The sequence below is a fragment of the Limosilactobacillus gastricus DSM 16045 genome (genome assembly GCF_001434365.1).
GTDB classification, from domain to species: Bacteria; Bacillota; Bacilli; order Lactobacillales; family Lactobacillaceae; genus Limosilactobacillus; species Limosilactobacillus gastricus.
Genome location: NZ_AZFN01000016.1, coordinates 1 through 48,132, shown reverse-complemented (window position 1 = coordinate 48,132; position 48,132 = coordinate 1). Strand labels below are relative to the sequence as shown.

Below are 48,132 nucleotides of genomic sequence, written 5' to 3'. Positions count from 1 at the left end.
ATCTGTCCAACTTAGGGGGTTCACTTCTGCTTCATCTTTTTTTAGCTCTTACTAACATCAATCCAGGCTTGGTTATGGGCATGCTCTTCTAACTCAGCAATAGTAAGATGCACCGCACTATTACCATCCCCCGCAGCTGGATAAACATCCGTAAATCGTTTTAATGAGGTATCTAAATAGGTTTTAACGCCTGCCTTTACCGCAAAGGGGCAAACGCCCCCGGGAGCATGACCAATATAACTTTCCACTTCATCATACTTAATCATCCGTGGTCGGGTCCCAAATTCTTGTTTGAACTTACGGTTATCAGCTTTCTGATCTCCCGCCATTACCACTAGAATCGGTTCACCATCAACTAAAAATGATAAAGTTTTCGCGATCATGGCCGGTTCACAGCCAATTGCTTGTGCCGCATGTTCCACCGTATCGCTAGCATCGGTTAAGCGCAATACCCGATCCCCTAATCCTTGTCCTTCAAAATAATCACGAACTTGCTCATATGCCATTAATCTTTTCCTCCATTAGCCTTTTGGAATATTCTAATGGATTTCTAATAATCTGACAAATTATTTTAGAAGGTCATTAAAGACTTCGGCCATGGTTGGGTGAGTATAGATCATGTCGCGGAGCACGGTGTATGGCTGATGGGTCTTCATCGCTAAAGCCACAATATTAATAACCTCATGGGATTCGGCAGCATAAATCACTGCCCCCAGGATTTTCTGGGTATCCTGATCAACAATCACCTTGTATAAGCCCCGTGTTTCTTCCGTTACATGGGCCTTGGGAATTCCGGCAGCTGCCTGTTGATAAACCTTTATGTTGTAGCCTTGGGCACGGGCAGCTTGTTCGGTGAGACCTACAGATGATAATGGCGGCGTCAAGAAGGTCGTTGCTGGAACCGCAAAGCGATCCTTGGTCGAACGCGTCTGATCCCCAAAGAGTTGATTATTAATGATTCGAAAATCATCGAGTGAGATATAAGTAAATTGTGGGCCACCATTGACATCCCCAATCGCCCAAACATTTGGGATCGTGGTTTCAAGCCGTTCATTGACTTGAATGGCCCCCTGTGAAGTTAATTGAATGCCCGTATTTTCCAGGCCAAGATCATCAATATTTGGTCGACGTCCGCTCGCTACTAACAAGGCATCCAAGGTTTGGCTTTCTCCATTATCAAAGGTTAGGGTGACCCGATCTGCGGTCGCCTCCACTTGAACTAAATTCGTGTTCATCCGGAAGTGAATTCCAGCGCTAATTAAGTCTTGTTCCACCATTTCCGCCACGTCACGATCATAATGATTAAGTATGTGCTCATGACGATTAATCACCGTTACATCCGTTCCATATTGGTGATACATCGAGGCAAATTCAAGACCAATATGTCCAGCCCCTAATACCGCCATGGTTTGTGGTTGATAGGGTAAGGACAGCGCTTCTTTTGAAGTGATAATCCGCTCACCTAAGGTTAGACCTGGAATATCAGGAATCACAGGTTGGGCACCGGTATCAATAAAGACGCGCTCAGCCTCCACCTGACGATGATCACCATTGCCTAGCTCAATTTCGACTTGATGATCGCCCATAAATCGCGCTTTTCCATCCACTACCTCAACTGTGGGTTCATCGGCGAGCATATGGTAATTTTTATTCCGCAAGCGATCAGTTAAGGCACTTTGATGGACCACTCCCTCCGCAAAAGAGAGGTGCCGTTCACTATTAATGATCATATTCTTGGATGGCAGGCAGCCAACATTAATACAAGTCCCACCATACATTTGACTAGATTGTTCAACTACCATCACCGCTTCACCACGTTGGGCAAGAGTCTTTGCCAGGGTCTTACCACCCTTACCAAAGCCAATTACCAGATTTTTGATCGTTTCCATAAGTACCCTCCTCATATTCATTATTCTTAGAATACCACGTCCCTTTTTCAACACAATTATTTTGCTTACTTTTTTAAAGCAAAAGACGTGCCAGCCCGACACGTCCTAATACTTGGTATTTAATTTTGTTTGGTCATCACCCCATCGGATAAGCGATAAGTCTGATCAGCAAATTCTTCCAGCCGAACATCGTGAGTTACCACCACAATCGCCCGGTTTTGCTTGTGCGCTAAATCAGCTAGCAAGGCCCCAACTTCAGCCACTCGCGGACTATCTAAGGCGGCAGTTGGCTCATCAGCTAAGACAATCTTCGGTTGTGAATACAGGGCCCGGGCAATCGCTACCCGTTGTTTTTGACCCCCAGATAATTGATCGGGATACTTATGCCGTAATTCATAAATCCCCAGATCTTTTAATAATTCATCTAATTGCGCAGGATTCATATTCCCCGTAGCTTTTACCTTATCAGCTAGCTTGAATTGTTCTAGCACCGTTAAATATGGCACCAAATTATAAGCTTGAAGGACAAAGCCGATCTTATTTAGCCGCAAGCGGTCCCGTTGTTTACTGGATAATTGATAAACATCTTGCCCATCAACCAGCACAGTCCCTGAATCAGGGGTTTGTAAGCCTCCGGCAATTGTTAAAAAGGTGGATTTCCCCGATCCAGAAGGGCCTAAAATCAGTACCAACTCGCCGGGATTTGCCGTAAAATTAAGATCTTTTAAGACATGCACTCGAGCCGTATCTTCACCAAAAAATTTGTTAATGTTTGTTAATTCAATTTCTGCCATGATCTTAACCTCCAATTACGGATACTGGGTCCACTTTGGTGACGACCCGAACCGGAATAATTGAACCAAGTAAGGACATTACGACTAATCCTAAGCTGATCGCCCCCATTAAACCCCAGTTAAAGGACATTGGGACGGCCGCCGGCATAAGTAAGGAAGTTCCCCAAACTAACAGCACTGCAATCACTAACCCACTGACTGTCAGTAAGATCGATTGAGCAATCGTGGCATTCACCAAAAACCGTGACGGTACTCCTTGCGCCCGTAAAACGGCGTAATTACTGAGTTTTTGGATGGTGATAATGTACAAGAAAACCGCAATTACAATCAAGGAAATGATCAATAAGAAACCAATCATAAATTCAAAGGTCATGTTCTGAGCGGAATAACCCGGTAGCTTCTCAATCACCTGTTGAATCGGGTAACTCTTTAAGCCGGATTCATTGACTTTAATTGATGATTTCTTTGAAACGACCGCACTCCCGGCAAAAAGATTGCCAGTCCCGCGAATTTGTTGCCAGGTTGAAACCGTTCCATAAATAACGGGCGCAATCTGAAGCATCGAATCCTTAGCGAAACCAACAATTTGATACTTGGTCTGATCCGAACCAAGCTTGATCTGATCACCTAATTTATAGCCATCGTTTTGATAGCTTTCATTTACGACCACTTGGTGGCTATTAGTTGGTTTATGACCACTGGTCAATTTCAAATCATGGTAGATAAATTGGTCTTTATCAATACCGACAAAAGTTGAGGCCACTTGCTTCTTACCACTGGCTTTTGCAATCACCGAATTAATGGCAATGACCGCATTATCCTGATTCTTCGTTAAATTTTTTACCTGTTGTGGCGTCAATGTAGACTGCCGAAGTTCCTTATCAGAAGTTGTCGTCATGACCGCACTTTTCACATTCCAAGTGTCTAGTGCCTGATACTCTTGGTTAGCCAGACCTAAAGCTAGGGCCGCCAAAACGAAGACCAAGTAGCTGATTAACATAATCATGAAAATTACCATGCCATAACGGAGTTTTTCATGTTTCATTTCATGTAAGGCTAAAAACATTATACTTACCTCCTCACGGTGACACCGTGTCACTTTTCGATGATCATTATACACTTCGATGACACCGTGTCAACCTAGTATATATAAAAATCCTTGAACCAACATTTGATTCAAGGATTTTAAACATTATTTAGACTTCAATACTAAGAGCCGCCCAATATTCTCCGCGGTCCGGGAGAGATTAGCTGGACCCTGGGCTAAGACTTGGTCTAGGGATTTAACGCTACTTAGACAGGAAAAGATGGCGGTGAAACCCATATCATATAAAGCAGAAAGATCATCACCGAGGCTCCCACCAATCGCAATTAAGGGTTTGTGGGCTTGCTTGGCCAAGCGAGCGACCCCGGCCGGTACTTTTCCAAATGAGGTTTGCCCATCAATCCGCCCTTCTCCAGTAATGACCATATCAGCTGTTTGAATAGCTTGCGATAAGTTTGTCGCCGCCATCATTAATTCGATTCCAGATTGCAATTGACCGCCTAATACTAAAAGCGCAAAACCAATCCCCCCGGCTGCTCCCGATCCGGCCACCTGACTAAAATCACGACCCACGGTTACATTCATTCGTCGAGCAAAGTTTTTCATCCCTGCTTCTAAAGTCACGACCATTTTGGGAGTCGCCCCCTTTTGTGGACCAAAGACCTTGGCGGCACCATGAGGACCTAAGAGCGGGTTGGTGACGTCACTAGCTAAGATAAGTTCAGCCTGACTTAAACGCGGATCAATCGTTGATAGATCGATGGTGGCAACTTGACTTAATCCTTGCCCACCAGCTGGTACTGGTTGCCCTTGATCATCCAGGCACCGCGCTCCTAAAGCCTGTAAAATCCCAAGTCCACCATCAACACTGGCACTGCCACCCAAACCAATGATGATGCGTTGTACCCCTCGAGCTAAGGCTGCTAAGATTTGTTGACCCGTTCCATAAGAACTGGCTAATAAGGGATCCCGTTGTTGGCGAGGAACTAACGTCAAGTCATCAGCAACGGCCACTTCAATCACCGCTGTTTCCCCATTATCAATTAGTCCATAAGTCCCCTGGATCGTTTGACCAGGCAAGGGCCCAGCGGTCAAAGTTAACACCATTTCCCCTTGATGAGCATGCACCAAGGTAGCCACGGTCCCCTCACCTCCATCGGCTAGAGGAATTAATTGACATTGCGCCGTGGGTAGCGCTCTTAACAAACCAGTTTGAATCGCTTGGGCAGCCACTAAAGCCGTCATACTTTCTTTAAAAGAATCTGGGGCAATCACAAACTTCATCTGACCCTCCTAATTAATCTAAGGTCCCCCGTTTTTCAGCGCGGGTGTAGAAAATCCAAGCGACTGCCCCAAAGAAGACCGGTCCAAAGGCGGTCCAGAAGGAGGTCATGTATTCACCTTCAATAATTGGTTGAATAATCGTAAAGATAATTCCAATGGCGATCACTAGCCAAACAATGATGGTTACCACCCAGGTAAAGGACATCCGCCGATAAAAGACAAAGGGGCGGTCCAAACCTTCTTTCATTTTAAAGAAGGGAAAGGCGCCAATTAAGAACAGGTACGGCGTGGACGAACCGACATTCATCATATCCGTTAAAATCGTATAGAAAGTGCTAGCGGCCGCCCCACCACAAGCAATGAACATAATAATACAAGATACGACTACCACCTGACACCACATGGCAAAAGCCGGCATCCCGTGTTGATTCATGGTTGTAAATCGCTTAGGTAAGAGCCGTTGGTCACAACCTTGGACAAAGGACTTGATTGGTGAATAAGTCATCACAAAAGCCGCTCCAATCCCACCAAAGACGTCGGCAAAGGCAGCGATGTGGGAGAAAATCCGCCCTAGCAATAGTGAATTAGCATGACCCATGCCAAAGCCTTTGCCGATTTCAAGGCCCAAATTATTGATAATGACATACTCAACATTGGCCAGGTTAACATTGGATTTTCCTAAAATTGCATTCCAATTAGTACTGATCCCACATAAGAAAATGACTAAGAAATATAGACAGGCCATCATCCCACAACCAATTAAGACCCCTTTGGGAAAGGTTTTCTCAGGCTGATCAACATTATCAATTACGCCCGCCATGGTTTCCATGCCCCCAAAAGCAAAGATGGCATAAACAAGAAAGGACACCACTGCAATCGGCGAGACAAAATTATGATTGGGGGAATGAATCAAATTGGCTGTCGTAATCGGTTCAGCTAAGGTTCCATGATGCATTATTAAAATAATGGCGCTAATCACCAAAAAAGCAATTGGCATCGCCATGGTAAAGATTCCGGCAAACGAGGTTACCTTAACAATCTTATCAATCCCGTGCGTGGCAATAAAAGTGACGGTTACTAAAAATAAAACTTCTAAAATCCCTAAGGTCAGGTCCGAAGATAAGCCGAAAAGATGCCAACTGGTAGTGACATCTTTACCAAAAATCATGGTTGAAACCGCCACGAGGAAATATTGACTAGAAGAAACTAACCAGACCACCCAAGCGGCTAGCCACAAAAAAGTCCCAATAAAGGCCGGTTTTTCACCAATTGAACCCCGTAGCCAGGAAAAGATTCCTCCACGCGCGGCCTTAAAAGCGGCCCCATATTCAGCAAACATTAACGATGAGGGAACAAAGAATAAGATGGCTGCCACTAAATACCATAAAATGCTGGCATAACCCATTTGATAAAAAGCGGTTAACGAATTGTTCCAACCAAAAATTGACGAAAAAATCATCAAAATTAATCCGCCGAGGGAAATCTTGGTGACGACTGATGACTGTTGTTTTTCTTCCATTTGAATGATCTCTTTTCTACCAAATCCCCATGACGCGTTGCATGAGCAAACTGACTAGTGTAATCCCTACCCAGCAAGTAGCCCCTAAGAACAGGGGCTTACCACCGGTTTTGATTAATTTAACGACATTACTATTCAAACCGACCGCCGTCATGGCCAAAACAATCATAAATTTAGCTAATTCTTTAAGCGGATTAAAAGCCGTGGCGGCAACGCCTAAATGAACACAAATGGTGGTGAAGATCGCGGCTAAAATAAAGTACAAAATAAACATCGGAAAAGCTCGTTTTAAGCTAAAGTGATTCTTCGCTTCCCCGTCAGCTTGCTTAGTATTCATCAAAGCTAAAACTAAGGTGATGGGAATGATCGCTAGGGTTCGGGTTAACTTTACCGTCACGGCCTTATCCAAAGTTTGACTTCCTAAATTCCACATACTATCCCAAGTGGATGCCGCCGCGGTCACCGATGAAGTATCATTGATCGCCGTCCCGGCAAAAATTCCAAAGGCATTCCCACTATTCGTTGCAAACCCTAGAAGATGCCCAAGCACCGGAAATAGAACTGCCGCAATAACATTAAAGAAGAAAATTACTGAAATTGCTTGGGCGACTTCATCATCATCGGCATCAATCACTGGAGCGGTCGCTGCGATGGCCGAGCCACCACAAATTGACGAGCCGACCCCCACGAGGGTCGCAATTTTACTAGGAATCTGCAACCATTTATGCAGCGCCCACGCAATAATTAAAGCGATCCCAATCGTACAAACAATAATGGGCAGTGATTGCCCTCCAGTTTGGATGATCACCCCAAAGTCCATTCCAAATCCCAATAGGATAACCGCCGTTTGTAAGATCACCTTAGAGGTCCAGCCAATCCCAGCAGCCGCATAACCTTTATTGGTCCAAAAAAGGGTGATGATCATCCCAGCAATAATCCCGATCACTGGCCCCCCAATGACTGGAAAAACCTTCCCTAGGAGCCAAGCCGGGATGGCAATAATTAAACAAACCACGATTCCCAATAGATTATTTCGAAAACGTTCCATGAATTACTCCTCTTCGTTCGAATATATGTAAACATTCTTGATCATACTCTTTTCCGGCCCCAACAACAATAGGCGCTTGGTTTTTGCAAATAATTTCACAATTATAGTTGAACCTTGTAACCGCTACCATTACAATAAAACTAACCAAACAGGAGGGTAAAACACATGAGTACTAAACAATCATTTGAGACTAAAGCCATTAATCAGGCCAATCATATTTTTTCACGTACGCGTACCACGATTGAATCTGCCTTTTATCAAAATAATGTCCAACGGATTGATACGCCCGCCGAAGCTTATGAATTAGCCCTTAACAATCCCAATACCATTGTGACTGACCAGCCCATTATTCATACTGAAGAATTGGGCTTACCCGCTAATGCAAAAGTCATCGTCGACAACCATGGTGATATTGTTGGGCGAACAGCGGCGGCGCGCCACCACACTGACAACCCCACTGAAGATGTGGAAAAATTAGATAAGGTCCTCCGCGAAGCGATTTTTGATGGTCGAGACCAAACTTTCTATGCCACTGATGTAGTCGTTGGTTTGGACGAAGATTTTATGGTTAAGGCTCACTTAGCCATTGCTAAAGGATATGAGATTAACCTCTTGTCCTATATGCTTAATTTCCAATGGCTGAATAACGAATACCAAGCGCGCTATGCGAAATCAAAGCAATACGACGAAGGGGATATCTATATCTATGCCAATCCTGATTGGCACAGTGACGAATATCCTAATGGGCTCGTCGTGGTTGATGCCGAACACAATGCCATCGCGGTCCTGGGTCTACGCTACTTTGGGGAATTAAAGAAGGGGACCTTAACTCTCACTTGGGCGATTGCCCATCGTCATGGATACACGGCTAGTCACGGTGGCGAAAAATCATTCCACTTTACCGATCGTGATGATGCAGTCTTTGCCTTTTACGGCTTATCTGGTTCTGGTAAATCAACCCTGACCCACAACAAACATGATGGCAAATTTGACATTACCGTCTTACATGATGATGCCTTTATCATTAGTCGCGAGAATGGAACTTCCATTGCGCTGGAGCCCAGTTATTTTGATAAAACCAATGACTACTTACCAGGAACTCGCGAAACCCAATTCTTCACCACGGTCATGAACTGTGGGGTCACCTTAAATGAAAAAGGTGAAAAGACCCTTGTTACCGAAGATCTCCGTAACGGAAACGGTCGGACCATTAAGTCGCGCTATGCCTCTGTCAACCGAGTTGATAAGGAAACTGCCCCCATCACCTCTATTTTCTGGATCATGAAGGATAACAGTTTGCCACCAGTGGTTAAATTAACGGATCCTATTGCGGCCGCTACCTTTGGGGCTACTCTGGCCACGAAACGGTCTACCGCTGAAAACGTCCTGAATGCCGATCGCAATGCCTTAGTTATTGAACCCTTTGCTAACCCATTCCGGGCCTATCCACTGAAAGACGATTATGCCGACTTTAAGGAGCTCTTTGAAAAGCAACAAGTTGATTGCTACATCATCAATACCGGTGACTTTTACGGTCAAGACATTGATAAGCACACCACCCTGGACATCTTAGAAAAGATCGCCACGGGTCAAGACACCTGGCAACCATTTGGGCCAGCGACTGAAATGAGCTATATGCCATATGAAGGCTACCTACCAGATTTTAATAATGATGAATATCGCAACACGGTTAAAGAACGTTTAAAGACGCGGCTAGCCTGGGTTGAACGTTATAAAGAAACCCACACGACTAACGCGCTCCCTGAAGAAGCTAACCAACTTCTGCAACACTTAATTGATCAATTTTAGAAACGAGTTAAAAATAGAGGGTGAAAGAAACTGAGCTGTTTCTTTCACCCTCATTTTTTGATCACACTCATAATTACGGTCAAAAGGCGCGCCCCACAAGTCTAACCTATGGGACACCTCATTGCTTTTTTCCCAACTTTCTCTATTCTTATTCCTCAACTAATTTACCAACCACTGGCAAATGCATCTTTTCAAACATTTCAGCCCCGTGTGGCGACCGGTTAAATTCCTCGGTAATATCTTTACCAGTTAACAAACCATGGTTTTGGTTCGGTTGCCAGTTAGGAATTCCTGAAGCATCATAAACGGTTCCTTCATAAGCGAAGTATGGTTGATGACCATCTTGCCCATCATATTGAGCTAATTGAGCCAAAGTAAATGTTTTTTCCGTCATTGGTATCGACCTCCTTAGTGTACCTAAATTATACTCTAACAAATGACATCGTGTCACTCGATTTGTCGGTTTGAAATTCCAGTCCGGATTTCCTAAAATATAAGAGTATTTATCGCGGATAATTGAAAGGAGTTCATATGACTTTACCATTTGCTGCTGTCGCTTTTGACATGGACGGGACCTTTTTAACTGACGACAAGACTTTTGATCACCAATTATTCAATGAGGTTGCTAGTCAGCTTCGCGCCCAGGATGTCCAACTAATCGTTGCTAGTGGTAATTCTTTAGAATGCCTCTTGAACTATTTCACGCCGGAAGAACAAGCGGAGCTCACCTTTTTATCCGAAAATGGGGCCCACGTCGTTAATCAAGCCGGTGATTTATTAATTAGTCAAACCCTTGATCCAGTCATTGCTCAAGCAGTGATTGCATATCTAGTGAATGATCTTCATTGTTATCCGAGCTTGGCGGGGACGAAATACGGTTACCTCCCCGCCCAAGAGTCACCAGCTAATCTGGAACGAATGAAATTTTACTTCCCGAAGTACCAAGTCATTGACGATTATGACCACCTTCCTGAGGATCGTTATTATCAAATGTCATTTTTGATCGACGAACAAACCGAAACCCGGATCAACGATTTAATTCAGCGCTTTGGCGACCAGGTCAGCATCACGCCCAGTGGTAATGGCTCCGTTGACATTACGGTCCCTGGTATTGATAAGGCTTGGGCTTTAAACCACCTTCTCGACCAATGGCAGTTAAGTTCAGATCAACTCGCCGCTTTTGGTGATGGGGATAACGATTTAGGCATGTTGAAGTTAGCTAAGTATAGTTATGCCATGCAAAACGGTAATGCCAATGTCAAAGCTGTTGCTAACTACCAAACTAAAACTGATAACAATCACAATGGGGTCTTGCAAAGCTTAGCCGATTATTTAGGATAAGCAAAAAAGCTGGTCAGAAACTAATTGATGTTTCTGATCAGCTTTTCAATTTTCACAAATATTTAATTTCGTCCGGTATATTTACTGGAGATTGTAAAATGCTTACTGATATGTTCACTCGGTTGCTTTGTAACATCCGCTCCATAGAACTTCATGGCTAATTTTTTAATCGTGCCATCTTTTAGTAAGGTTTTTAGCGCTGAATTAACTTCTTTTGTCAGTTTAGGATCATCCTTACTCATGATGATTCCTTCCCCGCTCCCGTCTTCATTCGTCGTAAAGTACATGTTCGGCATGATCTTCAAGCCACTATTCGGGTTGGCCGCCAGCGCTAACTTTTGTAAATAATAATCATTCATGATGAAATCGGTCTTCCCGTCTTGCAGGTCTCGCAGGTAAACATCATTGGATACGTTATCATAATTAACTAATTTGGCCCCTAGTTGTTGGGCCAGGCGTTGGTAATTCGTCCCGGCTTCGCCACCGGCCTTCTTATCCTTTAAATCCGCCCAACTATTAATTCCGGAGTTGTCAGATGACCGCACGATAATACTATTGAAAGAGTGCTTGAAAGCAATCGACATGGCAAATTTCTTCTTCCGCGTTGGTGAAATAGCAAAATCATCCACTGCCATATCAGCTTTACCCGTCTTGACCGCCGTTAACATGCCATCAACACTGTATTCCTTAAAGACCACCTTTTTGTGTAATTTTTTGGCGATGGCCCGCACGACTTCGACATCATAACCCGTTAATTTTTTGGTTTTAGAGTCGTGATAAGAGGTTGGATATAAAGTCCCTGAGGTCGCGACAACCAAAGTATTTTTACTAGCGGCCGACTTTTTGCCACAAGCCGTTAAACCACCAACCACTAAACCTAACACTAAAACTCCCGTAATGATTTTCCACCATTTATGCATAATTATTCCTCCGCTTTAGCAACAAAATCTAGCCGGCCTTCTAACCAGCTTTGTCCCCAAGATAACAAACAACACAACAACCAATAGATGACTGCTAGGGTGATATAAATCGACATATAGTCCTGATTAGCTCCCGCCACAATTTTGGCATCCATAAACATTTCCGAAACGGTGATCATGGCCGCTAAAGAGGTCCCTTTAAACATATCGACCATCACGTTACCGAGTGATGGTAGGGCAATTCGTAAAGCTTGCGGTAAGATGACATACCGTAAGACTACGTAACGATTCATCCCTAAAGATCGGGCAGCCTCATATTGACCAAGATCAACACCCAACAAGGCTGACCGATAATACTCAGAGATAAAGGCCGCCGGTGCAATCGTAAAGGAAAGAACCGCGGCAGGTATGGCATCCATATTAAAACCAAAATAAGTAATAAACAGAATTACTAACATCGGTACGCCCCGAAAAAAGGAAATGTAAAAGCGAGCTATCCAGCGCAGGATCGCCCAGTGACTTTGTCGGATTAACACCAGCAAAAAGCCCAGAATATTAGCTAAAATAAAACAAGTTACTAATAAAAACAAGGACATCGGCAATCCGGAAAGAATTGTCGGGATCGAAGAAATGGCCAGATGCAAATCAATTAGCCCAGTTAAGGACCCCACCACGAATCCAGTGATCATCATCACCCCCTCAAGTCCCCTTGATTATAAGTCATTGAAAGCGATACCACAATAGTCTAGAATGAAGAAAAACTAGGAGGTCAACAATGTCTTCTCAAAATTTGATGCGTCAACCGGCCTATCGGCTCGCACAACTGGTGCGGGATCATGAAGTGTCGGCTACTGACCTAGTTAATACGGCCTATCAACAAATCGACCGCCTTAATCCTGATCTCAATGCCGTCATTACCACTCGTCATCAGCAGGCGCTGGGTGAAGCTGCCCAACTCAAAGATACTGGTCAGCCCTTTTTAGGCGTGCCCATCCTGCTCAAGGGACTCGGGCAAAGTCTCGCAGGTGAACCGTCAACAAATGCTAATCGACTCTTTCAAGATTATCGCGCCACCATCACCAGTAACTACACGCGCCGATTACAAGCCGCCGGTTTTATTATCATCGGCCAAACTAATTTTCCCGAATTTGGTTTCAAGAACGTGACCGATTCGCAAATGTATGGTGATGCTAAAAATCCTTTTAATACTGCATACTCCCCTGGTGGCTCATCTGGTGGGGCGGCCAGTGCCTTAGCTAGCGGCATGGTCCCAATCGCAAGCGCCAGTGATGGTGGAGGTTCTATTCGGATTCCGGCTTCTTGGTCCGGATTAATTGGTCTTAAGCCGACCCGCGGGCGGATGCCGATGGGACCTAGTGATTGGCGATCGTGGCAAGGGGCTTCCATTAACTTTGCTTTGACACGCTCCGTTACGGATACGGCCCTCTTTTTAGAAAGCATGCAAGCTCTACAAGCGGCGGCGGTTTTCCAAGTTCCTTTAATCAAAGCCGGTTTAGTTCAACGGCTTAATCAACCCGATCGGCAACTTAAAATTGGTTACCTTACCCAATCCCCCGTTGGTACCCCAGTTGATTCTGAAGCCGAGCAGGCCGTCTTAGCAGCCGTCGACTTCTTGCGCCAGGCGGGTTGGACCGTTGAAGAAATTAACTGGCCAACTAATGGTGATGCCTTAATTCGAAGCTACTACACCATGAATGCCGGTGAAACCGCCCATATGTTCCAGGAAATCGAAGCAGCGATTGGCCGTTCTGTCACCCGAGATGATATGGAATTACTAACTTGGGCTCTTTATCAAACCGGCAAGCAGATTTCAGCAGTTGATTATATCGATGCTCTGTCCACTTGGGACCAAGCAGCTGCTCAATGGGCTCAATTACACGAAAGCTATCCTTTGGTTTTATGTCCGACGACGGCAACAGTTGCTATTTCTTTAAACGAGCAATTAGTTTCAAATGAGAACCTGGCCCTAATGAACCAGATTGATGAGCTTGCTCCCCAAGCGCAACGAGAGCTGATTTATGATCAATGGCTCCCCTCACTAACCCATTCACCATTTACTCAACAAGCTAACTTAACAGGTGAGCCAGCTATTAGCTTGCCGACCCATTTAACAAAAACTGGGCTCCCTATCGGAATTCAATTGACGGCCGCTAAAGGTCAAGAGGAATTGTTACTACAGATAGCAAAACTATTTGAAGACCATCATCAATTTAAAATGTTAGCAGATTAAAAATGAAGCTGAGCAAGCAACCCTAACTAGGATTGCTTGCTCAGCTTCATTTATTGTCCTAATAACTGTTGATACAGCCCGGCGACCTGCTGCAGGTTTTCCGGTTGACCGTCTTGTACGACCTGACCATGGTCTAGGACAACCACTCGGTCAAAGTGTGTCGTCACATTTAGCCGGTGCGAAACCAGCACGATTGTCATAGGTAAAGCCATTAAGCTTTGCAGGAGCTCATTTTCGGTTAAGGGATCCAAGGAGCTCGTCGATTCGTCTAAAATCAGGATCTGCGGATGGTTAAGGAGGGCCCGGGCAATTGCCAAGCGTTGGACTTGCCCGCCCGATAAAGTATTAGATTCTTCATCAATCAAGGTATCATAACCTAGCGGTAGCTTAGTAATATCAGCATCGATTTGCGTCAAACGACAAGCCCTGCTTAATTCCTCTAGGGTCAAGTCAGGATTAGCTAAGCGTAAATTTTGCGCAATCGTTCCTGAAAATAATTGGGATCGTTGGGGGACATACCCAACCTGGCGGCGTAAATCAGCGAGATCCAAGGACCTGATATCACGCTGATTAACTTTGATGGATCCTTGATCGGGAGTTAAAAAGCGCACCATTAGTTTAGCTAAGGTAGATTTCCCCGAGCCACTCGGGCCAACAATGGCTAACTTCTCCCCTGGTTGAATACTCAAAGACACATCACGCAATGCTGGATACCCATAAGTATAGGCAAAACTTACTTGGTCAACATCCAAGCTTAAGGTTGCATCACCCAACGCTAGCCCCTCTGACGATTCTGGTTCAATTACCAACACTTCGTTTAAGCGTTGGTTTGCGACTTGGGCTGTTTTTAGTTTAGCCTGCAAATTGACAATATCTTGTAAGGGTTCAATGAAAAAAGCCAGCAACATGTTAAAGGCCATCAATTGACCTAGGGCTAATTGGTTTCTCATTACCTGAAGTGACCCAACTAATAAAATGACGGTCGTTAAGCCATATTGTAAAAAGAGTTTGATGGCCGCCTGAAAGGTTTCGGTTTGCGTATAACGATAGCTTTGCTTTAGAAAACTTTGAAATTGTTGATCAATTTGTTCATCCAAACGGTCTGTAATATTCAGAGCTTTAACCGTTTCAATTCCACGAATACTTTCAATGATTGATGAGTTCAAACGAGCATTACTTTCCATCTGATCATAATTTAATTTGGTGTAACGTCGGTTAAAAATTGCTACTAAAACAATATAGATTGGCACACTAATTAAAGTCGTTAAAAATAAGGGGCCATTTTGCCAAGCCATAAATAGCCCAATCAGTACTAGCATTCCAGCATCCAAAAAGATGGTAACCACTGTGCTAGATAAGGCGTCGATAATCTTACTAATGTCATTAAAGCGCGATAGAATCTCTCCCGTCTTGCGAGTCATGAAAAAGCGCAAAGGCAAGTGCAGAACCGACCGTAAATAATCGAGATTAATCCGTCCAGCCACCTTCATATTGACTTTCATCAAAATCATCGTCCGCAGGTATGACAAAATCGCATAAATGAGGTAGGCAATGATCATCCCCAGACTGACAATCAGCAACAGGGTCACACGGTGACGGGGAATTAAGTCATCAATCAACATCTGCAGATACAATGATCCAGCAATGCTAATCACGGAAATCAGGATCGACCAACAAATAGTTAACGCTAAAGTTCCACGAAAGGGTTTTAGCAAACGAAAATTATCTTTTAAAGTTGTCATGGTGACTGCTTGGGCTTGATAATCTGCACTTGGTTCAAAGAGAAGCGCTACTCCTGACCATTCTTGTTCAAAATCAGCCCGCGCCATTTTATGCACCCCAGCTTTTGGATCTGGATCGGCCACATATACCTGATTTTCATCCGCACCAAAAATAACGTAATAGTGCAGAAAAACCCCGTCCTTAACAACATGGGCAATCCAAGGAAATTTGATTTCTGGGTCGTCTAAAATCGCTAAATCCGCTTGCACCGCTTGGGTGGCTAAACCCAATTTTTGCGCCACCTTCACTAGTGCTAAGGCGTTCGTTCCCTCCTGGTTAGTTCGAGCTAAATCCCGTAACTTGGCAATCGGGTAATCACTACCATAGTGTTTTAGAATCATCGCTAAACATGCGACACCACAATCAGATTCATCAACTTGGGCGACATAGGCAGCGTATTTCATTTCATCACATCCTCGTCCAGATGCTTACGGAGTTCTTTTAAGTGGCGAAAACTGATGTCACATGCCACAATATGTTCCTGATCAAAGTACACCCGCCGATTTTTGGTATCAAGTTCCACGACATTGGCTGGATTAATTACCAGCCCGCGATTGACTTTCAGCAAACTCGTATCATCATAGTTGGCTAATTCCCCGTGGGTTTCAACGTGCAGATTTCGACCAACGATTTAAATCAGCCGGCTTTTTCCCTTGACCGCTTGAATATAAAAAAGCTGATCAACAGCGACCGTCTTCACTAACCCCTTAGTGGGATGATAGGCAATCCGCTCCACCTCACGTTCGGGAGTTGCAATAAACTTCAAATAGCGCCCGTAAGCCTCATCGATGGTTTCTCGTAAGCGTTGGGGCATTGGTCCCTCAGCGTCACTTTTGAAAATAAAATCTAAGGGTTCCACATGGCGAGTAATCGTCAATGGTAAATATTGACCGAAGGCCGTCACAAAAATAATTTCTGAAAAACGAGAATTGTTGCGGACAATTTCGGCCACATCAATTCCCGATAATTTATGTTTTAAATCAATGTCTGTAATTAAACAATAAGCTTGGTGAGCCTGAATAAATTGCACCACTTCATCTGGATTTGCCGTCACTAAATCAACCCGCATGTCATATTCATGCGGCGTCGGATTAATCACGATTCGGTTCTTAACGATCTCCTCGATGACATGTAATTGATGGAGATCGTCTTCCAGAATAATGGTTGATAACACTAGCGCGCCCCTCGCATATATAATTCAACAGTGACAAAATGCTCACTAGTTTCAATTTCTAAATTAAAATGATCATCGCCATTTACAATCTCCCGGATATTAGTTAACCCATAGCCGTGGTGATTGTCCTTAGTGGAGAATTTGTTCTTAATCATTTGATTGACATCAACCGATTGATCGATCGAATTCCGTACCGCTAGAACCACCGTCTCAGCATCAAACCGTGACATAGATAATTGAAAGACCCCATTTTCTTGGTCTTTTAAAGCATCACGAGCATTATCCAATAGGATTCCGATGATTCGCGCTAATTTGATCTCATCTTCTAAACAGAAATTAATGATAGCCGATACTTCGATGTTGACACTAGCGCCAACTGCTAAGATTTCATATAAATGGCGTCGAATTACATTTTGAATCCCTGATGAGGTAATCTTATTCAGATTAGCTTCTACTTCAGGCATCATAGTAATTTCCGGTGTAGCTTCAAGTTGATCTTGAATCATCTTCAAGGCCGTATCTGATTGGTTAGCCTTAATCTGCCCCTGCAAATCGATTAGTAGATTCTTAATGTCATGTTGGCGATGTCGAACCTGTTCATATTGTTGACTAACAGCTTGGTTAAGATTAATAGTATCTTCGTACTTTTGTTTCAGCAAGTGTAAATCTAAATTATCGTTATATTCCTTTAGCATCATGAAAACTGACATGAACATAATTAACCAAATAAGATAATAAACAACCGTATAACCAAACACCGTAATTAAGGAAATCGTCACGTTTTCACTATAAACATAAATTGCTAAAGAACTTATAAAGAAGATACAAGTTAGATTTAATAATCCGTTAATTGAAGGGATTATACTTCTAGTCTTCAATATAAAATTGGCTATTTTGTTTTTATAATGAATAATAAAGATTATTGATACTATAAAAAGAATGCTTTCAAGAATAATAGTAATCAGAGCGTTACTATTGGTAATCCACAAATATACAGATAATGTATTGTCAAACATTAAATATGTGGGTAAAACAATCATAGTTATTATAGCTTCAAATTTTGCTCTATCTTTAGATTCCTTTCTATAACCTCGAACATATGAATCTATCAAGATTGCAATCAAAGATATAACTTCACTAATTGCATATGCAGCTATTTGTAAAAAAACAGCTAATATCACCCATTCTAAAATGTCTTTAAATTTCAAACGACCTATAACCGCTCTTACAATAATAAAAAGATATAGAATGTCCAAATAATCGGCTATAAACTGTTGTGATTGAATACCCATCATCTCGTTTTTCTTTTTGGCCAAATACGTAGGTAGAATTTAACGCCGTATCCTCCTAAAATCTTCGTTAGCTGTTGATTAGATAACGTTTTATACTTTTTCATCATAACACCTCTATATAGGGAAAAACCTTCAACACCTAAAGAACTGAAGGCTTTCCCATTGTTCTTAATTAAATGGACTACTATTATATCCATTTATATAGTCTTGACGATGTTTCCATAAGTCTTTTATGACATCATATCCTATTTGAATCAATCCGCCGCCAACGATCCTTAATAATTGTTTATCATCAATTCGTTGATACTTCATGATATTTACCTCCTATTTTGGTTGAGTAAATAAGAAGTGATTCATATTGATTGATGGATTCCGCCTGGCTGATTCGGTTGCACTTGCGTATCCATAACCAACATACCACCAAATATTTTTACCGCCAATAACCTTCTTCAATTTTTGATCTGATAATTTCTTTAACATAATTTCTCACTCCCTTCTAATGGAATGGACTAGAATTAAAGCCGTCAATCCAGTTTCTGACAATATTTTCCCAACGTTGAATCATGAATTGCTTAAATCTCGTTAAAATGCGTCCACCGACAATTTCGGTCAATTGGGCATCAGTTAATCCCCGATAGTTATTAGTCCTCATCGTGTCCACTTCCTTTCTTTTCATGATTATTATAAATTGAATTCAAGCAAAATTTTTCAAAATGCAGTGAACGTCGAATTTGGTGCAGTGAGCGTTAATAACGTTTCGATCAGCTAACGGAAAATGCCGGAAATTGAACGGAACTTGCAAATTGTGTCTCTTCATAGCAACAAGCCTATACTTAATCAAAAAGGAGAAAGTCATGAACGATTTATCAACCTACCTATCTCAAATCACCTTGCCAGCAAACGAACAAAGACTAATCGACCAAACGCTCGTAAATATCAAATCTGGCACTAATCAGCACCAAGCCATCAAGCCAATTACAAGTTTTAGCCGTTCAGCAAAAATTATCTCCTGAAGGTCTCAAACTTCTCCAAACATTAAGCAAGCCTACTTTCCCTAATGACCTTGCTCGATCCTCGATAACTCTGTTCTAAAAAAGCGCTGGTAGCTCAATTGAACTACCAACGCTTGTTAGATAAAACTAGCAAAGATGAAGACTAAGATTAATCCTAAAATAACGGATAAAACCATTGATCGCGTAAAGTAAGCGATCAACAATACAAATAATCCAGCAATGATGTGATCCAAATGACCGTACAGGATTAATTGATGGCCAAACAAGGTGAACTTATCAGTAACGACCTTATAAGAATCCAAGAAAAGCCGTTGTGCCACCAAGGAGGCAAACAGGCTCACGGGGATATACTTCATCCATTCATTAAACCATTCCGGCAACTTCCGATTCGTAAAGAAAAGTATCGGGAAGTAACGCGGAACAAAGGCTGCGAGCGCCGCAATAATAATTACTAAGATATGAAATTTATAATCATGATTGGCAGCTGCAACTACCGTAGATGTGCTTAAAAAATCCATTCTGCTCAAATACCTAATTTCTAATGATTAGCAGCCTCTTGCGACTGATCTTGCTTCTTACGCTTGTCTTCAACCGTTTGCCGAATCGTTGATGGCCGGAAAATTTCTCCCAAAATCCAGGTCCGTTTCGGGTGTTTACTATGCTTGCGCACGTAATCTTCCACCGCAAACCCGATTAAGGAGGCCATTAGAGTGGAGATAATCAAGCCAAGGGTATTTTGAATCAAGACGAGGAAAAGGACTGATAAAGCTCCCGCCAAGAGACAGATCAGTAAAGTCAAATGATTCCGGACCTGCATGACCAGCATGTAGATAAACAATGCCGTCAGGGCAAACTCAATAATATCCAGATCAATGGAAACGGTACTTCCTACTAAAGCCCCAATTAAATTCCCACCAGTCCAAGAAATCAGAGCAAAGTGCTCCACCATGGTCGCATCTTTAATCGTCCAGTTCTTATCAGTGGCGTATTTTAAATAGTTAATTGCGTAATTTTCATCATTCAATGAAAAGGCAAATAAGAAGACATCCCAGGGCTTATCTTCATGCAGATACTTGGATAAACTCGATCCTAGTAAGGCATACCGCATCTCCAAGAAGAAGATCGTCATGAAGATCGTCGATAAGGGGGCATTGATGACTAGCATGGACGCCAAAATAAATTGTGCCCCACCGGAATAGACTAATATTGAGACCAAAAAGGCCATAATAAAATTAAAACCAGCAGCATGAAGCAAAATCCCGCAGGCTAACCCGATCGGGGCATAGCTCAAACATAATGGCATCGTATCCCCTAAGACCGATAGCCACCGCTTCTCGGGATTGACGTGATGTTGAGTCAAACGATAAGTTCCTCCTTTAGAGATTATTCTTCAGTTTTGAACACTCATCAAATGCTATTTTACCATACTTAATTCGTAAAATGCATGGTTTCCCGTTGTCAGCTTGTTAATATTCATTATATATCAACCGATTTTTCATTGTTTTAGCGAGCTTTTTTTGTTAAGATTAGAAACGAAAAGAGGAGCAACGGCTGTCTCCCGTTACCCCTCGATCGTGGATGGAACACGTTTTGTTTTTAGCACATCATGATGGATAATCATGGTGTGCTTTTTTGATTAATTGATATGCTTTTGCCACCGCTAGAATTATCTTATCCAGCCGTAACACTAGCAGACCAAAAATCGCTAGCAAACCGTGTCCCCAACCAAAAAATTTCACCCGAACTTACCTCCGTGTGATGATGAGTGAAAGGTAAGTTGGTGTGTTCCATTAGTTCCACTAAGTTAGGTCTTAGGGTTGCAAAGCCTATGACCTAACCTGCTTTTTATTATATCGAATATTTGTTCGACTGACTACTTTTAATTAAACTTTGACAAAATCCCCATTTACCATTACCGCCTGAATATGATTCGATTGGGTTTGGTATAAGAGACGTTCCAAGCGTTCAATCGGATCGCTCGGTGCCAGTGGTCGTTCTTGAACCAACTGTAGATCAGCTTGGAAGCCTGGTGCAATTTGTCCAATTGGTAGATGCAAACTTTGTCCACCTCCAACCGTGGCGAGGTAAAAAGCATTTCGGATACTTATCCTAGCATCAGCTTCCCCTTGATCTTGATTAGTAACCCCATCCGTTCGCATTTGTGAAACCGTGACGGCTTGGCGAAGGTTATCATAAAGTGATACCGAGTAACCGCCCGAAATATCGGATCCCAGGCCTAGCTTAATACCACGATCCATTAACCGGCGCGTTGCTAAGGTTCCATTCCCAAAATAAGCATTGGAAATTGGACAATGGGCAATCGCCGTATGTCGATCCGCCACCAACTGCTCATCTGTCAAAGTCAATTGGGTGGCATGTGCCATAACCGCCCGATCGGTTAGTAAGCCAAAGTGATCCAAAACATTGGCATCATGATGACCGTAATGTTCAATCGCATAGTGGTGTTCCCAATCACTCTCACTCAAATGGGATTGAATCGGGAGATCATATTGCGCCGCTAGTTTCCCAAGTCCTTGTAAGGTCGTTGGCGTACATGATGGCACGAAGCGTGGGGTAATGACTGGGATTGGGGCTAAAGCTTGGCCTTGCCCAAGCGCCGTTAATTGTTGAATAAAGTCTTCCGTGGCCTGCAAGGCTACTTGACTGGACGCGTCTCGATAATAATCTGGCGTTTGTTCAGGATTATCCATCGCCACCCGACCAATTAAAGCGCGCAAGCCATGATCCATACAAGCTTGCGCTAGAACTAAGTTAGCTGGATTATGGATCGTCCCAAAAAAGAGCACTGTCGTCGTCCCGTTGGCTAAAAGATTCTGGACTAGATCTGGGTAGACTTGTTTAGCATAGGCAAGGTCCCGATACTTTGCTTCTAAGGGAAAAGTATAATCATTCAACCAATTGGCTAGTGGCTTATCCAAGGCTAGGCCCGCTTGCGGCCATTGGGGAGCATGTAAATGCAGATCGATAAAGCCGGGTAAAATCACTTGGCCTTTCGGTACTTCTACTAACTGATCTTTAATTTGCGCCGCTTGTCGACTAGTTTGATAATCAGCGTCCGTTGATTCGATAATCCGTTCAATCATGCCACTTTGATCAATGACGATTAAGGCTTGGGCATGATAGGCCACGGTCTGTGGATCAACCGCCGTGTAAAAATCACCTTGCAAAACCGTTTTAATCATAAAACTTCCTCCGTATCGCTAGCGCGTTATAAAGAGTAAATAGATCACTGCCTCATAAACGACCCATAAACTGATCAAGCCCGTCCAGATCCGCCGAGTATAAATGGACCACACGAGTAACGGCAGCACCATCAAGAGATTCACCACCAATTGATAACCATAGGAACCATCCATATTCATTAGCCGAGCGGTCGCAAAGATCACGATGGCAACAACCAGTTGAATAACCCAAGAAAGGTGTTGCCGAGCTAACAACTGGCTCGCTGACATTGCCAGAAGCCAAGCCCAAGTAAAAAAGGCCAAGTTCACTACCGCGATCAAGGTCCAGTAGTAAACATTGAGATACTGTAAATCATTGGTGGTATCCGGTACCAGCAATAAAGCTGGGTCTGGATATAGCGCCATATAGCCTTGTAACCCGATCGTTACCATGATGGTTACGATTAAGGCCAGGCCATATTGCCACCACTTAAAAGCGCGTCTTTGTGGCTGATCACTGCCAACTAACATCCAACGAAGAACCACAGCGACTAGAAACAAGCACAGCGCTAAGCCAATGATATAAAGGTAGTCCCCGGTCGTTCCTTCGGATAAGAACAAATCCCGGGGCACGTTATAATAGCGCATGATCGGATTGTCGGTATTGAGAATCGTCGCAACCAAGGCCCCCATCCCAATCAGCAGAATCCACTGCGTAGAAGCCGGCAGATTAAATTTATGCTTACTCATCGCGTCACCTCATTATTTAGGAGTGTCGTTAGATCAAAGGTCAGAATCCGGTCCACCCCGACCCCATATTTATCTCGGTATCGCCGACCACCCGATTCAAAGACGGCATATAACTGCCCATCTTCATTGCCAATCTGTTCCATCATTGGTGGCATCTTGATGATCTTTAAAGCCTGGCTCTTAGTATAGGCGTTCGCCCGCCTTGATAATTTGAAGACATAGAGTTTTGAACTTTGATGACCGTAGGATTGCGACATTAAGATCATGCCATCCACAATTGTCATCCCTTGGATTTGGGTCGGGCAGGTTTGGTTCAAAACTGTCGAAGTCGCAATAGAAACCTTCCCGAATTGTTTGCTTGTTTGACTCTGATGGCCTGCTAAGAAGCCATTCGTGTTGAGCCGATATGCTTGCAGGCGGCCGCGATCCCCCCTTACTAAAGTAACCCACATAAAGACGGTGCTGATAATAAGTAACCTGCGACGACCGTTTCAGTTGGGGTAAGTAGGTTAAGGAAGCATACTGAATCGGCTGATGCTGACTCTTAAATTGATAATGTTCAATAGTCGCTAAGTTAATGCTGAATAAAGTCGCTTCCCGATGACTATAACCACATACCCAAAGGCGTTGGTGATCGGCGTCGTAGGCAATCCCACCAGTATGCGGTTGACCGTGGAGGACCAAGGTCTTTTCATAGCGCATAGTCTGACGGTTAATTACATAAATGACGGAATTAACTTTGTATGCTCCATCATAAGCTGAGATGAAAATGTATTTAGGACTATAAGCGATCCCTTGAGGAACCAATCCGCCGCTAATTCCCACTTGCTGAGATAAAGTAATAATACTCCGGGTCCCCCGTAATCCAGGAATCAAGGTCGCATTAGTAACCGGTGCCCCGCCTTCATTTTGAAGACTATCGGCCGCTTGATAGTCAAAGATTAATTTGGTTTCGTTTGGTAGGCGAAAAATGGCTAGTTGGGCCGTTCGTTTAGCCACCTGATTGGTGATTATAGATGGTTGTTTGATGGCTTGGGTGGTTGAAAAACGTTCGGATAACAATTCCTGTCCATAGGGAAAACGCCAATGATATTGAGATAGGATCCCACTAATCACGGCGACAAAAGCGATAATCAAAAGAATATTCAGGCCCCAACGTTTGCTATGCATAATCTTCCCCTCGCAAGCTTAGTGACTTGTATCAAGCTAATTTGAGCATGTTGCTGGCAAAAAAATAAACCGCTATCATTGCTAGCGATTTAAGCGAATGCTTATTCTTTAGGCTTCGAATTATACATTTGATCTTCAAGCCGGTTAGTTGCTTGAACCCGTTTGACAATTTCATCTTTGTTAATCTCAATGTATTCCCATAGGTTAGTCACAATCGTTTGGAGATCGCCTTCCTTGTTGCCCAAATATGTGGAAGTCATCCTATCATTTCCCATGTCGGCCAGGAAGATCTCCCCATCCGGATATTTTAGGAGGAATAAATCCGTATGTACCATTTCTAAACTTTGCGTTTTCCATTTCGAATTGAAAATCCAGTCATATAGCTCAGCTGGTTGAATGAGATCACTTAGATGTGAGTCTGCATCGAATTTTACCATTAGTAGCTCCTTTCTGATCCTTTAGTCGCCATATTTATAAGTTGTTTAGAGAAGAGATTTTGAATTTAGAACTAAAAAGCCCACTACTGCCCGCAGTAAATTCTGCCTGACATGTAGTGGGATTTCTTAATATTAGTATACTACAATTTCTTTAATCTCATCGGACGAGCACGCTAAAATGTTCATAAAATTGATTGGATGATCTTTACTAAGGTGAAAAATCAAATTTCCCGTTTTTAAGACAGGACATATTTTTTGATCTGTGCAGCGATCACGCATAGATCTGAAAATCTGTCGGGTGCCGAAGATGGACTTTGACGAAAATTGCAATTCTAAATTAAGTTCTACCATTAAAAATAATTTGCTTGAGATTAAGTTCAATCTCATGATATTATATCAACTGAAAAGAGAGGCAACGGGCGCATTCCGTTACCTCTCAATCGTGATTGAGACACGAGTTGGGTAAGCTAACTACGACTATTGTCGTGGTTAGCTTTTTTGATCGCTAGGTACATACTCGTGAGAGCTAGGACAATCCTATCTAACCGCATGATCAGTACACAAACGATCACCACCAAACCCGTGCGCCTAATATTTGATTTCACGGATCACTACCTCCGTATCGGCTGATTGATCTAAACTAATTACTAAGAACTAATACGTCAATAACTAACAATTTACGAGAAGTGAAACAATGGTAAAAGAATGGGGATTTGTTCGAGAAACGAAAGAATTAGCAGATAAAGCTGGTATTGATAAAGATACTGGTATCTGCCGGACCGGTTTGGAAGAATATTTAGCGGTCATATTCCCAGATGTCGATGACTGGGTCCATGATAAGACAACGGGACTGTTGAAGGATGACGGAAAGAAAAGTCGTGTAAGGCCTGATTATCGAAGTGAACAACTGAAAATGATTGTTGAATATGACGGCTTACCACACTATACATCACCAGACCAATGGGAAAAAGATGAAAGCAACCAAGCATTCTACGAATCATACGGATATAAGGTGATTCGTGTACCGTATTTCATTCAATTAACTAATGCAGTAGTAGAAAAACTATTTGGTATTAGGGTTGGTGAACCACTATTTGATGGTGCTACTCCGTCAATCGGGCCAAAGGGAAGAAACACTCCAGCTTATCTATGCCCTGCTGGAATTCGTCGAATGGCCGGTGAGTTCATTAAGTTTCCCGAACAGTATCAGGTTAATATTGACTCTTTGAAGAGAGAGAATGATTATTCTAAAACAGAATATAAGTTGTTAGAATCTGAATACAATCGACAAAACGGAAAACAATAACAGAAATTACTAATGAGGCTATGGCAACAATTAGATTTGTTGCCATAGCCTTCACGCTTTTAGAGCAAAGCGACATAATTTTACTGATACTGATTGTTTAGTTTAACTACGGGTCTTCAATTAGACGTTAAGCTTATTTTTTAAGGCATTCGTCAAGACTTCACTAAAATTGATCTTTTGTTCCATTCCGATTTCATTTAAATAATTAGGAATGGTAACTGACTTACGGACTACCCTATTGTCATTTTTTCGACGATATTCGGAAACATTCACCCTAACTAAAGTAACTATTTCATCCCCGTCCACTTTAGGTAATAGATAATTTGATGGTGGTAATTCTTCATCTAAACTTGTTGTGCCAATAAAGTCTTCCGCCATCGCAATCGCATCCGCAACTGATTTCCCCTGTGTCATACCTCCATCTAAATCTGGGATCGTTACCAAATAAGGATATTCAGAGCCATCCGGTTCATACTTAATAACAATGGGATAGACAACAACCTTATCTTTTTTATACATATAGTCACCTCCGCTTAAAATTACCTTATTTTAATTGATGCTTATGTATTAAGCTTCTTGCAAGTCTTTCATTAATTTCTGGATGACGTGGTAACTTTTCTTTTTCCCGACCATCAGTCCATATATCATGATTGCCTCCGTGTCGATAAAGATACCATCCATTTCGCCTAAATAATTTTTCTAATTTAAAGCGTTGCACATCTTCAAATCACTTTCTGCAATTTATGATACACGCATTAAATACGCGTTTCAATTTTATATACGAAAATTAATTAAGCGCTTGCAATAAATTGTATAATAAACATATAGAATACGTTTAATTATTAAATGCACGAGGGGGGCGATTATGATGAAACCAGAGGATAAGAAGAAGATCATGCACCGGAGATGGACCATTACTGGGATTATAGTTATTATCCTCATCACTTGGCTTCAACTATGGAGCCTTGTCTGGCTTATCTTCTGTGGACTCTTAATGATCATGGGTGTTATGTGGTTTATTGAATGGATCACGGGGATGGATCTAGATACACCAGTTAAACGTCAACATGATAATCAACCGAGTGACATTGAAGAAACCATGTGGGATATAGAAACCTTTCATGAGTTGCATCATCATGATGATAAAAATGAATAACTATATTTAAGGCCGTATCACTGTGCCCAGAATCAAAGATTCAAGGTACAGTGATACGGCCGTTCTGGGTCTTGAGGTCATTGAGTTGAAGCCCTTCTAAAACAACAGAACACCACAGTCTTAACACGTTTGAGGTCTTGAGGTCATTGAGTTGAAGCCCTTCTAAAACAGAGGATGCCGTCCTCGTGCTGCCAGCGGGGGTCTTGAGGTCATTGAGTTGAAGCCCTTCTAAAACATCCTAACCCTTCACAAACCGTATAAACATGGTCTTGAGGTCATTGAGTTGAAGCCCTTCTAAAACAGAACACAAATTGTCTGTTTATAGAACACAGGTCTTGAGGTCATTGAGTTGAAGCCCTTCTAAAACGGTGTTTGGTGGTGTGTTTGCATGTTTGTGGGTCTTGAGGTCATTGAGTTGAAGCCCTTCTAAAACAATAAAAATAATAAGGTCTATCAAGAACTGGGTCTTGAGGTCATTGAGTTGAAGCCCTTCTAAAACAACAGAACACCACAGTCTTAACACGTTTGAGGTCTTGAGGTCATTGAGTTGAAGCCCTTCTAAAACAGAGGATGCCGTCCTCGTGCTGCCAGCGGGGGTCTTGAGGTCATTGAGTTGAAGCCCTTCTAAAACATCCTAACCCTTCACAAACCGTATAAACATGGTCTTGAGGTCATTGAGTTGAAGCCCTTCTAAAACAGAACACAAATTGTCTGTTTATAGAACACAGGTCTTGAGGTCATTGAGTTGAAGCCCTTCTAAAACGGTGTTTGGTGGTGTGTTTGCATGTTTGTGGGTCTTGAGGTCATTGAGTTGAAGCCCTTCTAAAACAGAGGATGCCGTCCTCGTGCTGCCAGCGGGGGTCTTGAGGTCATTGAGTTGAAGCCCTTCTAAAACATCCTAACCCTTCACAAACCGTATAAACATGGTCTTGAGGTCATTGAGTTGAAGCCCTTCTAAAACAGAACACAAATTGTCTGTTTATAGAACACAGGTCTTGAGGTCATTGAGTTGAAGCCCTTCTAAAACGGTGTTTGGTGGTGTGTTTGCATGTTTGTGGGTCTTGAGGTCATTGAGTTGAAGCCCTTCTAAAACAATAAAAATAATAAGGTCTATCAAGCAGTGGGTCTTGAGGTCATTGAGTTGAAGCCCTTCTAAAACCAAGCACATCTAAACGATTATGCCCTAACGGGTCTTGAGGTCATTGAGTTGAAGCCCTTCTAAAACCGTTCTTTTATAATCAGAATCTAATTTTAGTTGGAACCCCAATCAACGAAATCCTCATCAATGTAGTAATAATCACAGTTTGGGTAGGCGTCCTGATTCCTACTTTCTGTGAACTCTACTAATAAAACTTTAGTTTGTAAATGATCATTTATCTCAACCAAATGGCTAACTTGATCCGGAGTTAAATAATGGGCGACATTAGTTAACCCAATGATAGATTGATCATCACATTCTAAATGGATCTTCAAATCTGCCTCTATTATACCATAGGGATCATTATTGATTTCTTTTGGAAAATGAATTTGTGTATACTTCATCATCCGCTTAATATCGCCATCAAACGAAACCTCTAATGGTATATCTACCATTAATAATTTATCTTGAATTGCCGTATAGAATTCTAAACCAGCTTGGTCTAATTGACGTCGTTCTTCGTCGGTTAATGACTGATCAATATATTTAATTATTTCCGTTGAATAGGTTTTCTCCAAACTTAAATCGGCAACGACATCGCCATCCCAATCCATCGCTTTGTTATGATCAACTTCTTTATAGTCATCATCATAAAAATGGATCAACTCATTCATATCTTTCATTCCGCGAAGTAATTCTAAGTAAACTATTTGATTATTAGTTGCTAAAACCGTAATCTTACCTAGTTTGACATCAATCGTTTGATGGCTTTCATAGACCACTTTCATAAGATCACCGTCCTAGCAGATGAATTACGAACTTCATCCTTTTCTTCACCTAATAAAAAGTGCATATCATTGTATTGCTTCTCCGTTAACATTAGCGTCTGTACCAATCCATTCTCAGGTAGAAAGTTACTGATCCTTTTTTCCATAAATTGTGCAGCTTTTCGATTTACACAGACACGAACATAAACTGAATATTGGATCATTAAGAAGCCTTCTTGAATTAACTTCTTCCGAAAAACTCGATATGCTCGACGTTGCTGACTTGTTTCAACTGGCAAATCAAACATGACCATTAAGCGCATGATGCGGTACCTCATTAGTAAATTCCACCTCGATTTCAAGTTCATCACGATTTTCATCTAAGTAATCTAGACAAGTCTGCACATACTTTGGAATCACATTTCTTAACAGCATTTTTTGCCCATTATAAATAATTTCAAGATTAAGCGCGTCAACTAGTCCATACTTCACATCTGGCGTAAATTCATTAAATTTTTGCGCCGCTACCCAGTAATCGATTACTGGTCGAAATGGCTCCATCAAGTCTGACCCTAGATTAAATTCGTTCTCGCTACTATGATGATGGATCCCTAAATAAGTCAAATTTCCTCTGGTAACAATTTCTTTATTCATCATCGATAAAAGGATTGAATACCCATAGTTAAGTGCTGCATTAACAGAACTTTCATCTCGACGCGAAAATTTATCTTCAAACAAGAGTGGAAAATACTTTCTAGCAATAACCGCCTCCCGATTGGTTAAATCACCAACTTCTAACTTATCCAATTCAGATTCAATTTCATCTGTGGGTTGATTGTATACTTCTAGAACTTTGATCTGATTTCTTATTTTGTAGCTAACAATCTTTGTCCATAAAATGTCTTCTCGATTCTGATCCCAATTAACCTGACGCAATAACATTTCAGCCGACCGATTATTAGGATAATAATTAACGGACTCAGTGATTGGTTGATGACGCTTATCAGTAAAAATAATTTTTGTTTCTCGATTCGCCAATTCCGCTATCACTGCAGTTGTAATCACCGCTTGCGTCGTGTCAATCAGTAAAACGTCAATATCAGACACTGGAATTTGATTAATCCCATCTCGTGTTTGGACAATGATCATATTGGCCGAATATGATATTTTAGCGTGTTGGGTAATCACCACGGATCGCCACCCCATAAAAATTCCTCCCTTGTAACTAACCTCCGTTAGTTTTATAATTTAATTGTTGGGTAGCTCCCAACATCAACTCTTTTGAGGTTATTGAGTTGAAGTCCTGAGTTAAAATCAAGCAAGAGATTTATTCTCAAGTTTATCTTTTTGATACTCGTTATGGGTACAAGAAAGGGAATCGCAGTCGCGATTCCCTTTTTCTTTACCATTATTTTGATAGATCTTTAAGTTTTACACGACGTTCAAATAATCCGGTTGGCGATTGGTATATCAATGTTGAATTTCCATTCAACACTACTCCTCCTTTTGTCTGCATTTGTCCAAAAGGAGTCGACATATTTAATTGTTTTAAATTTCCAAACGAGGGATCTGCATGCAGACCAATTAAAATATTGTCCAATACTTCTAACTTACCATCAGTGACTTTTTTATTGCCATTGTACTCAGCTCTAAGTGGTAAATCATAAAAGATTGATGCAGCTTCCGTTAGCTTAGTCCTAAAGCCATTTTTATCGTATAGACCAAATTTAGAGTTCATTATTTGAATGATATGGTCAAATACATCATTTAGAGCCGATGAAAGCTTTTCATTTGGCAGCTCAAGCTTTTTCCTTCCCTGTTCATTTAATAACTTAACGTCGTCATTATTAAGTACTAGCTGTTTTGCATTGTATTGATACGCTGCCGAGCCTAACATAAACCATTTATCCGAATCTTTAAATAGCTGACGATATGGAACCCTATCTAAAACAACCTCGAAATCATCCACTACCTTAGTAATCTCCCCTGTCTTTCGATCCTTCTTTTCTTTAGTAAATTGAGGTGTAATGACAGCACTTAATTTTTCTCTGTACGCAGACTCACCTAATTGCTTAGCTCGTTCAAGCTCACCAGCGAACCTTAATGGAATACCTACAATTTTATAAGTATCAGGCTTTCCCTTTTTCCCAGGCAACTTCACGATCGCCATGTAAGCATCGTTATTCCCTGAATAGCCACCATAAATATTAATAGGTTTATCCTGTTTGATTGGAATTAAGGTCTTCTTTGCCTTGCGCGAGTATACCGTAACGTTAAATAAATCACCTGTTTTTTCAAAAACCTCTCTGGAAACTAGCATATATTTGTATTGATAAGCTTTTTCCAGTTCTTCAATCATCTCATGATGATTCCCAACAATTTCACCATCATCGTTACTGATAATGTTAATACTGTCATCTTCAAGATCATGCAAGAAATTAAAAGATTTTAAATTTTGTTTCCCACTAAATTTTTTAAATTCGCCATAAACAAAATAGCTACGTAGTTTAGGATATTTTTTATATAAATAATTCCCAATAAACGTTGATAAGTAAGCATCCATCCCATGATGGTAGTCATTAATATTCCGGTTTTTAAACAATTCCAAGAATCCGCGTAATTGTGAGTTTAAAGCTGCTTTGACAACAATTATCTTAGTATCATCATTTGAATATTGATCATTCAGAATGTTCGCAACTAATTTAATAACCTGACGCGTTTCAACTAATTGTCGATTAATAAAACCATTTTGACTATACTTATTTATTTTCCCAGGAGTAAGGGTCAAGCTTTGGTACTTCTTTCGAGAAATTAATCGATTATCCAATAGCTTTTTCCACCAAGCAAGTCGATCTGGTGCCCAAGATTGATCCATTACATAATTGGCTGATTTCCCATTATTAATTGCACCTTTAACCAGTACACGGTTATCTAATGAATCGTCCTTGATAAAGGATTGCGGAAGAATATGGTCTATTTCATATCCACGGCTAATCTCATCAATATTAATTGGTTCACCAGTATACATATCTCTCCCGCCTTGAGTGAAGTACAGATATAGACGGTCAGAGATAGATGTAGCCTTCCCAAGTTCTCCTTTTACAGTTGCGGAAACAATTTCATCTGAAATCTGTCGATAAGTTGCAGATAATGCAGCTCGCCGGCTTCTAGTCCGACTACTTTCCTGCTCTTCTCGTGCGAATTCAAGTGATATCGAGGTCGGAGCATCGCCATGCATTGCCTTTTGAATATCTTCAACCACTAATAGAACTTGACGAATCGCCTTTTTATTCTGTGGTGAAGTATATGCGTCAGCCAGCACATCTTCTACATTATTATCAGAAAGTTCCTTTGTATTAAGGTCATTGATTTGCTTATTAAAGGCAACTTCAGCTTGGATTTGCATAAAGTTCTTCGGACTGTTCCACAGGGCATCTATAATTCGCTGCCCGTTCTCGTCGTGAATACCTGCTAAGAGCCTCTTTGATAATCTCCCCCACCCGCGGTAACGAAGTTTAGCTACTTCTGATCTCTCTTGATCAGTTAACCAATTAATTTCAGATAACTTGCGCTCAAAAATCTGTTTATCTTCAAAAACAGTTGACCAGCGAATCATTTTCTCAAAATCATCTTGAAGGCTTTGGTCATCAATTTGGTCAGCAAAGATCTTCTTTAAATCAATGTAGGAATCAAGCGAGGAGTTAAACTTGGTTAGGTCACTAAAACCTGTAATGTTTAGATGATTAGGTTTGTTTAATTTGCATACAAGATAATTATGGAACTTTTTAGTCGAGATGGACTTAGCATTCTGAAATAAATCCCGATATACTTGATGTTTTTCATCTGTAGTTAGAGGTTTGCCATTAATCCTAATATTATTGAGCTCATTTAACACTGTAAATTTCTCGTACAAGAGGCTTTTGGCAGGCAATACATCTTCTCCAATTAGATAAGTATCCTTAGTAGTCATCCGGTTGATGAATTCTTCAGCCGATTTATCACGGTCCACCACTTGATCAAAGTTCCACGGTGTGATTTCTTTTTCGTCACTCTTTCTCACCATCCATGCAAAATCACTTTGATCCTTGGTAACCATAGGCCCCACATAATACGGGATCCGAAAAGCAACTAACTCACTAAGCTTATACTTAGCAACTCGTTGCCGTTTTTCGTTCGGGTTGAGAGTCGCTAACCAAGGATAATATTTTGATTGGTTTTCAATAATTTGATCTAACTCATTTTGGTGAAGTTGATGCGGAATAACTCCATTAGAACCAGTCCGCTGCTTTGGCAAGAATTCTCCTTTTTCCTGCCATTCTTTAACGCGTGTTTTTAATTCACCATCAAACAAAGTAAGTACTTTTTTGTAAAAATCATCAGAAGATAATTTCTTATGCCGATCTGATTCTAATTTTCCATTTACATATTGACTATATAAGTCGTCAAACTTTACCCAATTATCTGTATGTTTTAATTGATCTTTTATTTCTTTTAAATGATCACGGTGCAAGTTGTACTTTTCAATCATTGATTGAGAAAGTGTTTTCCCATCAGGGACAATCTCGTTTAATGTTATCCGAGAATATAAAATTTTTATGTTGTCTAAAATACTCCCACGATCGTCATCAATTTGCTCAGAAATTGATGCTATCTTGTCATCAGCATCATCACTATCTAGTTGAAAATCATCTAAATCTTCATTAGATTGAAGGACAACCTTAAATTTAGTTTTATAACCAAATAGAGCCTTGCTAAATTGAGTAGACCAGTCTTTATCATTATCTTGCGAAAGTTTTGTCGCTAATTGTTTTTGATTATCTAATTTCCTGGTATTTTTATCAAAAAGTAATTCTTGAATGTCGTTATATAGTTCACTAGGGATCTGAGGAGCTTCTTCCTCGCCACATGCACTAATAAAAGCAGAATTAATATCATCAAAACGGTCCGATAAATTAACTTCTCCAGTTTGAAAATTACCATTGAACAGGAAATTACCACGATATTTAACAATATGATGCAAAGCAAGAAAAACTTCCCTTATATCGAATTGGCGATTTTCCGTCATTAAAGCATTTCGAAGATGATATATCGTCGGATACTTTTCCGTCCATTCTCTAATCTCCTCTTTGGCTTTTTCAGGAAAAATTAAATTACCGCTATATTGTTTTCTATCATCCTTTGGTGACAGATTTGATTCTTTTAATCGCGCAAAGAAAGTTGGATCAACTTTTGCTATTTCTGGATCAAATATCTCTTCTAATAGATTAAGACGCCATTTCCTCCGACTATAGCGACGCCTCGTTGTCCGGTGTCCACGCCTTTCTGCAGCGGTTTTTCCTTCTTCAAATAACCGAACCCCAATTCCTTTTTTACCTTTGACCCGCATGATTTTAAAATCATCATCCATTACGGCCCAGCCAATCGAACTCGTCCCTATATCTAAACCAATGTGATATCTTTTCCCCATGTATCCCTACCTCTTCGTTAATTATTACGCTTTTAATTATATTCCTGATCAAGCACATAATCAAAACGCTTTCATTTTAATCTTATGAAAGATTGTTCTTTTAAAAATACACCTAAATGATAGTATAATAATATAAAGGAGTGACAAAAATGACAACCGTTTCAATGAATTTTAAAGCAGATAAAGATACTAAACTAAAATTTGATAAGGTCGCTAATCAATTAGGGATTAGTTCCTCAGCATTACTCAATCTTTTCGTCACTAGAGTTGCTCGTGATGAAGCAATCCCGTTCAAAGTTGAAGTTACACCTGATAAGTCCATGACTCTTGATGACGAATCTTTAACGGAAATGGTGAAAGTAATGGCTATTGAAAAAGGCTTGATCCCAGATGATGGCACTGAAATAACCGATGTTGATAAATACTTCAAAGGGTTAGGATACTGATATGTATAAATTAATTTCAACAAAAATTTTCGACAAAAGATTGAGAAATCTTAAAAGGATCCTTCGTTTATCCGACAGCGACGTCAAAGAAGCAATTGAAGAAATTAAATATACCTTATCAGAGCTTCAACAAAATGGAACTTTACCACCGGAATTTTCTCCACATGAACTAACTGATGATCCTTGGAAAGGTTGGCAAGAGTATCATATTTTAGATGACCTATTAGTTGTAAATCTAAAAGTAGAAAAGAATCATATTATTTGGTTAACAACTATTACTACACATCATGAGTTAAGGAAAGGACCTTTCAAATAAAATACCATCACGCCCAGCATTTTGGTGTGATGGTATTTTTTCGGGATTTAATAGTATTCTTGGTAATCATTCACAAATTGCTTAAACAAAGGCAAAGCAAATCTTACATAGCCATGCTGGCTTGATGTGATGATTTGATCATCTAACAAGCGACGCCGATACATCGATACATAATTTTTTGGTTTCTGCATCCGTTGACCAATTTCTCCAACACTAAATTGATCCCCATCCATTTGCGCCATCGTCTGAACAAACAATTGATCGGTTGGTGATAAGCTTTGATAAATTTTCAGATAAACGTTCCGCGTTAAATCCATTTGGTATTGCGGGACCACTGATTGAACTGTCGATATATCAATCTGATCACTAGTTTCCCACACTAGATAGCCTAACAATTGAAAGGCATAGGCATAACCAACCGTTAACTTAGTCATCAACTCTAAGGCATCATCATCGATCGACTTTCCGCCCTCTATAAAAGCCTTTTGATAACTATACCGAACCGTTAGCGCATCTAAAGGCGATAGATTCACCCGAGCACTTCGTAATAAAAAGGTTAAGACATCATCATTTTGTAATTCGGACACATGATTTGGCAAGCCAGTCATGATTAATGAAACATTGAGTTCCTCACGCGAAAGGATCTGGTATATCAAGATGAACTTTCGGACCGCTTCGGTTGATCGAACCTCATCAAGGGTGATCAAGACGTGGAGACCTTGCTTAGTAACTTGACGCAACATGTTTTCCAAAATGATCTTTTCATCTACATGTGTTTTCCCACCAGTATTTATTGTCGTTTGAATACCAAATACTGAAAATTCAATCCCCACGATTTGGTCCAAAATTTTCTTCAAACTTGAGGTCGCTTGGTCATAGATGGACGCAATTGATGTAGAAATTAATTCGCCATCCATCGCAAGATTCACCACTATCCAGTCATCTTTTTGCTTAATCTGTTTACTAACATCCGTTAAAAATGACGTCTTCCCTGCCCCACGAATCCCATAAATTAAAGTGGTTTGAAAAGGACTATTAATATTTTGAAGGCCTTCGACAACCTGAGCAACCTGCTGATCCCGATCTAGAAAGATTGGCGGGACTTTTCCAAAACTGGGATTGAATGGATTCATAAGCAACTCCTTTTATACTTTTGTTTTCATTTTATACTTCTTTATACTTTAAATCTAGTTTTATACTTCTTTATACTTTAAAAAATCGCCGAGCAGTTTCCCACTCGGCGATTCGTATTTCTATCTTATTTCCCGTTCCTTTAATGATACCCTACCATCAATTACTCTTCTAAAATCGCTAGCAATTCATCCTTATCAAAACTAGTCGTACTCATCTGATCACCACTCAGCACTTGATCAGCTAAGGCTTGTTTTTTATCCTGCAATTCCTTGATCCGTTCTTCAACCGTATGCTTAGTAATCATTTGGTAAATCGTCACGGGATTCTCTTGACCGATCCGGTGTGCCCGGTCAGTCGCTTGATTTTGCGCAGCAGCATTCCACCATGGATCATAGTGAATCACCACATCCGCACTGGTTAAATTGATCCCCGTCCCCCCAGCTTTAAGCGAGATCAAAAAGACCGCCGGTTCGTCTTGTTCATTAAACTGCTTCACCCGCCGCTGCCGCTCCTGCTTATCCACGGCACCGGTAATCATTTCCGTTTGAATCCGCTCTTTTTGGAGTCTTTGGGCAATAATATCCAACATTGAAGTAAATTGTGAGAACAAGAGAATTTTATGGCCGTTCTCAATTTGATCCTTAATTAGGGCAATCGTTTGGGTTAGCTTTGCTGACTTGCCCTTATAGTCATCATACACCAGGTGCGGGTCGCAACAAACCTGCCGTAAACGAGTTAATTCGGCCAAGATTTCAATCTTATCGCCCTTAAAATCGGTCTCGTCACTGGTTTGGATCCGTTTAATCAGTTGATCCGCCCGAGCCCGATAGAGTTTCAATTGAGCCCCACTCATTTCGGCATATTCAATGATTTCCGTCTTGGCCGGCAAGCTGGTTAAAACGTCTTTTTTCAACCGCCGCAAGACAAAGGGGCCGATTAACTGACTCAGCTGGGCGCGTTTTGCCTGATCATCATTAAAAATAATTGGCTCTTCAAACCGTTTCGAAAAGCGTTGATAAGTCCCTAAAAAGCCTGGCATTAAGTAATCAAAGATACTCCATAATTCACTCAAGCGGTTTTCAATTGGCGTCCCCGTGAGGGCAAAGCGCTGTTGGGCTTGAATTAATTTGACGGTTTGCGCCCCAATCGTCCGCGCATTCTTGATCGTCTGTGCTTCATCAATAATCTGCACTTGGAATTCTAACTGATCATAAAGCACGATATCGCGTTTCAAGGTATCATAAGAGGTAATGAAAACATCATATCGATCACTCTTAGCCAGTAATTTACGTCGTTCAACTTTACCACCACCGAGGGTCGCAATTTTCAAAGATGGGGCAAATTTATGGAATTCATCTTGCCAATTATAAACAACTGACGCCGGTGCCACGACTAGACTTGGCAGCTTTTGCTCCTGATTGATCGCTAACAATAAAGTGATGATTTGGATCGTTTTTCCTAACCCCATCTCGTCAGCTAAGAGACCACCAAAGTGATAATGATTCAGCGTCATTAACCACTGAAAGCCCGCTAATTGATAAGGCCGTAGCTTTGCTTGAAGGTCCTGTGGAACCGTAAAGCTTCCTACTTGGTTCTGATTGAAATCACGGATCAATTTGGCATAGTGATCATCAGTTTGATAGGTTAAATCATTTTGCTCTTGCAGACTTTGATTTAAGGCGAGGGCTTGATAAGCCGGTAGTGAGATGTCGCCTTGATCCACCTGATCAGCGTCGACTCCTAAATCTTCCAGCGTTTGAGCCAGAGTGGTTAGCGTCGATGACTTAACCCCCATGTAATCACCATTTTTTAATTTAAAATACGGACGCCGTTCGTGATAAGCTCGCAAAGCTTGGGCAATATCAGCTGAGTCCATTGCTTCGCCCGCCACTGACAGATTCAAAAGACCACTTTCTAAGGAAATCCCCACCGTTAAGTTTGGCTTGTGATCGATTTGGCCGATTAACCGTTGGAAAGGTTTAGTGACTTGAACCTCCCCAAAATCCTCTAGTCGCTTGAGTCCTTGGCTTAAGAAAGCTACTACCTGTTGATCTTCTTCCAGGGGCAGGATTAACCGCCCCTGACGAACCGCTTCAATGGGGAAATATTGGACTAGGACATCCTTTACTGGCGCTTCTTGAGTCGGATCACGCTGGCTATCGTCAGCTAATTGCTCAAACAAAGAATATACTTGATCCTGATATTGCACCATGGCTTGACCTTCAATTGCATCCGCCGCTAGGTCAAACTTAAAGGTAAATTTGGCATCAGGTAGAATGTATTGATCAATTTGTGGATCTTCATTTAGGGTCAAATCCACTTTATCCTTTATCTTTGGTAGCACCTGGCGATAGAAGGCATTCAAATTACTGGCATCAAAAGTATAGTGATCATGGTTGGCTAGACCAGCTTGGGAGATCTGAGTCGGATTGAGATTCGGGTAGGCGACCCAGTCCCTTCCATTAAAGTCGTAATACCGCTCATGACCACGGATCAAATCCTTATCGGGAAGGTTTTCTAACTGCATGGTCAACATTGGTTGGTCGTTAATCAATTCAAGGCCTAAGTCCGCTGTTAATTTCCGATCATCAACGCTGTAGTTAACAAGCTGGTTGAGCCGATTATCAATATAAACTTCTCGACCGCTTGCTAAAGCATCATCAACTCGGTCGGCAATGACATCTTCCACCATCAGGTACATATCGGTACTACCATAATTATGCTTTTGGTCGGTCAGAGTATTGTACATGGCGGTCATTTCATCCATGAAGTCGAACCAGTAGCGACTATCCTCATCCAAGCTCTCGAGATCGATCACTTGATTGAAGTATTTTCCTAAAATTACTGGTTCCCCCCGTTTAACCACGGTTACAAAGACTTCTGGTCTTTGTAGTTTATACATATGGTCTGACGTCCCCACCTTAAAATTCAAGCGGGTCCGTTCACTATAATAGTCTAATTCAATGTAAGGCCGAATTAATTGCCGATCATGATTACTAGCTAAGTCAAACATGTCCAGCAGATATGATCCCGCCTGGTTGGTTTCCGCTTTGGGTTGATGGGCTAGATAGTAATTACATAGGCTAACTGTGGCCACACCCGCAAATAAATCGAGGTCATCATCTCGTCTTTGTGGGCCAATGAAATAATCCATTTTTTGCCCATCGTACTTAATCGTGACCTGGTGAGGAACCCGATCAATCATGATCAAGGTCATGTATTCAAATTTGTCCTGTCCCTTAGGATGATACTGCTCTTCCAAAACGACGTGGCGGTCATCATATAATTTCACTGCCTGACGAAGCTTATCAACCTGATGCGGACTCGCTAGTAACTTCGTAATAAAGGGCGTTGTCTTAGCCATAATTTCTAACTGCTCCGTCCACGAGGTTGGGAGCAAGTCGCCTAATGGTAGTACCTTATCAGGGTCGACCTGTCCTTGATGGTCTAAAGCCACTGCCACGGCCGCCATATGTTTACACAGTTCGTGGTCTTCTGCATAGGGGCAATTACAGGTAATCCATTTAATCTGCTGCTCATCAAGAATTCCACGAACCCGGTATTCATGATCACTCGATCCTTGAACCGTCGCAGAAAAGATTTGCTCATCCCATTCAATCGGCCCCACTTTACCCTTTTCAAAATATTCTTGTCCGCGCTCAAATATCCGTGGGGTAAATGATAATCCTAAAACTTTTGGCATAGCTTCTCCTTTTTAATGGTGGTATTTAGTTGAACGTCCTGCTCCAACCCGAATCAACAAATTTTCCTCAGTTAATTTCTTCAACAGGCGATTTATCTTACTACTTGAAAGACCAGTTAATTCCACCAAATCCCTCTTCGATAAGTTTTCATCAGTAAATTGTTCCAAGACTAAACTTTCATCCGCCGTTAAATTTTGATTATCAACGACCGGCAAGACGACCCGAATCGCATTTTCGGTAATAAAAAATTGCGGTTGTTGCAGGCTATCTTGATAAGCAGCTTGAATCCTTTTAATCCCCGTCCCAAACATTTCAATATAATTTAACCGGAAAAAGACATTGGCTAAGATCGGGTTCCGAGGAACTGAAATATAACCTTTTAAGTATTCAGCTTCGCTTATGCCAAAGGGCAAACCACCTGGTGACACAACTTCTAGCCGATTTTCATACATCGACACCTGGATATTAGCTGCAACATCCCAGGTCCGATGAACTAATGTATTAGCAATCGCTTCCCGAAAGGCCTCGATTGGAATCGATTGTCGCTTTTCCCGGTTTATTCCTTTAATTACTTCGTATTCGTAATAATCCCGAAACGCAGTAATTGATCGGTGAAACTGCGTGAGGATTGAAATATGATTTATGGTTTTGCGCTTCCGAATCTCACTTTCATTTTGTCCAAAACGCACCATATCAATACCAGCAAATTGGTTTTCATCAGCTAATAATTCTGCAGCGTGATTGTAACCTGATGATTCTGAATACAAATTCAAAGTCTTCAAAATGTCTTGGTTAAACTGATCAATCCCAGCCTTTTCTAATAATTCCTGTCTTAACTGAGTGAACTTTAAATCATCAACCATTGCCGGTTGTTCATCATAAGAACTCGAAACCCCAATTAACGTTAATCGGTTCAATTCACCACGTGATACGGGAATTGATGCAGTATCGTTACGCTTGTATGCTTTTCCCTTGTACAAATATGGTTTTTCCATTCCCTCCTGTACTTCAAGAATAATAATTTTGTCATTATCGATTGACAAAGAGTAATTAGGTTGTGGACTAATGCTATCGTTGATTCGATTTTCAATATCTAAACACGTCTGTTTAGGATTATCTATTCCGATAACTTGTCCCTCATCATTAATACCAAACTTAATTTGGCCTGTTCCATAATTGGCGTATGCGCTCACTGTTTTTAGAAAAGTATTGGAAACTGTTGCCTTAAACTCAAGTACTCGTGTTTCTTTTATCATCTTGTGGTCCACCTTAGCATTTTAATACGCTAATCGTATCATCGTCTCACCGCTTTCGCAACGATTATTATATTCGTCGCACTAAATTTGACACGATTAGACGAAATCATTGCATTAATTTTGCGACAATGATTATACTACAGACCAAAAAAAGGTAGAAAGATCCCTGATTTTACAGTTTCTTCCCACCTTATTTTCTTTAATCACACTAGTAATTACGGTCAAAAAGCTCACTCCTTGAGTCTAACTACGAATTTCCGTCGGTCCGTGCTGAACCAACATTCATTCTGGGTTAGCCTTATGGAACGACTGAATGCTTTTTCCCCAGCTTCATTAGTTCTCATTAAAAATCTTCGCAAAATTACTGGAGACATCCTGATTCTGTGTCACTGTCCAGACGTCATTCCCATTGGTCGTCTGGTTAACCAAGGCGACTGGTTGCCCATTATGAACACAAAAGGCATAGGTAATTCGCCCCACCAACTTGCCAGAATTATAATTATATATGGCCACCACATTGTAATCGTATGGTCCTTGCCCAGTCGGGGCCCAGCCCATTGAAATCTTGGTTTCCGTGCCATCCCCAGCTCCCTTAGCTGGAGTTGATTGGAAATAGGCTTTATCGAAATCATCAGGATAGGTCGACCCTGGCGCCGACCTAATACTGTTGGTCCCGTCATACTTAACATAACTTTGTCCCATTTTAGGGGCCCAGGAAGCCATAAAGTTGGCTAAGGCTTGGTCTTTACTCGTATTCCACAAACTAGCTGAAGAACTAGTCGAGCTGGAACTCACACTCTGCTCACTACTGGTTGCACTGGATTGACTGGTCGAGCTAGTTGAGCTGCTAGTTAAAGCTGATTGGCTGGTATTTGGCCGCTGGAACCACCAGAAACCGAGCCCCACTGCCACAATTAAGACAAGGACTAAAGCAAGCCAACCGCCCTTATGATGTGGCTTAGTTTGATAATTAGCCCGCGATGGGTTACCTCCCTGTACTGGTTGACCACATTGCGGACAAAAAGCATCATCCGGCGCTAATTTAGTCCCGCATTTCCCACAAAAATTCATTTTCTTCTCCCCTGTTTTAATTGCAATTAGGCTTTGCCACCCTTAAGCCACTTAAGAAGTTAACTGTTAATTGGGCAATTTCGTCAGGACTTTCTTTAAAATCACTCCCGACCCACAATTCAATATTAGAATAAATCGTATTGGCCGTAAAGTTAACATAATAAGCAATTTTGTCTTCGATCCCCATCGCATGGAGCTTATTTTCGAGTTCATTAATATGATTCTGGATCAGATTTTTAATAATTCGTTGTAACTGAGGCAATAAATCATTTAGATCCAACAATTTAAAGGTTTCCTGATGATGATAGATAAAGACAAAGGCTTTTTGCATCGCTTCACTTAAATCGGCAGGACGGTTAGCCTTTCGTTCCCGCTGCATTTCATCATACAAATAAAAAGCAATCACATCCATTTTATCATCAAAATTACGGTAAAAGGTCCTACGCCCGACCTCGGCTTCCTGACAGATTTGCGTCACCGTTAATTCCGCAAAGGGTTCGGTCGCCAATAATTTCATCATGGCTTGGCTAATTCGCTGTTGGGACTGGGTTACCAGTTGATTTTGGCTATGCTTAAACATGACCCACCTCACTTAATTTGTGTCATTTAAGTTTTTTTCCTTGTTTATTCATATATTTATTCCTATAATAGCACCGTTGTCCAAATGACACAAATGAGTCACTTTAGGAGGGATAAGATGAATTCAAATCAACCAACCGACATTTACGGCAAGCCTTATCACCGGGGCCTCTTCGTTGCCGTCTTTCTAATTGGGGCCTTTGTTATGGTCCTCAACCAAACGGTGATTTCAACGGCCCAACCAGCCATTATGAAAAGCTTTGATATTGGGACATCCACTGTTCAATGGTTAACCACGGGTTTCTCCTTAGTTAACGGGATCATGATTCCGATCTCGGCTTGGCTAATGACCCGCTTTAAGACTAAGCCCCTTATCTTAGTGGCTTTAGCTTCATTCTTTGGCGGGACCTTAGTCGCCTTTTGCGCTAATTCCTTTAGCATGCTACTGGCCGGTCGGTTAATTCAAGCCTTAGGAGCCGGAGCTATTATGCCCTTAATGCAAACCGTCTTCTTAACGATTTATCCACCGGAACAACGGGGAGCTGCCATGGGGATCAACGGGATCGTGATTGGTCTTGCACCCGCAGTTGGACCAACCCTTTCCGGATGGGTCGTTGATAGTAGGACTTGGCGGGATCTCTTTGGGATTATGTTGCCAATCGTCGCTGTGGCTTTCATCGGCTCCATTTTCTTCATTAAAGACGTCTTGCCAATTAAGAAAACCAAGCTTGATCTCTTATCGGTCATTACCTCAACAATTGGTTTTGGGACCTTACTTTACGGTTTCTCCAATGCCGGGACTGATGGTTGGACCGATACCTGGGTCTTACTTGAAATCTTAATCGGGGTCATCTTCGTCATTATTTTTGCTTGGCGGCAATTAAAGATGGACGAACCATTCTTAAACTTACGGGTCTTCAAGTCCGTTGAATTTACCATGGCTGCCTTGATTTCTGCCGTCGCTAATCTGGCGATGACCGGAGCTGAAATCATCTTACCTTTATATATCCAAAATTTACGGGGCATTTCTGCCTTCCACTCCGGATTACTGCTCCTGCCTGGGGCCTTGATGATCGCCGTCATTGCGCCGATTGCCGGACGAATTTTTGACCGCTATGGGGCTAAGGATATGACGATCCTTGGGATGTTCTTACTGTCAATTGGAACGGTGCCTTTCTTCTTCCTTACCAAAGATACTTCCATGGCCTACATTGTCATCTTCTACGCCTTCCGAATGGCTGGGATCGCTATGGCTCTTATGACGGTTACGACTGCTGGGATGAACGCCTTACCAATGGAATTAATGTCTCACGGGACCGCTAGCAACAACACTTTCCGTCAGGTAATGTCTTCCATCGGGGTGGCCGTGATGACTTCGGTTTTGACCAACGTTACCAAAAACGCGATGCCATCGAGCTCCGTCTTACATAACACGCCCCTTAAATACCGGGATGAAGCCATTAATGCGGCGCTATCGGGTTATCACGCTACCTTTATCCTGGCAACTGGATTTGCTGTTGTAGCCTTAATTCTTTCCCTCTTCTTAAAATCTAAACCCAACCGCTCTACTGATATTGATCTTGATAAATTAAAGGAGGCCAAATAATGATTCTTGCTATTTTAATTATCGCCCTCATTTTAGCCTTCATCTTCCTGGTGCTACCAGTTATGAAGGGTTCTAAAATTGTCGGCTTTGCCTTCTTACTCGTGGTGATCGCATGTTCCGTGGGTATTATCGCCAATGACACCTATCATTGGGGAATGGAAGAACAAACGACCACCAAGACTTATCAACTGACTTCTTCCGCTGGATCGTCATCTTCTACCAATATGTTACTTTACCAAGGACTTGGAAATGGTTCTGAAAAAGTCTATGTCTACAAGACAACGGCTTCTAGCAAACGCCAAGTAATGAAGACGACTGATTCATCGGCAAAAGTTACCAGTACCACTGGTCAAGCGGTCTTAAAACTGAAAACGACTCGCTATGTCTACAAGAACGGGTTCTACAAAGCCCTCTTCAATCTGGTCTTTGATAATAATGGTCAATTGAGGCATCGGACTTATCAATTTGAAGTTCCTGACTCCTGGTATGTTCTTAGTGTTAAGCAAGCCCAAAAACTGGCAGCGGCAGCGCAAAAAGACCCTACCGGCATGCAAACGGCCATTGCCAGTCGGGTGCAAAGTATCGTCACAGCTGAGATGACGAATAATCCAACGATGTCTACCGAACAGCAACAAGCACTTACCACTAAAGCAACTAAACAAGCGACGATGGAATACATTAATAGTTTGAAATAGTTAAGTTAAAAAGCAGGCATCGAAAATCGATGCCTGCTTTTATGTTGTCGAACCACTAGCTTGGTAGAATTGAAAAAAGATGCAAGTTCATTTATAATTGTATTACGATAGTAATACAAAAGAGGTGATATCATGACTCAAGCTCCTATCAAAAATAAAATTGTTTCCACCCGTGTGACTGCTAACATCCAGGATCGGGCTAGAAAAAATTTGGCTGATCAAGGTCTCACTGTTTCCGAATATATTCGATTAGCCTTAGTTAAGGCAGCTAATAATGAAGTTCAACTAGTTAATTTCCTAGATTCTTCGGAAGCGCTAGAAGCAAAGAGAGAAGCCGAAACAGACCAATTAGAAACCATCGGCGATTTGAATGATTTTAATGATTGGATTGAAAAGATAAATGAAGATTAAAAGCACCCCCAGTTTTAAACGAGAATTAAAACAACTTGCTAAAAAGCATTATCCTATCAATCTTCTAAACGATTGCTTAAAGGCGATAGCGAATAACGACAAGCCTACTCTTCAAAAAATCAAAGGCCATGCTTTAACGGGTAAATGGAAGGGATATCGAGAATTCCACCCCAATCGGATCAGTAGTAATAAAAACCAATATGATGGTTGGATTGTCATTTATAAATTTGAAGAAAATCAATTAATTTTAGTTCTAGTGGCTACCGGAAACCATAGTATTTTAAACAAATAAGCTCTCAAGCAAGGCCTGAGAGCTTATTTTGTTATTTAACTTTCCGTAGACTGGACAAGTACATTAAGATCAAGGATGCACCACCGACACATCCAAGGATTAACCATGATTGAGCCGAAGTCGATGCCACATTAGCGTAGTAGAGCATGTTATTGTAGATATCCATTGCAAAGCGCATTGGAACCCATGAATAAATGCCGTACCGGTAGAATCCACTCAACATTTCTGGAATGTATGACATGGTTCCCATCCCAAAGAGCCAAACTAAGATGAGTAGTGGCCAACCTTTCATTCCAAACCAATCCAAGACGCAGGCTTGAATCAAGTAGAAGATAAAGGTAATCCCAATAAAGTTAGCAACAAAGATCCAGAAGTTTGGTAGATAAAGATCTAATGCCAATCCTAAGCCATAGAAGACAACCGATGTAACAATCGTAACTAAGCCCCCACCTAAAATCTGACCAGTAATTGATTTTGCAGAAAGGACATCGTGACCACTCATCTTCTTGTGTTCACGCCAAAGTAGGATCGAAGTAATCAAACCAGCCATCCATGAAATCGCTGTGATTAACAATGGTAACATTCCGCTAATCGTCTTATCTTTAATTGGATGAACGGTCTTAACGGTCGTCTTAATCGGACTGGTCAAGAAGGATAATTGACTGGTAGCAACCGAAACATTATTTTGCGTTAGAACACTTAATTCTTGTTGGCTAATTCGAGTCGATAGAGCTTGACCCATCTTGGTAAAGGCGGTAGTTAAAGCTGAACTAACCGTGGCATTTGCCCCAGCATTCACCTGAAAGTCGATCCCGGCTTGTTGAGGGAGGTTAGCAGCATTAGCATTAGTCGTGGAAGTCTTCGCAGCGATGACCATCGATTGTAGATATTGCGTTTGGGAAGCTAAGTTCTTAGCAAAATCTTTTTTAATCACGATCGCCCCGTAGTACTTCTTGTGATTAAAGTCTTTCGTTAATTGCTTTTGGCTCTTCACCGTCGTCAATTTCAAAGTTGCATCATCATCTTTGAACTGATTTTTTAAGCGCTTCACGATTTGTTGCGAAGTAGTTGAATGATCCAGGTCAACCACGGCGACTGGAATTTGTTGAACTTTCACCGTACTCCGAGAACCGACCATCGCAAAGGAGAAAATTGCAATCACCACCGCAACTAGTAACAGGTATAACCAATACATTTTATTTTTGAAGATTTCGAACATATTCCTCGCTCCTCCTTCTTTTGATAAGTATAGGATAAAAAGAATCTAGCCTTGTCACAAGAAGCAGAAATCGTTACTATGTATAGTTAAGATACACTATGTTAAAGAGTGTCGTTTAAAACGACAGGAAAGCATAAATTAATGCAGGTGAAAAATGACTGATTTACGAACCCAACGCACCCAAAAAGCTATCGCTGACGCCTTTGTTAAACTGGTGAACCAAACTTCCTTTAGAGAAGTGACCGTTTCAATGATCGCTCAAGAGGCTATGATTAACCGTCAGACCTTCTATCGTCACTATGAGGATAAATACCAACTAACGCGTGCCTTGTTAAGTGACTTCATTGCCGATTACCAAGCGGAAATTAATCGTATTATCCCAATGATTAAGGATAACAATAATTTTCGTAGTCGCTTACTTCATCTCCAGCCGATTATTGGTAATTTCCTGCTCAGTCACATCGAACTCGTCAAGGCGCTGCGGGGGATTAAGTTTGACGATTTTAATTATGAAACGGAAGTGACTAGACTTTATCGTGAAGTCATTCAAGAATTGTTCAATCACGGTGCTCCCCTGACCGCTTTTCAAGAGAAGGTGGTAACTAACGTCTTACTAACAGTGATTGACTATCTGATTGATAATCATGAACTGCCTAGCGAGACTGACATTGAGGGCATGAAAACAATTATTCTGAATGTATTTAATTAGTATGATTTGACAAATGGAGGTCGCTACCATGTCCGAATTCTTAATTACTTTATTTTTCGTTCTTGTTGGCGTTGCCTTGTATCAAATTTGTAAGTATCTTTTCCTTAAATTCAAGAATAAATAAAGCTCTCAAAGAAGTGAACCCCCTAAGTTGGACAGA

The 48,132-nt window shown here is 41.5% G+C and carries 50 protein-coding genes and 1 CRISPR repeat array; of the genes, 13 read left to right on the top strand and 37 right to left on the bottom strand.

Features of this window, described 5'->3' with window-relative positions:
- Positions 1–41: 41 nt before the first annotated feature.
- The 7 genes from FC60_RS06415 to FC60_RS06385 all read right to left on the bottom strand — a co-directional run bounded on the left by FC60_RS06415 (position 42) and on the right by FC60_RS06385 (position 7,579).
- Positions 42–506 carry a YbaK/EbsC family protein gene (locus FC60_RS06415; protein WP_056937611.1) on the bottom strand — a complete coding sequence of 155 codons (465 nt, stop codon included), beginning with the start codon at positions 504–506 and terminating at the stop codon, positions 42–44.
- A 60-nt stretch (positions 507–566) separates the two neighbouring features.
- Entirely contained in the window at positions 567–1,889 is a 1,323-nt protein-coding gene (locus tag FC60_RS06410) for an FAD-dependent oxidoreductase (RefSeq protein ID WP_056937610.1), read from the bottom strand.
- Positions 1,890–2,008: 119 nt separating this feature from the next.
- Positions 2,009–2,683 (bottom strand): ABC transporter ATP-binding protein, encoded by a 675-nt coding sequence (locus FC60_RS06405; protein ID WP_056937609.1) that lies wholly within the window; start codon positions 2,681–2,683, stop codon positions 2,009–2,011.
- Positions 2,684–2,687: 4 nt separating this feature from the next.
- Entirely contained in the window at positions 2,688–3,749 is a 1,062-nt protein-coding gene (locus FC60_RS06400) for an ABC transporter permease (protein ID WP_056937608.1), read from the bottom strand.
- 126 nt (positions 3,750–3,875) lie between these two features.
- Positions 3,876–5,012: a glycerate kinase gene (locus FC60_RS06395; protein WP_056937607.1), complete on the bottom strand. Its 1,137-nt coding sequence runs from the start codon at positions 5,010–5,012 to the stop codon at positions 3,876–3,878.
- Between the two features lie 13 nt (positions 5,013–5,025).
- A complete protein-coding gene (yjeM, locus tag FC60_RS06390; RefSeq protein WP_056937606.1) occupies positions 5,026–6,531 on the bottom strand; it encodes a glutamate/gamma-aminobutyrate family transporter YjeM in 1,506 nt (501 codons plus the stop codon).
- Positions 6,532–6,547: 16 nt separating this feature from the next.
- Positions 6,548–7,579: a YeiH family protein gene (locus FC60_RS06385; protein WP_056937605.1), complete on the bottom strand. Its 1,032-nt coding sequence runs from the start codon at positions 7,577–7,579 to the stop codon at positions 6,548–6,550.
- A gap of 165 nt (positions 7,580–7,744) precedes the next feature.
- Between FC60_RS06385 and FC60_RS06380 the strand changes: the two genes are divergently transcribed.
- Positions 7,745–9,388: a phosphoenolpyruvate carboxykinase (ATP) gene (locus FC60_RS06380; protein ID WP_056937604.1), complete on the top strand. Its 1,644-nt coding sequence runs from the start codon at positions 7,745–7,747 to the stop codon at positions 9,386–9,388.
- Between the two features lie 148 nt (positions 9,389–9,536).
- Here the strand turns inward: FC60_RS06380 and FC60_RS06375 are convergent, their stop codons facing one another.
- A complete protein-coding gene (locus FC60_RS06375; RefSeq protein ID WP_056937603.1) occupies positions 9,537–9,782 on the bottom strand; it encodes a cytochrome b5 domain-containing protein in 246 nt (81 codons plus the stop codon).
- 137 nt (positions 9,783–9,919) lie between these two features.
- On the opposite strand from FC60_RS06375, the gene FC60_RS06370 reads away from it, so the two are divergent.
- A complete protein-coding gene (locus tag FC60_RS06370; protein WP_056937602.1) occupies positions 9,920–10,729 on the top strand; it encodes a Cof-type HAD-IIB family hydrolase in 810 nt (269 codons plus the stop codon).
- Positions 10,730–10,791: 62 nt separating this feature from the next.
- Here the strand turns inward: FC60_RS06370 and FC60_RS06365 are convergent, their stop codons facing one another.
- On the bottom strand, positions 10,792–11,649 hold the full coding sequence (locus FC60_RS06365; protein ID WP_056937601.1) for a transporter substrate-binding domain-containing protein: 858 nt from the start codon (positions 11,647–11,649) through the stop codon (positions 10,792–10,794).
- A 2-nt stretch (positions 11,650–11,651) separates the two neighbouring features.
- Complete coding sequence (locus FC60_RS06360) at positions 11,652–12,338, bottom strand: amino acid ABC transporter permease (RefSeq protein WP_082601364.1); 687 nt, start codon at positions 12,336–12,338, stop codon at positions 11,652–11,654.
- Between the two features lie 86 nt (positions 12,339–12,424).
- Here FC60_RS06360 and FC60_RS06355 point away from each other — a divergent pair, with 86 nt between their 5' ends.
- Entirely contained in the window at positions 12,425–13,900 is a 1,476-nt protein-coding gene (locus tag FC60_RS06355) for an amidase (protein WP_056937599.1), read from the top strand.
- A 50-nt stretch (positions 13,901–13,950) separates the two neighbouring features.
- On the opposite strand, the gene FC60_RS06350 is transcribed toward FC60_RS06355, so the two are convergent.
- The 7 genes from FC60_RS06350 to FC60_RS09485 form a co-directional block, all read right to left on the bottom strand.
- Positions 13,951–16,086, bottom strand: coding sequence for a peptide cleavage/export ABC transporter (locus FC60_RS06350; protein ID WP_056937598.1), 2,136 nt, complete (start codon positions 16,084–16,086; stop codon positions 13,951–13,953).
- Positions 16,083–16,298 (bottom strand): LytTR family transcriptional regulator DNA-binding domain-containing protein, encoded by a 216-nt coding sequence (locus tag FC60_RS09315; RefSeq protein ID WP_268871580.1) that lies wholly within the window; start codon positions 16,296–16,298, stop codon positions 16,083–16,085. The genes FC60_RS06350 and FC60_RS09315 overlap by 4 nt, the downstream gene beginning before the upstream one ends.
- A 15-nt stretch (positions 16,299–16,313) precedes the next feature.
- Positions 16,314–16,856 carry a response regulator gene (locus FC60_RS06345; protein ID WP_056937597.1) on the bottom strand — a complete coding sequence of 181 codons (543 nt, stop codon included), beginning with the start codon at positions 16,854–16,856 and terminating at the stop codon, positions 16,314–16,316.
- Positions 16,856–17,635, bottom strand: coding sequence for a GHKL domain-containing protein (locus FC60_RS09310; RefSeq protein ID WP_056937596.1), 780 nt, complete (start codon positions 17,633–17,635; stop codon positions 16,856–16,858). Before FC60_RS09310 ends, FC60_RS06345 begins: the two co-directional genes overlap by 1 nt.
- A 681-nt stretch (positions 17,636–18,316) precedes the next feature.
- Positions 18,317–18,460: a hypothetical protein gene (locus tag FC60_RS09495; RefSeq protein WP_153672872.1), complete on the bottom strand. Its 144-nt coding sequence runs from the start codon at positions 18,458–18,460 to the stop codon at positions 18,317–18,319.
- Between the two features lie 12 nt (positions 18,461–18,472).
- The gene (locus FC60_RS09490; protein ID WP_123383101.1) at positions 18,473–18,628 is read right to left on the bottom strand and encodes a bacteriocin; all 156 of its coding nucleotides are present in this window, start codon (positions 18,626–18,628) and stop codon (positions 18,473–18,475) included.
- A 16-nt stretch (positions 18,629–18,644) separates the two neighbouring features.
- Entirely contained in the window at positions 18,645–18,800 is a 156-nt protein-coding gene (locus FC60_RS09485; RefSeq protein WP_153672873.1) for a hypothetical protein, read from the bottom strand.
- A gap of 202 nt (positions 18,801–19,002) precedes the next feature.
- On the opposite strand from FC60_RS09485, the gene FC60_RS09480 reads away from it, so the two are divergent.
- A complete protein-coding gene (locus FC60_RS09480) occupies positions 19,003–19,161 on the top strand; it encodes a hypothetical protein (RefSeq protein WP_153672874.1) in 159 nt (52 codons plus the stop codon).
- 116 nt (positions 19,162–19,277) lie between these two features.
- Here FC60_RS09480 and FC60_RS06335 read toward each other — a convergent pair whose 3' ends face one another.
- From FC60_RS06335 to FC60_RS06310, 8 genes are all read right to left on the bottom strand, one after another.
- Positions 19,278–19,679 carry an AzlD domain-containing protein gene (locus FC60_RS06335; protein ID WP_056937595.1) on the bottom strand — a complete coding sequence of 134 codons (402 nt, stop codon included), beginning with the start codon at positions 19,677–19,679 and terminating at the stop codon, positions 19,278–19,280.
- A 20-nt stretch (positions 19,680–19,699) separates the two neighbouring features.
- Positions 19,700–20,521: an AzlC family ABC transporter permease gene (locus tag FC60_RS06330; protein WP_082601360.1), complete on the bottom strand. Its 822-nt coding sequence runs from the start codon at positions 20,519–20,521 to the stop codon at positions 19,700–19,702.
- A gap of 244 nt (positions 20,522–20,765) precedes the next feature.
- Positions 20,766–20,900 (bottom strand): hypothetical protein, encoded by a 135-nt coding sequence (locus FC60_RS09760; protein WP_268871579.1) that lies wholly within the window; start codon positions 20,898–20,900, stop codon positions 20,766–20,768.
- Positions 20,901–21,044: 144 nt separating this feature from the next.
- The gene (guaD, locus tag FC60_RS06325; RefSeq protein WP_056937594.1) at positions 21,045–22,364 is read right to left on the bottom strand and encodes a guanine deaminase; all 1,320 of its coding nucleotides are present in this window, start codon (positions 22,362–22,364) and stop codon (positions 21,045–21,047) included.
- Between the two features lie 18 nt (positions 22,365–22,382).
- The gene (locus FC60_RS06320; RefSeq protein WP_056937593.1) at positions 22,383–23,093 is read right to left on the bottom strand and encodes a hypothetical protein; all 711 of its coding nucleotides are present in this window, start codon (positions 23,091–23,093) and stop codon (positions 22,383–22,385) included.
- A complete protein-coding gene (locus tag FC60_RS09475) occupies positions 23,090–23,239 on the bottom strand; it encodes a hypothetical protein (protein WP_153672875.1) in 150 nt (49 codons plus the stop codon). The genes FC60_RS06320 and FC60_RS09475 overlap by 4 nt, the downstream gene beginning before the upstream one ends.
- 34 nt (positions 23,240–23,273) lie before the next feature.
- Positions 23,274–24,263, bottom strand: a complete 990-nt coding sequence (locus FC60_RS06315) for a YncE family protein (protein ID WP_056937592.1) — start codon at positions 24,261–24,263, stop codon at positions 23,274–23,276.
- Positions 24,264–24,364: 101 nt separating this feature from the next.
- Positions 24,365–24,700, bottom strand: coding sequence for a hypothetical protein (locus FC60_RS06310; protein ID WP_056937591.1), 336 nt, complete (start codon positions 24,698–24,700; stop codon positions 24,365–24,367).
- A 694-nt stretch (positions 24,701–25,394) separates the two neighbouring features.
- On the opposite strand from FC60_RS06310, the gene FC60_RS06305 reads away from it, so the two are divergent.
- On the top strand, positions 25,395–26,006 hold the full coding sequence (locus tag FC60_RS06305; protein WP_056937590.1) for a DUF559 domain-containing protein: 612 nt from the start codon (positions 25,395–25,397) through the stop codon (positions 26,004–26,006).
- A gap of 120 nt (positions 26,007–26,126) precedes the next feature.
- Here the strand turns inward: FC60_RS06305 and FC60_RS06300 are convergent, their stop codons facing one another.
- Together FC60_RS06300 and FC60_RS09470 are read right to left on the bottom strand one after the other, a co-directional pair.
- Positions 26,127–26,525: a type II toxin-antitoxin system HicB family antitoxin gene (locus FC60_RS06300; RefSeq protein ID WP_056937589.1), complete on the bottom strand. Its 399-nt coding sequence runs from the start codon at positions 26,523–26,525 to the stop codon at positions 26,127–26,129.
- A gap of 25 nt (positions 26,526–26,550) precedes the next feature.
- Complete coding sequence (locus FC60_RS09470; protein ID WP_123383099.1) at positions 26,551–26,724, bottom strand: type II toxin-antitoxin system HicA family toxin; 174 nt, start codon at positions 26,722–26,724, stop codon at positions 26,551–26,553.
- A 147-nt stretch (positions 26,725–26,871) separates the two neighbouring features.
- Between FC60_RS09470 and FC60_RS06295 the strand changes: the two genes are divergently transcribed.
- Positions 26,872–27,162: a hypothetical protein gene (locus FC60_RS06295; RefSeq protein WP_056937588.1), complete on the top strand. Its 291-nt coding sequence runs from the start codon at positions 26,872–26,874 to the stop codon at positions 27,160–27,162.
- Positions 27,163–27,229: 67 nt separating this feature from the next.
- Positions 27,230–28,388: direct repeats of the CRISPR family, unit length 37 nt; unit sequence GGTCTTGAGGTCATTGAGTTGAAGCCCTTCTAAAACA.
- Positions 28,389–28,413: 25 nt separating this feature from the next.
- Here FC60_RS06295 and csn2 read toward each other — a convergent pair.
- The 4 genes from csn2 to cas9 all read right to left on the bottom strand — a co-directional run bounded on the left by csn2 (position 28,414) and on the right by cas9 (position 34,534).
- Positions 28,414–29,088: a type II-A CRISPR-associated protein Csn2 gene (gene csn2 / locus FC60_RS06290; protein WP_056937587.1), complete on the bottom strand. Its 675-nt coding sequence runs from the start codon at positions 29,086–29,088 to the stop codon at positions 28,414–28,416.
- Positions 29,085–29,390, bottom strand: coding sequence for a CRISPR-associated endonuclease Cas2 (gene cas2, locus FC60_RS06285; RefSeq protein WP_007122265.1), 306 nt, complete (start codon positions 29,388–29,390; stop codon positions 29,085–29,087). The genes csn2 and cas2 overlap by 4 nt, the downstream gene beginning before the upstream one ends.
- Positions 29,368–30,273 (bottom strand): type II CRISPR-associated endonuclease Cas1, encoded by a 906-nt coding sequence (gene cas1 / locus FC60_RS06280; RefSeq protein WP_056937586.1) that lies wholly within the window; start codon positions 30,271–30,273, stop codon positions 29,368–29,370. Before cas1 ends, cas2 begins: the two co-directional genes overlap by 23 nt.
- A gap of 202 nt (positions 30,274–30,475) precedes the next feature.
- Positions 30,476–34,534 carry a type II CRISPR RNA-guided endonuclease Cas9 gene (cas9, locus tag FC60_RS06275; protein ID WP_056937585.1) on the bottom strand — a complete coding sequence of 1,353 codons (4,059 nt, stop codon included), beginning with the start codon at positions 34,532–34,534 and terminating at the stop codon, positions 30,476–30,478.
- A gap of 149 nt (positions 34,535–34,683) precedes the next feature.
- Here cas9 and FC60_RS06270 point away from each other — a divergent pair, with 149 nt between their 5' ends.
- Both FC60_RS06270 and FC60_RS06265 read left to right on the top strand, forming a co-directional pair.
- A complete protein-coding gene (locus FC60_RS06270) occupies positions 34,684–34,980 on the top strand; it encodes a type II toxin-antitoxin system RelB/DinJ family antitoxin (protein WP_056937584.1) in 297 nt (98 codons plus the stop codon).
- A 1-nt stretch (position 34,981) separates the two neighbouring features.
- Complete coding sequence (locus FC60_RS06265) at positions 34,982–35,296, top strand: type II toxin-antitoxin system YafQ family toxin (RefSeq protein WP_056937583.1); 315 nt, start codon at positions 34,982–34,984, stop codon at positions 35,294–35,296.
- A 47-nt stretch (positions 35,297–35,343) separates the two neighbouring features.
- Here FC60_RS06265 and FC60_RS06260 read toward each other — a convergent pair whose 3' ends face one another.
- The 5 genes from FC60_RS06260 to FC60_RS06240 form a co-directional block, all read right to left on the bottom strand.
- On the bottom strand, positions 35,344–36,429 hold the full coding sequence (locus FC60_RS06260; RefSeq protein WP_056937582.1) for a Cdc6/Cdc18 family protein: 1,086 nt from the start codon (positions 36,427–36,429) through the stop codon (positions 35,344–35,346).
- A 161-nt stretch (positions 36,430–36,590) separates the two neighbouring features.
- Positions 36,591–40,133: a DEAD/DEAH box helicase gene (locus FC60_RS06255; RefSeq protein ID WP_056937581.1), complete on the bottom strand. Its 3,543-nt coding sequence runs from the start codon at positions 40,131–40,133 to the stop codon at positions 36,591–36,593.
- Between the two features lie 12 nt (positions 40,134–40,145).
- Positions 40,146–41,390 (bottom strand): ATP-binding protein, encoded by a 1,245-nt coding sequence (locus FC60_RS06250; protein WP_056937580.1) that lies wholly within the window; start codon positions 41,388–41,390, stop codon positions 40,146–40,148.
- 333 nt (positions 41,391–41,723) lie between these two features.
- The gene (locus tag FC60_RS06245) at positions 41,724–42,461 is read right to left on the bottom strand and encodes a DUF4767 domain-containing protein (protein ID WP_056937579.1); all 738 of its coding nucleotides are present in this window, start codon (positions 42,459–42,461) and stop codon (positions 41,724–41,726) included.
- A gap of 16 nt (positions 42,462–42,477) precedes the next feature.
- Positions 42,478–43,041: a TetR/AcrR family transcriptional regulator gene (locus tag FC60_RS06240; protein ID WP_056937578.1), complete on the bottom strand. Its 564-nt coding sequence runs from the start codon at positions 43,039–43,041 to the stop codon at positions 42,478–42,480.
- A 117-nt stretch (positions 43,042–43,158) separates the two neighbouring features.
- Between FC60_RS06240 and FC60_RS06235 the strand changes: the two genes are divergently transcribed.
- The 4 genes from FC60_RS06235 to FC60_RS06220 all read left to right on the top strand — a co-directional run bounded on the left by FC60_RS06235 (position 43,159) and on the right by FC60_RS06220 (position 46,044).
- Positions 43,159–44,646, top strand: coding sequence for an MDR family MFS transporter (locus tag FC60_RS06235; protein ID WP_056937577.1), 1,488 nt, complete (start codon positions 43,159–43,161; stop codon positions 44,644–44,646).
- A complete protein-coding gene (locus FC60_RS06230; protein ID WP_056937576.1) occupies positions 44,646–45,341 on the top strand; it encodes a DUF4811 domain-containing protein in 696 nt (231 codons plus the stop codon). Before FC60_RS06235 ends, FC60_RS06230 begins: the two co-directional genes overlap by 1 nt.
- Positions 45,342–45,473: 132 nt before the next feature.
- Positions 45,474–45,752: a type II toxin-antitoxin system RelB/DinJ family antitoxin gene (locus FC60_RS06225; RefSeq protein ID WP_056937575.1), complete on the top strand. Its 279-nt coding sequence runs from the start codon at positions 45,474–45,476 to the stop codon at positions 45,750–45,752.
- Positions 45,742–46,044 carry a type II toxin-antitoxin system YafQ family toxin gene (locus FC60_RS06220; RefSeq protein WP_056937574.1) on the top strand — a complete coding sequence of 101 codons (303 nt, stop codon included), beginning with the start codon at positions 45,742–45,744 and terminating at the stop codon, positions 46,042–46,044. The genes FC60_RS06225 and FC60_RS06220 overlap by 11 nt, the downstream gene beginning before the upstream one ends.
- A 31-nt stretch (positions 46,045–46,075) precedes the next feature.
- On the opposite strand, the gene FC60_RS06215 is transcribed toward FC60_RS06220, so the two are convergent.
- Positions 46,076–47,263: a YhgE/Pip domain-containing protein gene (locus FC60_RS06215; protein ID WP_056937573.1), complete on the bottom strand. Its 1,188-nt coding sequence runs from the start codon at positions 47,261–47,263 to the stop codon at positions 46,076–46,078.
- A 154-nt stretch (positions 47,264–47,417) separates the two neighbouring features.
- Between FC60_RS06215 and FC60_RS06210 the strand changes: the two genes are divergently transcribed.
- Positions 47,418–47,972 carry a TetR/AcrR family transcriptional regulator gene (locus FC60_RS06210; protein ID WP_056937572.1) on the top strand — a complete coding sequence of 185 codons (555 nt, stop codon included), beginning with the start codon at positions 47,418–47,420 and terminating at the stop codon, positions 47,970–47,972.
- The last annotated feature ends 160 nt before the right edge of the window (positions 47,973–48,132 follow it).

Bases quoted from the DNA above. Each gene is read 5' to 3' on its own strand.
- FC60_RS06415 (WP_056937611.1), bottom strand. From the start codon at position 506: ATGGCATATGAGCAAGTTCGTGATTATTTTGAAGGACAAGGATTAGGG.
- FC60_RS06410 (WP_056937610.1), bottom strand. From the start codon at position 1,889: ATGGAAACGATCAAAAATCTGGTAATTGGCTTTGGTAAGGGTGGTAAG.
- FC60_RS06405 (WP_056937609.1), bottom strand. From the start codon at position 2,683: ATGGCAGAAATTGAATTAACAAACATTAACAAATTTTTTGGTGAAGAT.
- FC60_RS06400 (WP_056937608.1), bottom strand. From the start codon at position 3,749: ATGTTTTTAGCCTTACATGAAATGAAACATGAAAAACTCCGTTATGGC.
- FC60_RS06395 (WP_056937607.1), bottom strand. From the start codon at position 5,012: ATGAAGTTTGTGATTGCCCCAGATTCTTTTAAAGAAAGTATGACGGCT.
- yjeM (WP_056937606.1), bottom strand. From the start codon at position 6,531: ATGGAAGAAAAACAACAGTCATCAGTCGTCACCAAGATTTCCCTCGGC.
- FC60_RS06385 (WP_056937605.1), bottom strand. From the start codon at position 7,579: ATGGAACGTTTTCGAAATAATCTATTGGGAATCGTGGTTTGTTTAATT.
- FC60_RS06380 (WP_056937604.1), top strand. From the start codon at position 7,745: ATGAGTACTAAACAATCATTTGAGACTAAAGCCATTAATCAGGCCAAT.
- FC60_RS06375 (WP_056937603.1), bottom strand. From the start codon at position 9,782: ATGACGGAAAAAACATTTACTTTGGCTCAATTAGCTCAATATGATGGG.
- FC60_RS06370 (WP_056937602.1), top strand. From the start codon at position 9,920: ATGACTTTACCATTTGCTGCTGTCGCTTTTGACATGGACGGGACCTTT.
- FC60_RS06365 (WP_056937601.1), bottom strand. From the start codon at position 11,649: ATGCATAAATGGTGGAAAATCATTACGGGAGTTTTAGTGTTAGGTTTA.
- FC60_RS06360 (WP_082601364.1), bottom strand. From the start codon at position 12,338: ATGATCACTGGATTCGTGGTGGGGTCCTTAACTGGGCTAATTGATTTG.
- FC60_RS06355 (WP_056937599.1), top strand. From the start codon at position 12,425: ATGTCTTCTCAAAATTTGATGCGTCAACCGGCCTATCGGCTCGCACAA.
- FC60_RS06350 (WP_056937598.1), bottom strand. From the start codon at position 16,086: ATGAAATACGCTGCCTATGTCGCCCAAGTTGATGAATCTGATTGTGGT.
- FC60_RS09495 (WP_153672872.1), bottom strand. From the start codon at position 18,460: ATGAAGTATCAACGAATTGATGATAAACAATTATTAAGGATCGTTGGC.
- FC60_RS09490 (WP_123383101.1), bottom strand. From the start codon at position 18,628: ATGTTAAAGAAATTATCAGATCAAAAATTGAAGAAGGTTATTGGCGGT.
- FC60_RS09485 (WP_153672873.1), bottom strand. From the start codon at position 18,800: ATGAGGACTAATAACTATCGGGGATTAACTGATGCCCAATTGACCGAA.
- FC60_RS09480 (WP_153672874.1), top strand. From the start codon at position 19,003: ATGAACGATTTATCAACCTACCTATCTCAAATCACCTTGCCAGCAAAC.
- FC60_RS06335 (WP_056937595.1), bottom strand. From the start codon at position 19,679: ATGGATTTTTTAAGCACATCTACGGTAGTTGCAGCTGCCAATCATGAT.
- guaD (WP_056937594.1), bottom strand. From the start codon at position 22,364: ATGATTAAAACGGTTTTGCAAGGTGATTTTTACACGGCGGTTGATCCA.
- FC60_RS06320 (WP_056937593.1), bottom strand. From the start codon at position 23,093: ATGAGTAAGCATAAATTTAATCTGCCGGCTTCTACGCAGTGGATTCTG.
- FC60_RS09475 (WP_153672875.1), bottom strand. From the start codon at position 23,239: ATGATGGAACAGATTGGCAATGAAGATGGGCAGTTATATGCCGTCTTT.
- FC60_RS06315 (WP_056937592.1), bottom strand. From the start codon at position 24,263: ATGCATAGCAAACGTTGGGGCCTGAATATTCTTTTGATTATCGCTTTT.
- FC60_RS06310 (WP_056937591.1), bottom strand. From the start codon at position 24,700: ATGGTAAAATTCGATGCAGACTCACATCTAAGTGATCTCATTCAACCA.
- FC60_RS06305 (WP_056937590.1), top strand. From the start codon at position 25,395: ATGGTAAAAGAATGGGGATTTGTTCGAGAAACGAAAGAATTAGCAGAT.
- FC60_RS06300 (WP_056937589.1), bottom strand. From the start codon at position 26,525: ATGTATAAAAAAGATAAGGTTGTTGTCTATCCCATTGTTATTAAGTAT.
- FC60_RS06295 (WP_056937588.1), top strand. From the start codon at position 26,872: ATGATGAAACCAGAGGATAAGAAGAAGATCATGCACCGGAGATGGACC.
- csn2 (WP_056937587.1), bottom strand. From the start codon at position 29,088: ATGAAAGTGGTCTATGAAAGCCATCAAACGATTGATGTCAAACTAGGT.
- cas2 (WP_007122265.1), bottom strand. From the start codon at position 29,390: ATGCGCTTAATGGTCATGTTTGATTTGCCAGTTGAAACAAGTCAGCAA.
- cas1 (WP_056937586.1), bottom strand. From the start codon at position 30,273: ATGGGGTGGCGATCCGTGGTGATTACCCAACACGCTAAAATATCATAT.
- cas9 (WP_056937585.1), bottom strand. From the start codon at position 34,534: ATGGGGAAAAGATATCACATTGGTTTAGATATAGGGACGAGTTCGATT.
- FC60_RS06270 (WP_056937584.1), top strand. From the start codon at position 34,684: ATGACAACCGTTTCAATGAATTTTAAAGCAGATAAAGATACTAAACTA.
- FC60_RS06265 (WP_056937583.1), top strand. From the start codon at position 34,982: ATGTATAAATTAATTTCAACAAAAATTTTCGACAAAAGATTGAGAAAT.
- FC60_RS06260 (WP_056937582.1), bottom strand. From the start codon at position 36,429: ATGAATCCATTCAATCCCAGTTTTGGAAAAGTCCCGCCAATCTTTCTA.
- FC60_RS06255 (WP_056937581.1), bottom strand. From the start codon at position 40,133: ATGCCAAAAGTTTTAGGATTATCATTTACCCCACGGATATTTGAGCGC.
- FC60_RS06250 (WP_056937580.1), bottom strand. From the start codon at position 41,390: ATGATAAAAGAAACACGAGTACTTGAGTTTAAGGCAACAGTTTCCAAT.
- FC60_RS06245 (WP_056937579.1), bottom strand. From the start codon at position 42,461: ATGAATTTTTGTGGGAAATGCGGGACTAAATTAGCGCCGGATGATGCT.
- FC60_RS06240 (WP_056937578.1), bottom strand. From the start codon at position 43,041: ATGTTTAAGCATAGCCAAAATCAACTGGTAACCCAGTCCCAACAGCGA.
- FC60_RS06235 (WP_056937577.1), top strand. From the start codon at position 43,159: ATGAATTCAAATCAACCAACCGACATTTACGGCAAGCCTTATCACCGG.
- FC60_RS06230 (WP_056937576.1), top strand. From the start codon at position 44,646: ATGATTCTTGCTATTTTAATTATCGCCCTCATTTTAGCCTTCATCTTC.
- FC60_RS06225 (WP_056937575.1), top strand. From the start codon at position 45,474: ATGACTCAAGCTCCTATCAAAAATAAAATTGTTTCCACCCGTGTGACT.
- FC60_RS06220 (WP_056937574.1), top strand. From the start codon at position 45,742: ATGAAGATTAAAAGCACCCCCAGTTTTAAACGAGAATTAAAACAACTT.
- FC60_RS06215 (WP_056937573.1), bottom strand. From the start codon at position 47,263: ATGTTCGAAATCTTCAAAAATAAAATGTATTGGTTATACCTGTTACTA.
- FC60_RS06210 (WP_056937572.1), top strand. From the start codon at position 47,418: ATGACTGATTTACGAACCCAACGCACCCAAAAAGCTATCGCTGACGCC.